Genomic DNA, 50,978 nt, shown 5'->3' with positions numbered 1-50,978 from the left:
CCCGCTACGACAAACGAGCCCACCACTACAAAGCCCTGGTCACCCTCGCCTGCCTCCGACTGTGGCTCCCATGACTTTGCGGACACGCCCTAGGGCGGCAGTCCCTTCCCCGGTGGCGCCCAGGGTGCAGCAGGCGCCCGGGGTGGTGCACCGCCTTGCGATACCTGACCACCCTCAGCTCCGCGACAGAATGACGACCATGAGCGCCCCCTTTGCCGGCTCCGGATCCACGGGGCCGGCCCCCACGTTCTGGCATCTGTTTCCCGCCCGCTCCAACCCCCTGGGCCCCGGGACGGACGACCACGCCGCGGCCTGGCTCGACGACCATCGGCTTGTCGACGACGCCCATGAGAGCACCCGGCTGAAGGCCGCCCGGGTGGGCAGAGGCGCGGGTTTCCTCTTCCCCGACGCCGGCCAAGAACTGTTGGACCTCGCCGCGGTCCTGTGCATCTGGCTCAGCGCTTTCGATGACCTCCACGTCGAAGCCCCCCAGGCCACAGCCGCCACACTGGCCCCCCACATCGCCTCCTTCACCCACGTCCTGGACACCCGCACCACGCCCTCGGCTTCCCCCTCCCCGCTCACCTCCGCGCTGGCCGACCTCACCCGGCGAATGCACGACCTGATGACCCCCGCTCAGGCCGCCCGCACCACCGCCCGGTTCCACCAGGCCCTTGCGGCCACGTACTGGGAGACCACCACCCACGGACGCATCGTCGGCCTCGCCGAGTACGAGGCCATGCGCCCCCATACCTTCTTCGGCCACATCCTCGCCACCCTCATCGAACCCTGCGCGGGCCTTGACTTGCCCGACCAAGTCCACCACTGTGAGCCGGTCCGTCACCTGATCCACGGCACGGCACGACTGTGGGGCTGGATCAACGACGTGTACTCCTTCCCCATGGAGCGCCAACGGCTCGGCACACCGCCCCAGACCCTGCCGCTCATCCTGACCCGCGAGCACGGCCTGTCCCTGCCCGAGGCGTTCGCCGAAGTGTGCCGCCTGTGCGACACGGAGGCTTCCACAGCCCACCGGCTGGTCACCGAACTGACTGCATCACCCGTCCCCCAGCTCCCCGACTACGCCAGGGCAATCAGCCATGCCATCGGCGGAACCCAGACCGTCTACCAGGTCAGCGACCGCTGGCGCACCCACCTCACAGGCACCTGATTCCCGGAGCCCCGATGCCATGCGCGTGTTGGCAGGGCCGACCGGCGCCGACGGAGGCAACGTTGTCCCTGCCGTCATCGGCAGCCGCCCGGGCGCCACAGGTCAAGTGGGCTGCACCGTGCCTTCACAGATCGCCTCGTGCTTGCGGTTGGGGGTGGCGTCCGCGTGAGGAGGCTCGGGGAGGGCCATGGCGTCGACAACGTCCGCCAGTCGTTCTGTGCGCTCGTACACGGCGCGTTGCTGCGCGGCGCCTGTGCCGTGTCTTCGCAGTCGTGCCAGCCAGCGTCGCACGGTCTCGAAGTCGCCGGCCTTTCGCAGATGCCCCTGGACGTGTCCCATCAGGGCCTCGGTCAGTTGCCAGGCCGGGACGTTTCTGTGCGGGCCGGGTAACGGCAGGGTCAGCGCTTGGCCTGACATGCCGTCATGGGCCGCGCGCCAGGTCGCTGCGCGAAGGACGGTGTCCTCCACCGGCAGGGCCGGTCTTCCCTTGCGCAGGTCGGTCAGTGCGGCGGCTACCAGGGCGCGCACCAGCAGCGCGTAGGCGACGGTGTCCTCGATGCCCAGCTGCACATCGGCAACTCTGACCTCGACGGTGGGCACATGCCGCGAGGGGCGGACGGACCAGTACAACATGGCCGGATCCACCGCCGCGCCGCTGTCCACCAGTGCCGCCACAACTTCCTCGTAGTGGTCCACCGAGCGCAGGTACGGCGGCGGAGTGGCGGTCGGCCACCGGTCCCACAGCATCGTCCGCCAACTGGCGTGCCCGGTGTCGCGGCCGCCACAGAAAGGGGAGTTCGCGGTCATCGCCAGCAGTAACGGCATCCACGGCCGCAGGTGATTTACCACCTGCACGGCCTCCTGAAGATCCGGCACGCCCACGTGGACGTGGCAGGCGTTGGTGCACTGCTGGTCCACAAGCAGCCCGAAGCGGGCAGCGATCGCGTGATCACGCGGCTTGTCGAGGATCGGCGGCGGTCCAGGCTCGCCCAGCAGGACCGTTCCCGAGGCCACCAGCAGACAGCCGGCCTCCCGCGCGGCGCTGGCCGCACACAGGCGCAGCCGCCTCACCTCCGCACGGAGCTCATACGCGTCCGAGCACACACCGGTGACGGTCTCCAGCTGCGCCAGCGACATCTCACCCACCACATGCCCTTCACCTGCCAGGCGGCCGGCCGCCTCCACCACCGCATCGGCCACGAGCACAGCCTTGCGTGTCACCGGGTCCGCCAGGGCGAACTCCTCCTCCACCCCCACCGTCAGCTTTCCTTGCCCCGCCCGGACCCCCGCTCTCGTTGCGTAGGAATTCCGCACGCCGCCTCCAGCCTCTGCAAACCCGCATGACGACAAAACGGCTCCCACCGTAAGGCCGAGAACGATTCGGGCGACATAAATGGCGCATTCCCGACCTCACCCGGCAGCCTCCGTCCCTCGAGTCCAACCACCTCTGTTCGGGCCCGACTCAGACTGGCGAGTGGGGGAGTGGAGGCTAGGGCCGTCTCTCAGGTCGGGCACTGAGTTACGTCGCGCTCCTGATCGAACGTCCCCCATAACCGGTCACGGCCGGGCTCGTTAACAGCGTATGAAGATCGCTATGCGTGTGATTGCCACTCTGGCCTTCATGGGGGCTGCGTTGTCGTTCGCGGGACCGGCTACTGCAGACTCGATCAGCCACAAGGGGGTGAGGGTCAACTTCTGGCAGGGAATCTCGCTTGCTGATGAAAGCGGAGATGTTCTTGAAGTCACCTCCGGCCATCTGTGACACCTTTTGACTCCTCCACCGCCCTGATACGAGCTGATCACAGCTCATGTCGGGGCGGGGTGCTGTAGCAAGATGGTGGACTCGAACTCGAACCACCCTTACCGCCCACCGATCACGCAGCGGCGAATCTCGCGGCAGATGTTCGCCAGCGGGCCGAGCACCAAGCCCGCGCCGCCGCAGCGGCCCGCAACACCTTCGCCTACGACCGCCCCGCGACTGCGGCGGGCCTTCCGCGGCGACGAAGGACGCGGCCTGTAAGACAGTTCACCCGAGGCCGCGGGCGCCGACGAGACCCGCAGCGTTATGCCACCCCGCGGCTCACCTCCGACTTTATGTTGATCTCGTGGTGGCCGCCTCCTTCGCCGTTCGTGCTGCCGGGCGAGGTGAACAGTGCGTCGGCCAGCAGCAAAGCCGCCTCGAACTCGTACGCGGAGCAAAGCCCGACGTGCACGGACTCGGGCAGCGTCGCGGCCAGCCCCTGTGTGCCCACGCGGGCAGGTTCACACAGACTGCCGCGGTTTTGCGGGCACGGATCAGCGCCTGGACGAGGGGGACCACCACCGCGCTCAGGTTAGGCGTCGGAGGCGCCACCGACCAGGTGACTGTGCAGCCCGCCGGCACTGACCACTACGCTGCCGCCGCCCTGCCGCCGCCGGGGCGGCGGCACCTTCGGCTCCACCCAGGACACGTCAGTCGACCCGTGCAGAGGGCTGGCAGGCGCCAGCGCACTGGCAGTGCTGCGCCGGGCGCAGGACGTCGCTACCGCTGCGGGTACCTCCGAGACGATGGCCCACAGATACGGGAGGCTGTCGACGTAGACCACCGGCGTGCCGGTGCGGGCGATCCGGTCGGCAGCCACGGGGTGGTTGATCACCAGAGCCACGGCCACCGGTGCACGGTTCCACATAGCCGGCGACGACCGCCGATGACCTGGGTGACGAGGGAGGCCGTGTTCGCTACCCCGTCCATCACCACATCACGGTCGTGGAGTTCGTCCAGGATCAGCCGCAGCTTTCCGATGCTCGTTCGAGCAAGCAGGTCGGCTGCGGCAGCCCCAGGGGTTTGATTACGGGTTCGCGGTGGTGGCGGGCTGCATGGCCGGGGAAGGGGGGATGGGTGCGCTTGGCTTTGCGGGCGTCAGGCGGTGGTTGAGGTGCCCGAGCGCCAGGAGAGTGAAGGTGTCGGCGAGGGCGGGGATGGTGAAGCCGAACGGGCGTGGCCCGATGGAGTCCGCAAGGCCGGCGATGGACCCGTCGGGGCGTTGGTGGGTGAGTAGGTAGGCGGCGCCCTGGGCTGCGGGGCCGGCTGCGGTGAGGTCGCTGTGTGCGCTGAGGGTGATGAGGGCGTAGGCGGTGCTGAGGGCGTCGCTGGTGGCATCGCGGTGCCGGCCCCAGCCGCCGTCGGGATTTTGAGAGTCCAGCACCAGGCGTGTGGCCCGTCGGGTGATCTGCTGGGCGGGGCTGCCGGGGGTGGCGTGGCTGGGGTGGCGCCGGGCGGCGAGGGTCGCACGGAAGATGGTGTGCAGGCGGCTGCTGCTCCAGTCCGGTGGGAAGGAGCCGTCCGCGTGCTGCTGGGAGGCTAGGTGGCCGAGCGCGTCCTGCACCGCCGTCTGCTGGTGGTGGCCCTGGGTGCTGAGAGCGTTGACGGCGGCAGCGGTCATGCTCGCCTCTGAGGGGGCGCCGGCCAGGTAGGTGGGGAAGCCGCCGTCGGGCCCGCGCAGGGCGTGCAGGGCGCCGATCGCCCGGTTGATCGCCGGCCGATGGGCTTCTGGGGCGGTGGTGTGGAGGACTTCGATGGCGACCGAGGTGCAGTCCACGTCGGCGAGTTGGGCGTGTTCGGTGTAGGACCAACCACCGCTGGGCTGCTGGAGGCGGAGCAGACGTCCGGCGATGGCCTCCAGGGCCGATGCGTGGGCACCGGTGGCGTCCAGGGCGAGGCCGGAGGTGGCGGTTACCCAGGTGTCCTCGTCGCAGATGAACGGCATCCCGCCGTCCGGACGTTGGTGTTCCAGTGCGGTGCGGATGCCGTCGGTGACCAGGGCGTGGTGGCCGGGCAGGGGGGCCAGGGCGTGCAGGACCGACAGGTGGATCAGGAGGTTTCCCTCCCACACGGTTCCCGGGCGCTGGGTGGAGCACAGCAGTTCCAGGTCGCGGGCGCCGATCAGATGGGGTTGGCGGTGGGCGTGGGCGAGAACGGCCTTGACCGCGGTGACCTGGACGCGCGCCCAGGTGTGCAGGCCGCGCAGGTCGAACGCGTCGGCGCCGGGGAGCGCGGTGTCGCAGGCGGCGCCGAGCAAGAGGAGGATCGCGTCCAGGAGGGCGCGTTTGCGTGCTCCGGTGAAGTCCGGTGCCTGGGCGAGGAAGTGTTCGACGTCCAGCAGATCGGCCGCAGCCGGCGGGCGCTCGAGGGCGGCCCTGGCCAGCAGCCGGTCCAGCGGTTGGGGGGAGTCGCGGTGCCCGGAGAGGTATACGGCCAGGCGGTCACGGGCAGCGGGTTGCTGGTGGGCGCGGTCCAGCAGGGCCAGCAGCAGGGCGGATTCCAGGACGCGGCTGTGACAGGGGTCGCGTACCGCGCCGTCCGAGTCGAGCCGGGATAAGAGGTGGGCGCGCAGTCGGGCGGTGGCGGATGCGAGGTCAGTGGGGAAAGCGGCCCGGGGCCAGCGGGGCTGGTCAGGGGTTATCCGGGAAAGTCTCATCGGCGTGTCACTCCGAGGGATGTCGTAGATCTCGGATGGAGCAGCTCTGGCGCTGTGTGGGTGTGTCAGGACCGTGACCCTGACGGCTGGTGTGCTGTGGACGGCTCGAGGGGAGCGAAGCGTCCGGTGGCGGCCAGCCAGTGCAGGGTGGCGGCCATGAACCTCTCCACCAGATCCACATAGCGGCGCAGTTCCTCCAACCGGTCCTGCTGCAGGCGGGTTTCAGCGCGCAATGCCGCTGCGGTGGTCCGGAAGGCCGCGCGGCGTTCCTCGATCATCGCGGCCGCCCGTCGCCGGGCCGTGCCCGTCGAGCAGCCGTCCTGCCGGGCGAGGACCGACACCAGGTTGTCCTGGCCGGCGGCCTCGTCGTCCGCGGCCGAGGCCAGGTCGTTCGCCCAGCCCGCGACGTCCGCTACCGCCCCGCGCAGATCCCTCAGCCGGGCATCCACGCGCGGATCCTCCACCAGCTGGGCACGACCTGTACGTTCCAGGATGTCCAGCATCGGTAGCAAAGTGATCGTGCGGCGCCGCAGATCGAGGTACTCCGCCAGCGGTAGCCGGGCCCCCGACCTGCGTAGGGCCACTTCCTGTTCGCAGGCGTTCAGGAAGTCCGTGTAATCAGTGGTGAAGCGACGTCGCCAGCGGGTGGGCATCCCCGCGGCCGTCTGCTCCCACAGCCTCCGCAACACCGCCGCGTGCGGGAGACCGGCAACCGACGGCACCGTCTCGGGCGCGAGTACCTGGCGCAGCGGCGCTGTGAACCGTTCCAGCTCACCCGGGACCGACCCCACGCCCCGCCGGTCGATCTGGTCATCCACCCAGCAGATGAACGCCGCCCACCGTGCCGTCAGCGCCACGTCCGCGACGCCGCCCTGCGGGAGAGCACAGTCGGCCAGCACGTTCAGCCGTGCCGCGACAAGGCGCTGCTCCTCGCGGGCATCCGTCACCAAGCCCACCTCCCGGGCCCACGGCAGCACCGCCTCTGGCCCGAGGAGCGGCGAGGATGATGAGATATCAGGCATACCTCGATCTTTCCAGACCACCCTCAGACGAGGCAGTGGATACGCAAGCGAAGTAGCTCTGATCGTTCACGCCCACTCCCCGAAGAGCGCCGCGAGGCCTGACTTTTAAGCCACTTCCACTCGTTTGGGTGCTGGTCGGCAGGCGTGTCGTTTCTGCACTGCCGGGGTGTTCAAGATGGTTCCACGCGGGTTGGGGCTGAGCGGTCGAGTGGTGCCGCGTCGTGGCATGGGGCGAGAGGCCGTGAAGGCTTTGCCCCCATGTCTATGGCGGATGGCCAGTCCCAGCAGGCGGCCCGGGGCAGAAGCTCTGGGCAGGGGCGAACGCAGGGACGTGACTGTGCACCTGACTCCGCATGAGCAAGAACGCTTGATGATGCATGTGGCGGCCGATGTCGCCGAGAAGCGGCGGGCTAGGGGGGTGCGGCTCAACTATCCCGAGACGATGGCGCTGTTGATCGTGCACGTCCTTGAGGGGGCCCGGGACGGTAGGACCGTTGCCGAGCTGATGTCTTCCGGGCGGAAGGTGCTTGTCCGGGAGGAGGTGATGGAGGGCGTCCCGGAGATGATCGAGAACGTGCAGGTGGAGGCCACATTCCCCGACGGTACGAAGCTGGTCACCATCCACAGCCCCTTCCCTGAAGTGGGCAAGGACGAAGAGCCGAACGTCTCCCCAGGCAAGGTGGACTTCTCCCCGCTGAAGGGCGACGAGGAGGTGACCTTCAACGACGGCCCCAGGCAACGGGACCGCATCACCAAACTGACGGTCGAAAACCCGACGGACCGACCCGTCCAGATCGGATCCCACTACCACTTCGCCGAGGCCAACGACGGGCTGAAGTTCCCCCGCAAGATGGCGTGGGGCAAGCGCCTGAACATCCCCGCCGGCAGCTCCGTACGGTTCGAGCCTGGCATCACTGAAGAAGTCGAGCTCGTACCCATCGAGGGCGACCGCCTGGTCCACGGTCTGCGCGGCAAGATCAAGGGTCTGCCCGAGAAGGTCAATGGTTCGCTGGACAACACCACGGGTTCGTTTGCCAAGGAGCGGGTGTGACTGCAATGGCTGAGTGCCCCAACTGCTCCTGCTGTCCCGAAGAGAAAACGCCTTTCGACCCTCTGCTACGGGCCGACTACGCCGACCGGTTCGGCCCGACGACCCGCGACTGCATCCGTCTTGCCGACACCGCTCTGCGCATCAAGATCGAGGATGACTGGTCGGGCGGCCCCGGCCGTAGCGGCAACGAAATGGTGTTCGGCGGCGGCAAGGTCATCCGTGAGTCGATGGGGCAGTCCGTCGTGCCGCGCGACCCCGGCAAAGGCAAGGCGGATGCGTCAGCCGGCCGTACCGCCTTTGTTCCCCCGGACACTGTCATCACCGGGGTTGTCGTCCTGGACCACTGGGGCATCGTCAAGGCCGATATCGCCCTCCGCGACGGCAACATCGTCGCGCTCGGCAAGGCGTACAACCCCGAGACGATGAACCCGCTGCACGACGGCGGGGTCGCCCACAACGGTATCGGCCCGAAGCCCACCGACTTCGTCATCGGCCCCGACACCGAAGTCATCGCGGGCAAGGACAGGATCCTTACCGCCGGCGGGATCGACACGCACGTCCACTTCATCTGCCCCGACCAGATCGATGAGGCGCTGGCTGCGGGTGTCACCACGCTCATCGGCGGCGGCACCGGACCTGCGGAGGGAAGCACCGCCACCACCGTGACGCCCGGATCCTGGCACATCAACCGGACTTTTGAGGCGCTGGACGCCTTCCCGGTCAACATCGGCCTGCTCGGCAAGGGCGCCACCATGTCCACGGAGTCCATGCTCGACCAGGTGGATGCCGGCGTCATCGGGTTCAAGGTTCACGAGGACTGGGGTGCCACCCCCGCCGTCATCGACAAGTGCCTGCAGGTGTGTCAGAAAACCGGCGTCCAGCTCGCGCTCCATGCCGACTCGCTGAACGAGGCCGGCTTCGTTCAGGACACCCTCGACGCCATCAAAAAGCGTTCTATCCACGTCTTCCACGTGGAGGGCGCAGGTGGCGGCCACGCCCCCGACATGATCAAGATGGTGAGCGAGCCGAATGTGCTGCCCGCCTCCACCAACCCCACCCGGCCACTGACCGTCAACACGGTCAAGGAGCACTTCGACATGGTGATGGTCTGCCATCACCTCAACCCTGCCGTCCCCGAGGACCTGGCCTTCGCGGACTCCCGGATCCGGCCCTCCACGATGGCCGCCGAGGACATCCTCCACGACCTCGGCGCCATCTCCATCATGTCCTCCGACGCCCAGGCCATGGGCCGCATCGGCGAGATGATCATGCGTACCTGGCAGACCGCGCACGTGATGAAGGTACGCCGCGGCTTCCTGGAAGAAGACCAGCCGGCGGACAAGCCGGAGAACAAGCCAAAGGGCAACAAGCCCAAGGGCCAGACGCCGGTGGACACGACGCCGGCGCCTGAACCACCGCTGGCCGACAATCGGCGTGCCCGCCGCTACGTTGCGAAGTACACCATCAACCCCGCCCTCGCCCAGGGCATCGACGCCGTCGTCGGGTCGGTGGAGACCGGCAAGCTGGCCGACCTGGTGCTGTGGGAGCCGAAATTCTTCGGGGTCAAGCCGCACATGGTCATCAAGGGCGGACAGATCGCCTACGCGCAGGTGGGCGATGCCAACGCCTCCATTCCCACGCCACAGCCCGTCCTGCCACGCCCCATGTGGGGGGCCACCGGCCTGGCTCCTGGCGCCATCTCCTACAACTTCGTCACCGAGCGGGCCATCAAGAAGAACCTGTCCAAGGGCCGCACCCTGAACAAGCGCTTCAAGGCCATCAAGGACACACGTGGCGTCTTCAAGGAACACATGAAGGAGAACAACGCCACCCCCGACGTTCGCATCGACGCCGACACCTACGAGGTCATCATCGGCGGAGCGAAGGTGACCGATGTGACGACCTTTGTCGAAGGCCAGATCGTCGACCGTGCCTACGTCTCCGAGCTTCCCATGGCCCAGAGGTACTTCCTCTTCTGACCCGCCAAGGGCGCACCCGCCGGTGACGCAGAAGACGAACCGCGAACGACAATGAAGGAAAGGGGCCTGCGCTCGATGAACCGCGCCGCGCTGTTCGTCCTGGCCGACGGCCGATTCCCCGCCGGAGGGCACGCGCACTCCGGCGGAGCCGAACCGGCCGTCGCCGCGGGCCGCATCAAGGATGCGGAGACGCTGGAAGACTTCTGCCGGGGGCGGCTGCACACCGCGGGCCTGGTCGCGGCGGCACTGGCCGCCGCGGCCGCCGCGGGGCACGATCCGCTTCAGCTGGACGAGGCCGCCGACGCCCGCACCCCCGTACGGGCCCTACGGGCCACCGCCCGCAAACTCGGACGGCAGATGATGCGCGCCGCCCGCGTCACCTGGCCGTCAGCCGAACTGGACTACCTGGCCGCCGCCAGGCCGCAGGGCGCGCACCAGCCTGTGGTGCTGGGCCTGGCCGCCCGGTCAGCCGGACTCGCACCACTGGACGCCGCCTGTGCCGCGGCGTACGAAACCGTCAGCGGACCGGCCACGGCAACGGTCCGGCTACTGAGCCTGGACCCCTTCGACGCCACCGCTGTCCTCGCCCGCCTGGCCCCAGAACTCGACCAGATCGCCGCCGCAGCCACCGACGCTGCCGCACGCCTCCCTAAAGAGGGGATCGGCGCACTGCCCGCCGCTTCCGCGCCGCTGCTGGACATCACCGCCCAGCAGCACGCCGCCTGGCCGGTACGCCTGTTCGCCTCCTGACCACCACACCACAAGACCTCGCACATGACGGGAATGCGCATGCACCTCGGTCACGATCTCGATGAGAAGTTTCCCCACCGCCACACCTACAGCGCCGCCGCCCCCAAGCGCCCCGACGGCACCCGCCGCGCCCTGCGGATCGGCCTGGGCGGCCCGGTCGGCTCAGGCAAGACCGCCACCGTCGCCGCCCTCTGCCGAACCCTGCGCGAGGAGCTGTCCATCGCCGTCGTCACCAACGACATCTACACCCGCGAGGACGCCGAATTCCTGCTGCGCGAAGCCGTCCTGCCACCCGAGCGCATCAAGGCCGTCGAAACCGGTGCCTGCCCGCACACCGCCATCCGCGACGACATCTCCGCCAACCTCGAAGCCCTCGAGGACCTGGAGGCCGAGGGCGGCCCGCTCGACCTGATCCTGGTGGAGTCCGGCGGCGACAACCTCACCGCCACCTTCTCCAAGGGCCTGGTCGACGCGCAGATCTTCGTCATCGACGTGGCCGGCGGCGACGACATCCCCCGCAAGGGCGGCCCCGGCGTCACCACCGCCGACCTCCTCGTCATCAACAAGACCGACCTCGCCCCCTATGTCGGATCCGACCTGGAGGGCATGGCCCGCGACGCCAAGGTCCAGCGCGGCCACCTCCCCGTCGCCTTCACCTCCCTCAAGGGCGAGGGCGGCGTCAAACCAGTCGCCGACTGGGTACGCGAACGCCTCACCAATTGGACCGCAGGCCCCGCATGACCCTCACTACCGAAGAAGCCGTGCCGTTCGCCCAGCCGGCACCTCCTGCCACAGGCGTCCGGGCCACCGCCCGCATCACCGCAGCCACCAGGGGCGGCACCACCACCCTGCCCGTCCTCGACGGCGACGGACCCTTCGAAATGCGACGCCTGCGCTCACGCGGCACCGAGGCACGCGTATGCATCGTCGGCGCGATGAGCGCCCCCCTCGGCGGCGACCGACTCCGCATCGAAGCCACCGCCCAGCAAAACGCGGCACTCCACATCACCTCTTCCGCCGCAACCCTCGCCCTGCCAGGCCCCACCCCGGAGTACGCCACCTACGACGTACACCTGATCGTGGAAGAGCACGCGGAGCTCCACTGGCTGCCCAAGCCGCTGATCTGTGCCGCCGGCAGCAATCTGCGGCAGACCTGGAACGTCGACCTCGCCCCCACCGCACGGCTCGTGCTGCGTGAAGAACAGGTACTCGGGCGTACGGGGGAGACGTCCGGCCATGTGGCCACCCGACTCACCGTCCGACGCGGTGGGCATATGCTTCTTGAACAGGAAGCCGAGTACGGTCCAGGCGCACCCGGTTGGGACGGCCCCGCCGTGCTGGGCGGCTACCGCGCGATCGGGCAGATGCTTATCGTCGACCCGGCCTTCGAGAGCAAGTCGCCCGAACCTCAACTCTTCGGCGACGATTCGGAAGAGGGCCAAGCAATCCTGACACCACTCGCGGAGCCTGCTGCGCTCGTCACTGCCATCGCTCCGGATGGCCTGCGCCTGCGTCGCCTCCTGGACACGACGCAAAGCGCCTTGCGCCATCGCGTCCCGGCCGAGATCGCGCACTGAACCACCCGAACTCCCGGGTACGGGGCGCAGCGCCGACGGGGGCCGGCGCACCCAAGCGCGATGGTCCCCTCGGCGATGCCGCCGCGAAGAGTCTGACGACCAGAGAAGAGCAGATTGAAGCCCGGGGCGCGCCTGGCTTAAACGTGTGGAACTTCGGTGGCAGGAATCGGAGACGCGCGTCACGGGTTCGTCCAGTTGCCGCAGGTGTCTTGGCGCTGTGCGAGTGGGCATTCCACCAGGGAGGATGCAGAAGGGTGCCTGGCCCCGCTCGACGACGCGCCGTCCGCCCGTCCAGGTTCTAAATGGAATAGGAAATGGCGCAGGTGATGGCCCACCCCGCGAACCTCGTCGCGGCTCATCCAGCAGGCGTCCCTGCGATGCGATACCAGATCCGATCGGCGTCCGCGACCTTGCTGGAGCATGCCCGCGCTGAACTGGCTGGAGTGCGTTATATGCAGGCAGCACGGACCGGGGCGCTGGGCGAAGCGAGGAACGAGGCCGGGGCTACCCACCGGGCTGGCATCGCCGCGTTGCTGGTCACTTACCGGGTGCCCTGGCTGAAGTCTTCTTCGCCTGTGGTGGCACTGCACCTGGAGGCCGACCGTCACGATCGACGACGTCGTGATCGATCTCGAGGACGGCACGTGCGCATATGTGCAGGCCAAGCTGTCCGCGTCGTCCAAGCCATACGAGAACACCGTTGACCAGTGATGCCGGTCCATCACGTCGGGGGGAGTGCCGTGAGGGCGATGAACTGCTCCTCGTCGTTACCAAGGCCCCGCTCACCATCACAGCCGCCGAGGCACTGACAACGCGGCGCGCCGGAGCATCCCTCACTGCAACAGCGTCCCAGCAGCTTCAGGGGCTACGGGAACTCGCGGCCGGCCACGGCCCGAACGGCGATGAGACGACACGGCTGCTGGATGCGGCGAAGCCGCCGCTGGCGATGACGGGGCTCTCCAGCCGTCGCACGGCGGCGGGAACGAGTACGAGGCCGGGGCTGTCCTCCTCACCCGGATGCCACGCGCACTCGAAGCCGTCGATACTGACCGCGTCCACGCCGAGGCTCTGCGCCTTGACGGCATGCCGCACCGCCACCGCCTTGTGGATCACCTTCACGCCTGCGCCCTTGAACGCGGTCACATGCTCCGCCGGGTTGCTGCCGGCAGTTTCGACCACCCTCACGCCGCTCTCGATGATGACCGCGCGGTACTCCGCGTAGGGCACCGGATTGAGGGTGGGCAGGATGGTCAGGTTGACGCTGAACGGCCTGTCGGTCGTCTCCCGGCACCGCGCGATCTCGCGTGCCAGCGCCGGATCGCGGCGACCTTGAAGGCGGCGAGGCAGAGGTAGAAGCAGAGGTCGCTGCGGTCGCTTACGCTGCGGGCGTCGTGCCGCGCGATGATCTCCGCCTCGGACGGGAAGCCGGGCGCGAGGCCAGCATCAGGGGCGACACCTGCACCGACCAGGCGGGTCGGCCGGGGGTAGGGCAACATCAGCGCCAGGTCGGAGGCCGGGTTGCCCAGGGTGGTCATCTCCCAGTCGATGACGGCGCGGACTGGTCGGCGTGGTCGATCTGCACGTTGTCGAGGCGGAAGTCTCCGTGGGCGAGTCCGGGGCGGACGGCGGCGTCGACCCAGGGCTCGCGCCGCGAGCTCGGCGTGCAGAGTGCCGGCGGTCGGCAGGTGCCAAAGGTGCCGCCGTACTCCACACGACGACCAAAGGTCTCGCCCAGAAAGGTCCGGACATCGACCCTGACGCGTGCTTCGAGCGGTACGAGCGAGTGGCCCTCGACGCTGAGGAGTCCCATGCCGCGGAGAACCTGGCGAAGCCGGCGTCACTTGCTCCGACGCCACGACAACTGCCGGCCATGCCCCTTTCCGTTCTACGAGCGTGACCAGAAGGTGTCCGATGTCGAATTGAATTCAGGGGACGGCGGGCCCTGTCAATCATTCCCAGATGGGGTTATCGAGCAGGGCGACTGATATGATCTCGAATCGTGTTCGAGAAAAGATCGAGAGCCCAGGCACCGACTCGCCCGGCCGTGGTGCAGCGCCGGGGAGTGGAGCGGAGGCGGGCCCTCATCGAGGCCGCCGAGGGGCTGCTCGCCGAGCAGGGCTACGAGGCTGCGACGCTCAAGGCGGTCGGCGATCGGGCGGGCATCCCCGTCGCCTCCGTATACCACTACTTCGCCGACCGGTACCAGGTCGAGGCCGAGCTGATGCAGCGCTATGTGGACGAGCTCGATGGCATCATCGACTCCGCGCTGGTGAATCGCGACCCGCAGACGCTGCGTGACATCGGCGACGCCGTCATCGACCCCCTGCTCGAGTACTTCCGCCTCCACCCCAGCTGCACGGAGCTGTGGTTCAAGGGACGCAATGAGACGGTCATCGACCTGGTCCGCGCCTTCGACGAGGTCCAGGCCGAGCGCGTCTGGCACGTCCTTGTCGAGCGTGGCCTTGTCCCCGCCGACCTGCCTCTCCTGGTCGTACAGCTCGCTTTCGAGGTCGGCAACCGGCTCTTCGACGTCGCGTTCCGGAACTCGCCGAACGGTGACGACATCACGATCAACGAAGCGCGCCGGATCGTGACCGCGTACCTGGCGACCTATGCCACGGACGGGCCGCAGCGCCGCGCCTGACGCAGCGACGCGTCAGGGCTCCCGCGACCCGCGAGCCCCAGCACCCGCAAGCGTGTCCGCTGGGGTCCAGGTGAGAGGGGATCACGTGGCGACACGGTCAGAGCGCGTCGCCGACCTCCTTCGCGGCGCGCTCACCAGCGCGGACCGCTCTCTCTGGATGGCCCTCGTGCACCGTTGCCGTTTCGGTGCAGGCTCAGTGGATCCGGCCACCGGCCGGATCACAGCGTTCGTAAATTGAGTGAGCAGGCCCGGTAGGTGGGTGCTCACGCAGCCCTCGACTCAGGGCTCGTGGGGTCCCAGTCCTGCTCGGCCTCCAGCTTCACCGCCACCCGTTTGAATTCCGTGAGGGTCACCGGCGGGAGGGCCGCCTCGGTGAACTCCCGCACGCCACCCACCGGCTGTCCGGCCGGCCCCCGACAACCGCCTCGTCCACTTCACCCGCCGGTGCCGGCCAGCCCGATCGCTGCGACGTCCATCCACGACGCCCTACTCGAGCAGGTTCAGGGAGGCTATGGCTTTCCGTCCGTTTCTCTCAGGGGCGGAACGGCGATGTCATCGTGCGCCCGCCGCCTGGGCGCGTGCTGCGCATGCCCCGGAGCAGCACGTCGACCAACGGGTCGACCAGTGGCCTGAGTTCGCCAGTCAGGCGGCAATGGATTTATCTACATCGGCCCCATGGAGCGAAATGCCCTGAGATGCCCGATCGGCGGCCTCCCAAGTGGGGGAGGGATCTTGACAGCCCCGCGCAAGCAGCCCGTAAACTCAAATACGATTCGAAGTCGACTCTCGACGAGATGTCGGCTTGCCGAGCCGCTCGAGGATGTCGCCAGGTGCGTGAAGCGAGGAAGGCGTCCCCGGGCCTGAGCCTCACCCCCGCTGTTGTGCGGCAGTTGGACCCCCGGTGCCCGTCACCCTCGTCCGGCCGGACGACCTCAGTGCCTTGAGGCTGACGATGGCAGCGTCCCAAGACCTCCCGACGCGGCTGCGCAGTTGTGGCGGCTCACCGGGGAGCGGGGTCTCGGACGGCGTCGAACCTGCCGCCGGAACGGTCGCGCCCTGCTCAGCCACGAACCAGCACCGCTTCAGCCACCTGTCCTCACCGATCGAGGTTTCGTGCCCTCTTACTTCACCCCGTCCCCGCCTGTGGGCCCACCGGCCTCACGGCGCTCACCCGATGCCTTCCCGCAGCAAGGCGGTGGCAGCATTCGTCGGTGGGTGCGACGCCCACAGCGCGCGTTTATCGTCGTCAATGCAGGTCCGCTCGCCGTCGCCATCGTGTTGTATTGCATCCCCCAGTTGTCCGGCACCGAGGTGTTCGGCCAGATCACCCTGGGGATCACGTGGGGCCTCCTCCAACTCGGCCTGTTCATCTCCACCTCCTGGTGGTACGAAAACAGGTCATCCACCTTGTGTGATGCCGGAAATCGGTCTCCGGATTCTGTGAGGCCCCAGGCCAAGACGTCAGGCATCGCCCATGTCTCCGAGACCGGGCAGGGGTGACGCGATGACCTTCTCCATTGTGAGCGCGGCCGCGCTCGACTCGATCGGCTCAGCCGCCCGGGGCCCCGTAATCGTCGCCTTTCTGGTCTTCATCGGCCTCGCCCTCCTGTGGGTCTTCACGCTCGCCTCGCACGAAGACCGGCCCGGGAGCCTCTACATAGCCGACCGTTCCCTCTCCCCGGTCTTCAACGGTTTCGCCATGGCAGGCGAACAGATCTCGGTCATCACCCTGTTCACGATCACAGGGGCAGTTGCTCTCTTTGGATACGACGGGTTCGTGTCCGCCATCGACAGTGTCATCGCGCTCGGTGTGCTGCTGGTCTTCGCACAAAAAATACGGGACTGCGGCCAGTACACCCTCGGGGGCTTGTTCTCCATACGTGCGTCCGGATCTGCTCCGCGCATTGCCGGTGCCGTGGTGACGCTGATCATCACGATCCCCGTACTCATGGTCCAGTTGAGGGCCGCCGGCATCAGTACTGCCCTCCTCATCGGCGCGTCGACCGATAGGGTCCAGATCGTGTGCACGGTGCTCATGGGATGTCTCGTCGCCTGCTTCGCAGGGGTGGCCGATCTGAGAGGCACCAGTTTCATGCATATCGTCAAGGTCCCCGTGACCTTGGTGACGCTCGCGGCGGTCACGGTACTGGCCCTCAGGATGTTCGAGTGGGACCCAGGACGCATGCTCTCCGAGGCGGTTCGACAGAGCCTCTCGCCAGACGGATATCTGAGTCCCGGCCTCTGGGCGCATACGGCAGGGCTCGGAACACTCAACACCATCGGCGACCACATCGTCGTGGTCCTCGGTACGGCCATGATGCCCCACTTGATACTGCGCATCAGCGCGTCCCGCACGGGGCGGGATGCGCAACGATCCATGACCATCGCTGTGGGACTGGTTGGCGGCTTCTTCTACCTCCTGATTGGGACAGGAGTCGCAGCGGCGGCCGTAGTGGGAAGCGGAAGCCTCGGAGCGGTCGACGCCAACGGACAGTCGTCCCCGATCCTGCTGGCCTCGGAGGTTCTCCGACACGGCTCTGGAGCGCGCGTTGTTCTCATCACCGTCATGGCATGTGTCGCCTTTCTCGCCGTACTCACCGCCGTGACCAGCGTGACTTTCGCGGCCGCTGTCTCCCTCTCCCGCGATGTCTTCGCACGGGTCAAGGGGCCACGCAGCAAACTCGGTGAAGTGCGCGCGCTGCGCCTGGCCGTCGTCGCCCTGTGCACGGTCGGCCTTTCGTTGTCCGCCGTCACCAACAGCTATCCCGTCGAGTTCCTGGTCACCTTCTCGCTGACCGTCGCGGCGTCGTGCATCTTTCCCGTGCTGGTCTATTCGTTCTGCTGGTCCGGATTCGATCGGAGGGGGCTGCTGTGGTCCGTCTACGGGGGACTCTTCTTGTCCACAGTGCTCACGCTGTTCTCACCCACCGTCTCCGGGACCGCGTACGCGCTGTGGCCGCATGCGCATCTCAACTGGTATCCCTTTCACAATCCCGGCCTGATTTCCGTTCCGGCGGCCTTCCTCCTCGGGTGGATAGGCAGCACGGGGCGGTCCGGGGAGGTGCCCCTCTCTCGAAGGAGTGCACCCGGAATGTCGACGAGACAGACAGACGGACGGCGGTGACAGACACGAAGGCGTAGCGCTCGCGCAGTGGCACCCGTCGCGGACTTCCCGCGTGGGAAGTTGCCGTGGTCCGGAACTGGTGTGCGGTCCGGTGAGCACGTGACGAGGCTGCAGGTGGTGATGGTTACGTCGATCAACTCTGGCACCGTCGTGGCTGTCGGAGATGCCACGAGGAATGTCTACAGCCTCATCGCCTGCGACGGAGAGGGCTCCTCCAGACGACCCGGCTCGGCACCATCTTCGCCGGCGACGAGCTGCCTGACGGTCTGGCACCGCATAGTGAGCCCACCGCGGCTCGCCCCCGTACTTGCCTTCACACGATGCGGGGATACGACTGGAGATCGGATCGGAGTGACAGCTAGTCATGAACAAGCGCGACACGGGATACACAACAGCTGAGTACGGCCGGGTAAGCGTGCTCGTCGGCGCAAAACAGGGCGCCTACCCGTACGGCAACTCGCTGCTCGTACGGGGCGCGACCGCGTCGCTGGTCGTTGATCCGTCGCTGTCACTCGTCGAGGCGGCGCCCCACGCGGATGTGGTCCTCGTGAGCCATGCGCACGAGGACCACATCGCCGGTCTCGGAAGCTACGAGGGGCCGGTTCACATCCACGAAGGCGACCTTGAAGCGCTGCGGTCCCGCGATGTGCTGGTTGCCGGGTTCGGCCTTCCGCCCGAGGCGGTTGACGCTGTCGACATGACGATGCGGGACGAGTTCCATGTGCACGGGCGCCTGGACGCGGCAGGGTTCGAAGACGGCGCCGTGTTCGACCTCGGCGGGCGCACCGTGACGGTCGTGCACCTGCCTGGGCACACCGCGGGCCACAGCGGCTTCATGATCGAGCCAGACGGCTTCCTGTTCGTGGGGGACATTGACCTGACGTCGTTTGGACCGTACTACGGTGACGTCGGCAGCAGCCTGGTTGACTTCGAGGCGTCCATGCGTCGGTGCCGGGAAATCGACGCGCACTGGTACGGCACGTCCCATCAGAAGGGCGTGATCGAGGGTGCCGGGGAGTTCCGGCGCCGGCTCGACGCCTACGTCGACGTGGTGGCGAAGCGGGAGGCAGCGCTTCTTGTGTTCCTCCACGAGCCGCGGACCGTTGAGGAGATCGTCGACCATCGGTGGGTCTACCGGGCCCACGTCGTAGGGCCGCAGGTGAGGCCGGTAGAGCGGAGGACGGCGGTGCAGCACCTGGACCGGTTGCGGAGCGCGGGGCTGGTCGCGGAGGTGGAGCAGGGGCGGTTCCGCGCGACGTGAGTTCGTGGCGGCCGCTCAGACCTGGGAGCGGTGCGGCGGGCGTGCACGAAGCCGCCCGGGCTTGCATCCCGAACGGTCCTTATCCCAGCCGGAAAACGGCCGGACCGTCCCCGGCGGACCATTCGCTTACGCCCGCTAACCGTCCTGCATTGCGCGAATTCGAACCGTGGCCGCAGAACTCTCCCCCTCGACGCGACGACGAGCTCGCGCTCCGCCAGGCGCAGGGCGGTCGACATGCCTCCAAGCTCGCCGCCTACGACTTGTCACCTAACAGGTCGTCTCTCGCTTGAGCGCCGGAAGGCGGATCGGTCCATTCGGTGAACGTCATGTAGTCGATGTCGGTGGCGCTGGTGCCTAGGCATCTTCCCGCGCAGAGTGGCGGCTCGCCATGAGAAAGGACCTGCCGCGGCGCCATCGACGCGATCATCGCCCCACTGCCCCACTGCCCCACTGCCCCACTGCCCCACTGCCCCACTGCCCCACTGCCCCACTGCCCCACTGCCGGGCTTCGCTGAGCCGGCCGTGACCACTAGCGAGTGCCCGGCGAGCGCTACTGGCTCTCATCGGCGGATGAGGTTGTCGGGGAGAGCCTGTTCTGCCCAGATGACCTTTCCCTCGCGGCTGTGCCGTGTGCCCCAACGTTCAGCGAGCTGGGCGACCAACAGCAGGCCACGGCCGCCTTCGTCGAAGGTACGGGCGCGACGTAGGTGTGGAGCGGTGCTGCTGGCGTCGAAGACCTCGCATGTCAGCGTGTCCTGGAGGATCAGCCGAAGGTGGATGGGGCTCTTGCCGTAGCGGATTGAGTTCGTCACCAGCTCGCTGACCATGAGCTCGGTGGCGAAGGCCAGCTCTTCCAGCCCCCAGGTGGTCAGCGTGTCGGACGTGAAGCTGCGGGCCCCGGCGACGGCGGCCGGGTCGGAAGGGAGGGGCAGCGTGGCGACGTGGCCGGGGTCGAGAGCCCGGGTTCGCGCCACCAGAAGGGCCACGTCATCAGCAGGCCGGCTGGGCAGCAACGCGGCAAGCAGCCGGTCGCAGATCTCCTCGGGCGGCATTGGCGCCCGGGCGAGGACGTCGCGCAGCACCGTGCGCGCGACGTCCACGTCACCGGTTCGGCTCTCGATCAGGCCGTCGGTGAACAGGGTCAGCAGACTGCCCTCCGACAGCTCGAACTGGGTGGTTTCGAAGGGGAGTCCGCCCAGGCCCAGCGGTGGGCCGATCGGCATCTCAAGGAAGTCGACCGACCGGGAGGCTGGGGCGTCACCGTCGGCGGCCGGGGGAGTAGCCACGGCCGGCAGGACGTGTCCGGCGCTGGCCAGGGAGCACAGCCGGGAGACGGGGTCGTAGATCGCGTACAGGCAGGTGGCGCTGGTTTCGCCCGCATCTCGGGCCTCCTCGCGCTGAAGGCGGATGACCACGTCATCGAGATGCGTGAGCAGTTCGTCGGGCATCAGGTCGATGTCGGCGAAGGCGCGCACAGCCGTCCTTAGGCGGCCCATAGTGGCGGCGGCGTGGAGACCACGGCCGACGACGTCGCCGACGACGAGGGCGACACGGGCTCCGGACAGCGGGATCACGTCGTACCAGTCGCCGCCCACGCCCGCCCGGGATCCGCTGGGCAGGTAGCGGGCGGCGGTCACGACGGCGGACTGTTCCACCACACGCTGGGGCAGCAGGCTGCGCTGGAGTGTGAGCGCGGTGGCCCGCTCGTGGGTGTAACGGCGGGCGTTGTCGATGTACACGGCTGCTCTGGCCGCGATCTCCTGGGCCAGGAGGAGATCGTCCTCGTCGAAGGGGGCGGCGGTTCGGTGACGGAAGAACTGGGCGAGGCCCAGGGTGTCGCCGCGGGCCTGCAAAGGCAGGAGCAGAATCGAGTGGAGGCCGACGGTGTGCAGGAAGTCCCTGCGGTCCGAGGACGCCGCCAACCATGCGGGGGCGCCGGACGCCGTGACGCGGCACAGGAGCGACTGCCCCGTGGCCAGTGCGTGAGCCGGCTCCGACCCCGCCGGATAGGTGTGCCTTTCCCCGGTGGCGACTGCGGAGTCCGGGCAACCGCTCAAGACGGAACGCTGCGCGATGCGGCACAGGGTCGGCGCACCTGCCGGTGGGGGCGTGCCTTCTTCGCGGAGAACGGAGTCGAGGAGGTCGACGGTGATGAGGTCGGCGAACTCGCCAGTGCCGACGTCGGCAAGTTCTTGAGCGGTGCGGGCGGTGTCGAGTGTGGTCCCGATCCGCTTGCTTGCCTCGTTGATCAGGATCAGCTTTCGCTGAAGCCGCCGGTCGCGTTCTTCCTGGTACGCGGCGACGACTTCTTCCGAGCCCCGGTCGACGTATTCGAAAGCTATCGCGATCAGCTTGATCGACGCAGCGTTGATCAGTTCCCAGTCGCTGGTGAGGCGGGCGGCCTCTGCCTGCATCAGTTGGAGCAGGCTCATGTGGCCGAGCCGGTAGGTGCGCAGGAGCTTGCTCAGTGGTATCCCGCTCTGAGCGAACCTGCGAGAGAGCTCCAGCGCCTCGGGAGGCGCCTCGACCTCGATCACATCAAGGCCGTGTTCGAACATATCCAGAAAGACGTTTACGTGGGCTGTCGTCTCTTCCAGGGCCAGAGCGGCGACGTCCTCGTACGTCCACAGCTCGGGCAGCTCGCTGCGCAGCCGCTGTAGCAACACGTCGACCGACTGGGCCGCCCGTGGCCTGAGCTCTTGAGCGAGACGAGAGAGGAACACGTCCACATCGGTCCCCATAGAACAATTGTGGGGAAGGGAGCGGAGGCGTGCCACCTCAAGGCAACGTGAGGCGCACCTGGCCGTGCCACTGCCGCTCCCGTGTGTACGAACTCAGTGCCCGAAGCCGACATCGCAAAGTCGATTCGAGATCGAATTTCAGGGGTTTCGGCCTGCCGATCCGGCGCGCGACGGTAACCGCACCGATCCCGACCCGGTCGGGCAGTGAGGTCCGCGTTCGCCCCCCGAGGCATAAACCGGGCCCATGAGGCCGACGGCTCGGCATGGAGCACCAAAGAGGATCCGGTGATGGTGCGCCCGTTCACCGAGGCGGAGAAGCAGCAACCCCGGCCCGCCGGGGGGCGACGCCACGCTGACCGAAGGAATCACGACGGCCCACGCCAACTCGCGCGGCACCTATGGCGTCCCCCGCTTCCACGCCGCCATGAAACGGGGCGGCGTCGACTGCGAGGGGCGCATTGATCGCCTGATGTGAGCAGCCGGCCCACAGGGCGGACGTTGCGGACGACCGCATGTCACCACCATCGCTGACCCGCGAGCTGCCCTGCGGCCCGACCTGGTCCTGCGGGGCTTCGTCCCCGACTAGGCGGCGATCGACACCCGCTGGTGTGGCGACATGACCTGCATCCCAACCGACCAGGGCCGGCTCCACTTGGTTGAGTCATCGCCATCGCGTGCCGTCGTGTGATCGGCTGGTCAACTGCCGACCACCTGCGGCCCGATCTGGTCGCCGGCGCCCCCAAGGCGGGCGGCCGGCAGTGTCGTCCCGCCGCTCCGTGGTCGTCGGCTGCCCAGCAGCCTTGGCTGTCTCCTGGGCGACGAGCCTTCCGTGACGACCCAGTGGTTGCGTGATCGCAGCGCGTATCTGGGACCGCACGAACGACCCCGCCTTCCCAGTCCAGATGGCCAACCAGACGATGCAACCGCCGCTGGGGCCGTGGCTCAGGGGCCTACGCACTGTTGCGGGGGCGATGCGCCTGGGGTTGGGCCGGGAGCCTCCGCGGGTCGGTGTGGGCATTGCGTCGTGTAAACTCGAACTCGATTCGGAATCGAATAATGATCGATGGCCCGTTCGCCGCTGCAAAAGAGGGGACGGGAGGCGAGGAACAACGATGTCAATGAATGCGACCGCCGACGGCTTGACCTACTCGGCGTTCACCGGGTGGAGCGATCGGCCCACCGATTTCGCGCCGGCGCTCGAGGGTGAGGTCCAGTGCGATGTCGCCGTCGTCGGCGGTGGTCTTGTCGGAATGGCGTCCGCGCTCCGGCTGGCGGAGCGCGGAGCGGATGTGGTCCTGCTCGAAGCCGCGCATTGCGGCTGGGGTGCGAGTTCGCGCAACGCGGGTTACTTGTCGAACGCATTGGCCGGGGATCCGCAACTCTTGCGCTTGCTGTTCCGACGCCGACTCCGTGACCTCGTTCGCTATGGCGAGAGTTCGGCACAGTTCACCGAGGGTTTGATCGAGCGGCTCGCCATCGACTGCGAGTACGACCCCACTGGCAACGTCATCGCCGGGGTCTCCACCGGACAGCTCCGGCGCTTGAAGAAGAACATGCAGATCCTCCGCGACGCGGGGGCAGACGTGGAATTCGTCGACGGCCCTGACTTCGGCCTGCCGGGAACGTTCCTGGGCGGCATTTTCGAGCGCGGTGGGGGGCTGTTGAACCCTGGGAAGCTCGCACTCGGACTCAGGGACGCGCTTCTGGCGTCGAGCGCGAAGGTGTTCGAGCGGACAGCTGTGCAAGCTGTCGAGCCCGATGGTGCAAGCGTCGTCGTCCGTGTGCCAGGTGGCCGCGTCCACGCCGAGAGGGTGGTGCTCGCGACCAACGCCCACTCCCGCGACCTCGAGATTGCCCCAAGCGGTATCGCGCCCATCTGGACGAGCCTGGTCGAGACCGAACCGGTCGATCCCGACCGCCTGGCAGCGATCGGCTGGACGAGCCGTACGGGCATCATCACCCCGCACACGATTCTCGAGAACTACCGGCGCACCGCTTGCGGCACAATCATGTTTGGTACCCGTCGGCTCCAGGCGGCACCGGGAGCGCTGGGTGCCCGCGAGCCGGATCGGGCAGTGGTGGCGGATCTCGTTCGCGGCTTCCACGAGCGATTCCCGTCGCTCAGCTACCTCGCGCCGCAGCGGGCGTGGGGCGGGTGGGTAGCGATGACGTCGTTCCTCCCGGTCGCCGGTGAGGTTGCTAAGAACGTCTTCTACGCCGTCAGCTGTAACGGCCATGGGCTGGCTCAGTCGCCCTACATCGGCACGTTGCTGGCTGACCGGCTCGCCGGTGATGAGATCCACGACGATCTGCGTGCGATCTGGCGACCGCGGCCGCCATACATGCCCTCATTTGCTCTCGGCGCGCCGACATTGAAGGCGGGGTGGGCGGTCGACCGCATCTCGGACCGTCTGAGTCGCGGGCGCTGAGGAGTCACGCTCAACTCCGACGCCAACGGCACGAGCAACTCACGACCATGCGTTGACATACTCCGATCGCGTCGAATCCATCCACGGGGGGGGCTGATCCGCTGGGACGTGGACGGAACCTGGGAAGGGACCCTCACCGCAGTCCTGGCCGCAGCCGACGACGGTGACAACAGAGGTTGGACCGTGTCTGTGGACTCCACCGTCTGCCGGGCCCACCAACATGCCGCCGGGGCCAGGAAAAGGGGGCGCCTGACCGGGCCGAACCCGACGACCACGCGCTCGGACGCTCCCGCGGCGGCCTGAGCACGAAGGTCCACCTGGCCAGCGACAGTCACGCTCGCCCTCTGAGGCTCCGCGACACCGCAGGCCAGGCCAGCGACGCACCAGCGTTCGAGGCAGTGATGGCAGGCATCCGTGTTCCGCGAAACGGGCCGGGAAGGCCGAGGACCCGGCCGGATGGTCCTGGCGGACCGCGCGTATTCGTCCCGCGCGATCCGGGGGCGTCTCCGCCGGCGGGGGATCCCTGCTGTCATCCCCTAGCCGTCCGACCAGGTGGGACGGCGTCTGCGACGAGGCCGAGCAGGCGGTCGACCGCCTGCGTTCGACGCCGAGACATCACGCGTGTGGACGTCAACCGTCAGGTTGAGGCGGATGCTCCCAAGAACCAACGGAACAATGAGACGCGCTCTAGCCGCCGAAGTCGTCGAACTCCTCGTCTTCGACGAGGATGTGGGTCTCGGAGGGCGAGGGCTGTAGCTCGTCCATGCGACTACTTGGCGTGTGGCTTGGTCGACGAAGCGATTCCGTGGCACCGGCTGGTCCGGTGCCGGCCACGATGTGTGTTGGTGCGTCCTGTGTGTCACTGCTTTGTTCTGCGGGCCAGCTCGCGCTTGAGGATCTTTCCGGTGGCGGTCATCGGCAGGCTGGGCACGAACTCGACGATGCGAGGGTACTTGTAAGAGGCCATCTCTCCCTTGGCCCAGGCGACGAACTCGTCGGTGGTGAGGGAGGAACCGGGCTGGAGGATGACGAAGGCCTTGACTTCCTCGCCATGGCTGTCGTGAGGTACGCCGATGACAGCGGCCAAGCTGACCTCCGGGTGCCTCATCAGGACTTCTTCGATCTCACGCGGATAGACGTTGAAGCCGCCTCTGATGATGAGGTCCTTTGATCGGTCGACGATGTAGTAGAAGCCGTCCTCGTCGCGTCGTGCGAGGTCGCCGGTGCGGAGCCAGCCATCTCGGATGACCTCGGCCGTGACTTCCGGTCGGCCGTAGTAGCCCTTCATCACGTTGTGGCCCTTGACCGCGATTTCACCGACATGTCCGCTCTCGGTCACCTCGGCCCAGTCGTCGTCGATGAGTTTCAGTTCGACGCCCCAGATGGGCACCCCGATCGATCCCGGGCGCGGGTCGAGATCGGGATTGCTGAACGTCGCCACGGGAGAAGTCTCCGACAACCCGTATCCCTCGAGCACAGTGACCCCGAGGCGCTGTTTGACCTGGTGGGCGGTCTCCATCGGTAGTGCAGCACCTCCGGAGATGCCGATCCGGAGGTTGCTCGCGATGCGCTTGACGTCGATGTCGTCGCTGAGCGCGTTCAAGAGCCCCCACCACATGGTGGGTACGCCGGCGAAGAACGTGATGCGCTCACGGCCCATCAGGTTGACGACTTCGCGCGCATCGAAGCGAGGAACGAGGTAGAGGGTGGCAGCCATCGAGAAGCCTGCGTGCATCTGCACCGTGGCACCGAAGGTGTGGAAGAGCGGGAGGCAGAGCAGGTGGCTGTCGGAAGCTGGTGTACTGCCGAACAGGCGGTTGCATGCCAGCACGTTCATCACCGTGTTGGCGTGCGATAGCTCTGCGCCCTTGGCCTGTCCGGTGGTCCCGGAGGTGTAGAGGATGACCGCCGTGTCGGTGGGCTCGGCCGTTACCGAGTCGAACGTCGTGCCCTGGCCGACCAGGGCACTGCCGAGCGTCTCGACCCCGTCGATGGGACTGGGCGCCGCAGGGTCATCGGTGATGACGAAGAAGTGCTCGACGGCGTCGACCTGGTCGAAGCCGGCGAAACCCTCGGCGCTCATGGGCAACTGAGGGGTGCCCTCGAAGCAGAAGTAGGCCTTCACATCGGCGTCGTCCAGGTGGTAAGCGATCTCGCGGCTTTTCAGGAGCACGTTGAGCGGGACGACAGCTGCGCCGGTCTTGAGGATGCCGTAATAGACGGCCGGGAAGTGCGGAAGGTTCGGACAGCTGAGGGCCACCCTGTCACCGGGGCGGATCCCGCGCTCCACGAGCAGGTTCGCCACTTGGTTGGCCGCAGCGTTGACCTGGCTGTACGTCAGGCGGGTCGAGCCCAGTACGACAGCTTCGCGGTCGGGGTACTTGCGGGCGGAGTCCTCGAGCAGGATCGACAGGTTCAGCATGGTGACTCCTCATGAGCCTCGGGGCGGGCTTGCTCGCCCGCGGATGGATCGTGCGGTCCGCGCTTCGCCTCAGCACGGCCGTGTACCTCGTCGTCGCGGTCGATCGACGAAGATGTCGTACTCGGGATTCCCCGTGCCCCCTACGACGAGAGGTCGGGACTCCGGCGTCGCGGAGCCCCTCGACGTCGAGGAATGCGGCCGGTGCATTCGCTTGCGGTCCGTTCGAGGACCTTGACGGCGGCCGGCCACGTTCTCGGGTGAGCATGCCCTGTCGATCGCGGCGTCGAGGCCGAGGATGTTCTTCATTGCATCAGTGACGATGTAGGTCTCGGGCCACAAGCAGTTGGCTGCCACGCCGTGTTCGGCGTACTCCGCTGCCCAGCCGAGAGTCAGGAGCAGGTCGAACTGCTTCATTGTCAGCGTGTCGGTGCCGCCGACGGCCAGCGCGGAAGCGTTGTTGCCACGGTCGATGCCGGCGAACCTGTCCACGCCTCGTTCGACAGCCCGCTGCACCGATGCCTCGTCGCGTACGTCCCCGACGACGTGCCGGACAATCGAGGGTCCGGAGTGTCGGTCTTGGCCGGCAGAACCACGTTGGCGCCGCAGCGGGGGGCGGCGGCGATCGCCAGGCCGAAGCCGCGGCCCGACATGAGCAGGGCGCGGCCCGCGAGGCTCATCCGGTGATCTCCTTGCCGGAATCCGTCGACGCGCTCATCCCCGTTCGTGATTCGGCGTGCTGCGGGGGCGACGACGCCGGCGGCGATCTTCCGTACTCGGTCGCGGAGCTCTCGGGTCTCCGCGGGGGAGAGGAGGTCGTGGTAGAGCCGGTCCGCCTGACGGGCGGGGTTCTGCGTGGCAGGCACGGTTGCTTCCTTGCAAGGGTTAGCCACGAATGGCGGGGACGAAAACGTCGGGGAGTGGCTGCCGGCGCGGGCGACCGAAGAATGCGATGAGCGTCGGCTCGTCAGCGCACTGGGCCGGACAGGCTCGCCAGAACCTGCTCCGCGGCCCGCTCGCCCGACGAGGCCGCGTCGGCGAGTGATGGCATGTCGAGCTGATAGTCGCCGGCCATGTAGACGGGGCCGAGGTGTTGGCGCAGCGTCGGCAGCGAGGCGCGGCCGCCGGGTGGCCAGAACGGCACGACCCGGGGGTGACGTCGGACGATCCCCTCCTCGAGCTTCCCCTCGAGCTCGGGGTAGAGCGAGAGGAGGTCTGTGGTGAATCGTGTAACGATTTCCTCATCGGTGCGCTCGAACAGACTGTCGGCCACTGCGCCGCCCGCAAAGCAGGCCAGCGCGCCGCCCGGCTTTCGTGGGCCAGAACCGCGCATGGCCGCGGCATGGTTGAACATCGCCTGGAACGACAGCTGCGGCGTCGACACAGCGATGTAGTCGTCCCACCGCTGCGGACCCTCCTCGCGGGTGAAGTAGCCCACCACCACGTACCGGCCGTAGTGAATGTCGTCGAACGCCGCCCGGTACCCAGGTGGGAGGCCGGGCATGATCTTCACAGCCACGTCGCTGGGAACGGCCACGATCGCACGGCGGGCGCGTATCCGCGCCGGTCCGTTCTCGTCCTTGTAGTCGACGACGACGCCGTCCTCGGTCCACTCCACCGACCTCACCGGCGAGTTCAGCCGCAGCCGGTCGCCGAGGTCGGCGGCCAGGACGTCAGTGAGGGTCTGGTTTCCTCCCGCCGGCAGGGAGAAGTTCGGAACCTTCGCCGGGTCCGTCAGGAGTATCCCCATCGAGATCGCGAACTGCGTCGCCGCTGTCTCCTCCGGCTCGCATCCCATCCATTGCCCGGACCAGGACCGGACCATGGCCCGCGCGACTTCGGAGTGAACGCCGCGGAGTACGTACGACGCGGCGCGAGCATCGAGTGCCGCCCGAACCCGTTTCGCCAGGGAATTGTCAGGGTTCATCTCCAGAAACGGTACGGCCGCGAGGATGCGAGCGCCGACAGCCGCCAGTCCGACCCGGTCCATGAAGGACATCCGGGAGCGAAGCATCAGGCCGAACGGATTTGAGGTATCGACCTGCTTTCCGTGGAGCGCGAGGGCCACCTTCTTGCCCGCCAGCGTCCCCATGGGGATCTGGTGGCGTTCGAGGGCTTCGATCAGGGTGCCGGTTCCCTCGGTGAACTGGGTTCCGAGGTTGATCCAGTAGTCGCCCTGGCGAACCGACTCCACGCGCCCCCCGGCCCGACCGGTGGCTTCGAGGACGACGACATCCCGATCCGACAGGGTGGTCGCCGCCATCAACCCCGCAATGCCGGCACCGACCACGACGATCTCGCACGCCTCTTCACGTACGTTGCTCGCTGCATCCATGGCTATCTCAACTCCCTTTCTTGGTTGCGCCGGCAGGGACGACACCCGTCCCTCGGGCACGAGTGGCGACGATGGGCTCGGCGAGTGCCTCAGCTCTCCCGGTCTCGTCCAAGGAGCGGCAGATGATGCGCAGTTCGAACTCGACCGTGCGACTCCGGTTGCCCTTGGACGCAAGGCGCGCCTCGGCTTCGATGACGTCTCCGCCGCGGATCGGCGCGAGGAACTCGACCGTGGAGTACCCGGCAAAGAGGCTCTCGTGACCGTCGCCGATGATCGCCAAGTGGGTTCCGGCATCACCGAACAACTTCAGGCTGTACGCGCCGTCGACGAGGTTGCCGGCGTAGTGGGCATCCGAGTGCGCGACGTAGCGCTGGTGGACGACCTTCACGCGATCTCCCTATTGATACGGCCGATCCCGGGGGCAACGGCCTGTCCGCCGATCTTGACGCCGGGGTAGCCGCGCTTGGCGATCTCGGTGCACATGCGGCGGTACTTGCCGACGCCGCCGACGTAGCCGAGGAAGGTGGTCGGCTTGCCGGCCACGTTGGAGCCGCGGTACCAGGAGTCGGTCGTGGCGTAGAGCGTCTGGTTGACCGTGGCCTCGGTGATGCTCACCCAGTCGTCCTGGGCCTCGGTGGTGGGTTCGATGACCTCGCGGCCTTCGGCCTTGGCATGGGTGATCAGGGCGGTTATCCAGTCGACCGCCTGCTCGATCGTGACGACGACGTTGCTCACGAGCGCGGGGCTCTGGGGGCCGGCGATCATGAAGAAGTTGGGGAATCCGGCGGTCATGGTGCCCAGGTAGGTGCGCACGCCGTCACTCCACGCATCCTGCAGTCTGCCTGCCTTCGGCGTCGTGACGTTGAGCGCGAACAGTGGCCCGGTGAAGGCGTCGAAACCGATTGCGAGGACGATGGCGTCAACGTCGTAGGAGCCGCTCTCGGTGACGATGCTGTCGGGTGTCATGGTCGTGATCGGCTCATCACGTAGCGAGACGAGCGAGACGTTCGGACGGTTGAACGTCTCGTAGTAGTCGGTGCCGAAGCAGCTGCGCTTTGCGCCCAGGGGGTGGAATTGGGGCTCCAGCAGGGACGCGGTCCGCTGATCGTGGACGATCTGACGGATCTTCTGACGCATGAAGTCCGATGCGGTCTTGTTGGCCTTGAGGTCGGTGAGGAGGTCGGCGAACTCCGCGCCGACGCCGAGGAACCCGCTGCGCTCGTAGGCCCGCTCGTAGCGCTCTTGACGCTCCTGGTCGGAGACGTCGAAGGCGCGGTCGGTCACGGGGCGGTCCGGAATTCCGCCGGGGGAGTGGCGGCACTCCTCGCGGATGGCGGAGTACTTGCTCTTGATGTCGGCGACCGTCTCCGCGGGCAGTGGGGCGTTGCGGGCGGGGAAGACGTAGTTGGGGGTCCGCTGGAACACGGTCAGGTGCTCGGCCACCTCGGCGATGAGCGGGATGCACTGCACGCCTGACGATCCGGTGCCGATGACTGCGACCCGCTTGCCGGCGAGCTTGTCGAGCGAGATGTTCCAGCGGCTCGTCGGCACTGTGGACCCGGTGAAGTTCTCCAGGCCGGGCACGTCGACGTCCTTCGGCGTCGAGAGTCCGCCCGAGCCGGCCAGGAAGTAGCGACTACGTTGGGTCTCCCCGGAGTTGAGGGTCACCTCCCAGAGATGTTCGTCGGGAAGCCAGTTCGCGGCAACCACCTTGGTGTTGAACCGGAAGTGCCGACGAAGGTCGAAGCGGTCGGCGACGTGGTTGATGTAGCTCAGAATCTCCGCCTGCGGGGCGAAGCGCTCGCTCCAGGTCCACTCCTGCTGGAGCTCCTCGCTGAACGAGTACGAGTAGTAGACGCTCTCGACGTCGCACCGGGCGCCGGGATAGGTGTTCGAGAACCAGGTGCCGCCGACTTCGGGGGCGGCCTCGTACCCGACGAATGTCCAGCCCTGCTCGGCCGCCTTGTAGGCGGCGTAGAGGCCGGAGAACCCGGCGCCGACGCACAGGACGTCGAGGATCGGGGCCGTGGGGGAGGTGTCAGTCATGGGCTCTGCCTTCTCGTGGTCCAAGAGGGATGACAAACCACACGAGGTAGTCATGTGTCTATGTCAGATGACTAAGAATGTAGCTATGGGCTTTGACCTCCGTCAATGCCCGGCGGCCATCAAGAAGTCGAGGCTGATGCGGCGTGAGTGGCGGCGATGCCTCGCAGATGCCGGGCCACGTCGTCGATCGCCGTGTCGGTCTTGGCGAAGGCGCCGACCTCGGTGAAGAAGCCGTGGAACACGCCCGAGTGGCGAATGGCGGTAGTGGGTACGCCGTCGTGCCGCAGGCGTTCGGCGTACGCCTCGGCGTCGTCACGCAGAGGGTCGACTTCGGCGGTGAGGATCAGGGCCGGCGGCAATCCGTGCAGGGATGCCGCCTTCATGGGGGCTGCGTACTGATCGACGCCGCCCTGGTTGTCGGGGCCGATGTACTGCTCCCAGAACCAGCGCGCATCGGCTGCAGTCAGCAGGGGCGCGTCGGCGAACTGAGTCCAGGACGGCGTGGAGAACCGGTCGTCGACCGCGGGATAGACGAGGACCTGCGACACGGGGAGCGGGAGTCCGCGATCCCGGAGGTGGAGGCAGAGCGCGGCGGCGAGGCTGCCACCTGCGGAGTCGCCGCCGACGGCGATCATGTCCGGGTCGATGCCCGAATCGAGGGCTGACGTGCGGAGCCAGGCTAGCGTGTCGACCGAGTCCTCCAGGGCTGCCGGGTAGGGATGCTCCGGGGAGAGTCGGTACTCCAGGGAGAGCACTCCCCACCCGGACCGAGCGGCGATGGCGCGGCAGACCTCGTCCACCCCGTCGAGGGTTCCGAGGACGAATCCGCCGCCGTGGAGATACAGCAGCGTCGGCCGCAGGTCCTCGGTCGGCGAGCCGGGTGGGTGGTAGTGGCGCGCGCGCAGATGTCCGGAGCGGGTCGGGACGGCCACCGCTTCGACTCGGTCGAGGGGTGTCAGTGGACGGTCGGACGGTGCGCTCGCGAAGACCTCCCGCGCCGCCTGGGCTCCGAGCTCGCGGACAGGTGTCGTCAACGTTTCGGTGATCGCCCGGGCGATGAGCAGCGCGTCGGCGTCGAGGCGCTCCCAGCTGGGCGGGACTGGCCTGGTCATGCGCGGGGGCCTCTTTCCGGCGAGGTGGCAAGGAGGGTGTTGACACGTTGTGATGCGTGCCTCACCATCCTAGTCATGTGTTTCAGTCACATGACTAAGTAACCTCGAATTTGTTCGAGCCCGCGCGGCGCCCATACGCCTCGCGTGGCTCGTGAAGTCGAAAGGACCGAAGGATGTCCGAAACCACGACGGCCCCCCCGTCGGCATCTGCGGGTGCCGCAGAGGTCGACGTCAGGATCGAGGACGATGCGAGTCCCCTCGTGCGATTGATCGGTCGCACGCTGCGTGACTCTGCCCGGACCGGGCATGCGGCCGACACTCTGAGCAGGTCGACCGGCACCGTCGCGATTCGCTCTCACGACACGCCCCAGGCCGCGACGATCAACTTCGGTGACAACGGCCTCGACGTGTCCAGCGGCGTGCTGGTCGAGCCGGACGCCACTGTCACGGTCGACCTCAACGCGCGTTTCGCGCCGACGGCGGATCCCTCTGGTGATGCCGACCTGGCCGGGGGCGTCCTGCAGGCGCTCACGCCGCCGCTGCCCGGGTGGCGTGATGCCGCTCAGCGGTTCTGGGACGCGACACGTTCGCTGCCGGGCATTCCCGACGTGTTGATCGCGGTCACCGAAGGGCCCGAGGGCCTGGAGCAGGTCGTGCTCGGCGACGGCTCCACGCAGTACCTGGTCGCCGGAGCTCCCGAGACGCTCGCCGGCGTGTTCTCCGGTGCCGACGACCTCGTCGCTGTCCTGTCCTCGGGCGCCCTGGGCATCCAGGGCACCATGTCCCAGCTGTCGGTGATGACCGGCGCCTCTTGGAAGGTTCGTTACGATGTCTGACCTCAGCAGCACCGCCACGAGCGCGCCGCTCCGCGACTCCGGCCCGCGTGCCATCCGGCTCGAGGCGACGAACCCCGAGGGATGCTTCCTCGGCAAGAACGTCTCGCCCAAGAAGTTCGATGCCGGCAAGGACGCGGGTTTCGCCTTCGCGGATCTCCTGTTCGGCCTCGACCTCGGCAACGTTCCTGTCTTCGGTTCCGCCTACCCCGCCTGGCGTGGCCACCTCGACGACGTCTACCTCCGTCCCGACATGTCGACCCTGGTCGAGTGGAAGCCGGGCCTGGACTCGGTGCTCGGCGACTACTGGCTCAAGGACGGTACGCCGGTCCCGATCTGTCCGCGCAACCTCGTGCGGAAGATGGTCGAGCGTCTGGCTGGCCTCGGATTCACCGCGACCGTCGCGGTCGAGATCGAGGCGACCGTCTTCGAGGAGCCAATCCACGAGGCGCGCGCCCGCGGGTATCGCGAGCTGACCCCCCTGGGCGGCAGCGCGGGTACGGCGTACCACCTCGCCAAATCGGCGGACTGGACCGACTACATGAAGGCCGTGGCCGACCGTCTCGACGAGGTCGGCATCGAGTGGGAGGCCTGGAGCGACGAGGACGCCGCCGGTCAGATCGAGCTCAACATCGCACCGGGCGACCCGATCAAGGTCGGCGACGCCTGGGCACGGACCCGCCAGATCATGCGCGAGGTCGCGTTCGAGCGCGGGCACAGCGTGACCTTCATGGCCAAGCCCACCGCCGGCTACGGCCAGGCATCCCACATCAACCTCTCCTTGCAGCGCAACGGCGACAACGCCTTCTACGCCGAGGACGGGCCGTCGGACACGATGCTGCACGCCATCGGTGGGCTGCTGGCGACGATGGAGGGCAACACGTCGATCGTGCTGCCGCAGATCACGTCGTACCGGCGGCTGGTCGACCTCAGTGGGCCGCCGGTCACGATCAGTTGGGGGATCAGCAACAAGACCGCCGCAGTGCGCGCCGTCTGCGGACACCCCAAGTACTCCCGTCTCGAGTACCGCCTCCCGGGCGCGGACGCGAACCTCTACCTCGCGCTCGCGGGCGTGCTGGCCGGCGTCATCGCCGGTATCGAGCGGAAGATCGAACCCGCCGAGCAGGTCACCGACATGGCGTGGTGCCTGCCGCCCGGCCTGGGCATCGACCGGATCCCGGACACCATCACGAAGGCCGCAGCGGCCCTGGACGCCGACCCGATCCTGCGCGAACTCCTCGGCGACGAGTTCGTCGACTACTGGATCGCGTCGCGCAAGTGGGAGTGGATGCAGTTCCACACCGCAGGCGGCGACCCGTTCGCCGAGCTCTCGCAGTGGGAGTCGGCTCGCTACTTCGAACTGCCGTGAGCGCGCGTGAGGAGGCCGCGACGATGCGGCCGCTCGTCGGCATCACCGGGCGGCGGTACCGGCTGGAACTGCTCAAGGGATCCGACGAGAGGTACGGCGACCGCTGCGTCGACAGCTCCATGTCGGACTTCGCAATCCGGATCGCGCAGGCCGGTGGACTTCCGGTGCACCTGTCGTACGACACGGACACGACGGACATCTGTCAGTGGCTTTCCGGTGTGGTGATCACCGGCGGACAAGACCTCCATCCGGCGTACTGGGGTGGCGACACGGCAGTGGTCCGCGACATCGATCCACGGATGGATCCGATGGCCCACGACATGGCTCGGGACGAGTACGAGATCGAGCTCGTCCGAGCCGCTCTGGAGCGGGGGATTCCCGTCCTGGGTGTGTGTCGCGGCATGCAAGTGCTCAACGTCGCCCTCGGCGGCACGCTCATCGCCGACCTCCCGCCCGGCTCCGTGAGCCACCTGTCCACGGAGGCTGCGCCGACCGACGGCACTGCTGATCACCTCGTGGCCTTCGAGAAGGGCTCGATCGCAGCCGACCTGTTCGGCGAGCACGCGCTGACCAACTCCTGGCACCACCAGGCCGTCGACCGCTGTGGCGCGGGGCTGATCGTGACCGGACGGACGAGCGACGGCGTGATCGAGTCGGTTGAACTCCCAGGCGCTCCGGCGCTTGGAGTCCAGTGGCACCCGGAGTGGATGAAGAACGCGGACCCGGCGATGACGTGGATCGTCCAGGCCGGGGCGGAGCTGCTTGCGGCCCACCGCGGTGAAGAGATGCAGAGGTGCTCGCGATGACTGAGAACGTGGCAGCAGAGCAAGCCGGTCGCGCCCACTCGCGTCCCCTGCCGGTCGTGAAGCCCGAACAGATCGGCTTGGACCCCAGCCTCCCCACCTTGACCGAGCTGCTGTCGCAGCGCGCACAGGATTCACCGGAACGGGAGTTCCTGCGCTTCGGTGAACGGTCATGGAGCTTTGCCGACATCGACGAATGGAGTTCCAGGCTGGCGCACCGGCTGATCGAGCTCGACGGCATACAGCCGGGCGACCGAGTCGCGATCATGCTCCCGAACGTCGTGCACTGGCCGGTCGTCTGGATCGCTGCGCTCAAGGCCGGAGCGGTCGCAGTTCCGGTCAACTCCTCCTACCAGCGGGGCGATCTCGCCTTCGTCCTCCGGGACTCGGGTGCACGCGTCGCATTCACCGACTCCGAGCGGTCCGGGTTGATCGCCGATGTCCTGGCAACCGAGGGCGGGCTTGCCGGCCTTCGTGTCGTCGACGTCGCTGACGACGGGTCCGATCCCTTCTCGAAGGCGGCGCCGGTGGTTCCGGTCGGTGCCGGGACGTTGGCGAACTTGCAGTACACCTCCGGCACGACGGGTTTCCCCAAGGCGTGCATGCTCACCCACGACTACTGGGTCCGGTTGGGCTGGATCTGTGCGGCGGCGACCGGACTCGGAATCGAGGACGTGCTCCTGACGGCGCAGCCGTTCTCCTACATGGATCCGCAGTGGAACACGGCGCTCGCTCTCACTGTCGGGGCCCCGTTGGTCGTGTTGCCCCGGTTCTCCGCGTCGACCTTCATGGTCGACGTTCGCCGGCACCGCGCGACCTTTTTCTACGTCCTCGGGTCGATGCCCACGCTGTTGTTCAAGCAGCCGTCGGTGCCCGAGGACCGCGACAACGACGTGCGCCAAGTGCTCTGTTCGGGCATTCCCGTCGGACTTCACGCGCAGCTGGAGGAGCGATGGGGTGCGCCGTGGCGGGAGATCTACGGGATGACCGAGTCCGGTGTCGACCTGTTCAGCCCGTTCGCCCACACCGACGCCGTCGGGAGCGGGAGCCTTGGGCGGTCGGTGCCGACCAAGCAGGTCCGCGTCGTCGACCCCGACGGCATCGAGGTGCCGGCCGGCGATCCCGGTGAGCTGGTCGTCTTGGGCAAGCCCATGATGAGTGGTTACTGGAACCGCCCGGAGGACACGGCCAGGGTCTTGCGCGACGGCTGGCTCCACACCGGTGACGTCGTCGTCCGCCGGCCCGACCACGGCATCCAACTGGTCGGAAGGATCAAGGACATGGTGCGCCGCGGCGGCGAGAACGTCGCGAGCGTCGAGGTCGAGGCGGCCCTCGAGCGCGACGACGTGGTCGTCGCGGCCGCGGTCGTCGCCGAACCTGACGAGACCCTCGGTGAGGAGGTCAAGGCCTTCGTCCAGCTGGCGGCCGACGTGCCGCGGAATCGTGCGACGGCTGAGGAGATCGTCGAGCGGGCCGGCAAGGAACTCGCTCGCTTCAAGGTGCCGCGCTACGTGGAGTTCGTTGCCGACTTCCCCCGGACGCCGTCCGAACGCATCTCCAAGGCGGCCCTCAAGGCCCGCGCCGTGGACGATCCCGGCGTGACCTACGACCTCGGTGCACGACGGAAAAAGACGGAGGTAGGTGCCGCATCCGGCGGAGGATTCCTCGACGTCGACGTCATGCGGGGCGTTGCAGTGCTGACGCTCCGGCGTCCCGAGAAGCTCAACGCCATGGACGTTGCCACCCGGCTGCGGCTGGCAACGGTCATCCGCGAGTTCGGGACCGGCGAGAGCGTGCGCGGGATCGTGCTCACCGGCGAGGGGCGGGCCTTCTCCGCGGGTGAGGACCTCCAGAGCGCGCCGTCCACGGACGCTGAGCTCCGTGAGGCGTTCGAGAGCTTCCACGACATCACCCGGGCCATCCTGGAGACGCAGGTACCCGTAGTCGCGGCGGTCAACGGACTCGCGGTCGGGGGAGCTTCGGAGCTCACCCTGTGTTGCGACGCTCGCATCGGAACCCGGGCGACGGAGTACTACCAGCCGGAGAACGGTCGGGGCATCACGATCTCGAATGCGTCCAGCGTGCTGCTGAGGCGCCTCATCGGGAGCCATGCGATGGGCATGGTGCTCGGATCGCCTCGGATCCGAGCCGAGGAGGCGCTGCGGATCGGGCTCCTGGACGAGATCGTCGAGCCCGACGCTCTGGTCGGCCGGGCCATCGACACCGTCTTCGAGTGGACGCCCCAGGGAAACACGACGGCCCTCCACCTGGCTCTTCTGCGCCCTCAGGCAGAGGAGGTCGAAGCGGCCTTCGCCCGTGAGGACCTCGCTGCGAGGAAGGCGTGGGAGAGCGGAGCTCTCAGCGCGGGGATCAAGGGCTTCTGGTCCGCCAGGGGCACCGGCGCGTAAGCCTCGCCCTGGGCTCGCCATCACCTTCAACAGACCAATGCCAGAGGAATCGACAGAGGGGACGTCGACATGATCGACACCCAGGCCGCGGTACTCACCGCAGTCAATGAGCCGCTCGAGCTGACCGACATTCGGGTGGACGACCCGGAGCCGCACGAGGTGCGGGTCGCGGTCTCGAACGTGGGGTTGTGCCACAGCGACCTGCACTACATGACCGGGACGGTTCCGACCGACCTGCCGGTTGTGGTCGGGCACGAGGTGGCGGGCGTGGTCGAGGCGGTCGGGTCGCAGGTGTCCGACCTGCGTCCCGGGGACCGCGTGGTCGGCGCGCTGACACCCTCCTGTGGCCGCTGCACCAACTGTGAGGCAGGACGGTCGACCCAGTGCCGGCGTGTCGAGGAGGTACGCCGCCGTCCGCGGCCCGCTTTCCACACCACGGGCGGCCGGCCGATCGAGCGCCTCGGCGACATCGGAGCGTTCTCGCGGCACGTCCTCATGCGCGAGATCGCCCTGGTGAGGCTCCCTGACGACGTACCGCTGCACGTAGGATGCCTGCTGGCCTGCTGCATCATCACCGGCGTCGGCGCCGTCTTCCGCGGCGCTCGGGTAAGGCCGGGCAGCACGGTGGCGGTCATCGGCTGTGGCGGCGTCGGGTCGGCCATCATCCAGGGGGCCAGGCTCGCCGGAGCGTCGGCGATCGTCGCGATCGACCTGGACGACGCACGGCTCAAGGCCGCGCGCGGCTACGGCGCGACCCACGTCATCAACGGCGGAAACGGCGACGTCGTTGCGGAACTCCACCGCCAGTTGGGCGACGGAGCGGACTACTCCTTCGAGGCGGTTGGCTCCGCCCGTACCGCGGCGACGGCCCTGGACCTCCTGCGCCCGACGGGTACCGCGTGCCTGGTCGGGATCGCGCCCGGAGGTACCGAGCTCAGCATCCCGGCATCGGACTTCTTCTTCGAGGAGAAGCGACTCATCGGCTCCTACATGGGCTCGGGTCAGGCTCGGCAGGACGTCCTCCAGCTCGCGCGTCTGTACCAGCAGGGACGCCTGCTGCTCGACGAGATGGTCACGCGCGTCATCCCGTTCGGCGAGATCAACGAGGGCTTCGAGGCGATGAAGTCCGGTGACGTGACCCGCATCGTCGTCGATCTCCAGTCCTGAGCAACGAGTGAATGCAGAGGTGAGCTCCATGGCGAGCCACGAGATCACGATCCCCCAGCCGGTGAACTACATCGCCGACGATTGGAGCGAGTGCCCGACGGTCAATGACGCCTGGAACGTCGACCCCAACACGCGCGAGCCCGTCCACCGCCTCGTCACGACAGCACCCGACGATCTCGATCGGGCGCTGCGGCACGCGGAGCGCGTGTACGACATCGGCCGCTGGGACGAGGACGCTCGGCGTGAGCGCGCCGACATGCTCGAGCGCGTCGCCGAGATCATCGAGACCCGTGCCGAGGACATCGCACGAACGGACTCGCTGACCAGCGGCACACCCATCAGCGTCACGCGCAAGGTCGCGGCCTTCCTGCCGGCGAGGATCCGGGCATCGGCGTCGGACCTGGTGAACATCCCGCGCGTCACCGCGCTGGCGGCAGGCGGCCGCGACGTCCGCCTCCACAAGGTGCCGTGGGGGCCGGCCGCGATCCTCACGCCGTGGAACGGTCCGAGCTTCATTCCTGCGGCCAAGATCGCCAGCGCGATAGCGGCGGGCTGCCCCGTCATCCTAAAGCCCTCGGAGCACGCGCCCAGCAGCGCGCAGATCATCGTCGAGTGCTTCCTCGAGGCGGGCCTGCCCAGCGGCGCACTGCAGCTGGTGCACGGCGGCGGCGACGTCGGCGCCAGGCTGACTGCCGACCCGCGCATCAAGATCGTCTCGTTCACCGGCGGACCCGGTGCCGGCCGCGCCATCGCACGGGCCGGCGCGGAGGACTTCAAGGTCTTGCAGCTAGAACTTGGCGGCAACAATCCGGTGCTCGTGCTGGATGATGCCGACCTCGACGTCGCCGCCGACGGCATCCTCGACGGCATGACCAAACTCAACGGTCAGTGGTGTGAGGGGCCTGGCAAGATCCTCGCTCACCGCAGCCTGGTCGACCCTCTTCTCGAGGCGTTGACCGAGCGGATCTCCAAGCTCGTCGTCGGTCACTCTCTCGACCAAGACGTCGAGATCGGCCCGATCTCCAATGCGCCGCACTTCCAGACCCTCCGGAGCAGGATCGAAGTGCTGCGTGACCTCGGGGCGAGCATCCGCCAGCCCGCCCAGCTGCCCGACCTCGACGGCTTCTTCATGTCGCCGACGATCGCCGCAGGCGCCGACCCCGCTCAGGCCACCGCCGAGCTGTTCGGTCCGGTCGTCTCTCTGCACGCCGTGGACTCCGACGAACAGGCGTTGCGCTTCGCCAACGCCCATCCGTCGGGCCTCGATGCCTACGTGTTCGGCGCCGACACCGACCGCGCGATCGACGTCGGCTCCCGCGTCATGTCCGGCGAGGTGCGAGTCAACGGCGCCAAGCTCGCCGACCTCGGTGACGCCTCGGCTCAGAGCTTCTGGGGCCCGGCCGGCATCGGCGGCCACGGACCAGCAGAGTCGGTGCGCGTCTTCTGCGGCAACCGGGTCGTCGGCGTCGACTCGCCCGACCTGCCGTTGTGACAACCCCACACATGATCGGTGGGAGGCCCGACCCCGGGCCTCCCACCGTGCACACGCAGCACGATCGGATGCACCACGAACACCTGCCGCCCAAGAGGTCGTTGGCGTCCGTGACATGCGTTCACGAGGTCGCGTCGGCCTTCGGCGCGCAGGAAGAGTCAGCAGCATCGCGGCGTTCCGCGGATGTGCTCATCCCCGGGATCCGCAGCGCCCACGTTCTCGCAGGCGACGGAGCAGCGCGCAAGGGTTGAATGCAAGCGATCTCCGTCGCCTGGCCGAATCTGTGGTGAGCGATCCCGCAGCTTGCGTTCGGTGGCTGGCCACGCCGGGCTCGCCGACAGCTCGAGCGCTGCGGCGTTCATGGGTCAATCACAGTGCCGCGGGCGTTGATCCGAGCCGGACCGTGAGCCAATTCTCGAGTACCGAGGTGGCGATTTCCATCTGCTCCGTTGCGGCGGACCGATCCCCGTAGGTCATCCAGTTCAGGGCGAAACCGTCGGCCAAGGTAGCGATGACATAGGCGATCTGGTCGATGGTTTCTGGTTCGACCGAGTGATCGGAGGTGGCGCCGCGAAGCACAGCGCGCGCCGTCTCAAGGGCTTGGTCGTACACGGCGATACCGCGGTCTCCGTGCTGACGCCGTGCCCAGCTGATGAGTTCCAATGTTGCCGCGGTGAAGTTGGCTGACTCGAGGTAGCACTCCATGACGCCGCGTAGCAGTTGGCGAGCTGTGTCCATCAGGTTGGAGTGTGGATCGCTGCTTTTGGCCACCTCGCGGAACCTGCCGGCTACGAAATCGTAGACATCGGCGAAGAGGTCCTCCTTGGAGTCATAGCAGTAGTGCAGCATCGCCAGGTTCGCCTGAGCCTGCTCGGCAATCCGTCGGGTTGTTGCGCCTTCGATGCCGTGGATCGCGATGACTTCCACGGCGGCGTTGATGAAGTCGCTACGCCGTTGGGCGACGGAGATCCGTGGCACGAATTCCTCCCGGTGCAAGGCGTCCACACAGTTGGACGCTTGATTAAGTCAACGCCCAGCCTAGCAGTCGCCCGGTGGTCGGGGCGTGATTTTCTTAGTCACACGTCTTGAACAGTTGACTAACTTTGTCTTAGCGTATGAGCCCGATCACAAGGTCGGTCGGCGCGCCCCTCCAGTCGGGCCCAGCCCTTTCGCAAGAACGGACCTGCCATGACGAAGAACGCACTCGCGCGTCTCACTCCCGATGCCACCGCGGACGCCGCGGCCGAGGTGATCATGCGAGGCGGCGGCGTGATCGCCGAAGGACTCCTCGACGTGGCCACCATCGAAGGCATAAAGAAAGATCCGGCCCCGGTGCTGGACGGGGCCCACACGGGCCACGACGAGGTGTTCGCCGGCGACAGGACCAAGCGTGCAAGCGCCTTGTTTGCGCGGACCGAGCACACGGCGACGATCGCGCTGAACCTGTTGCACCGAGGCGTCGCCCAGCGCATCTTCAACAACCCGATCAACATCTTCTTCGGTGAAGAGACGGTGCCCCACCCGGCAGGCATGCACGTTGGCGCGACGAGGGCCATCAAGATCGGCCCAGGACAAGGCCCGCAGCCCCTCCATCGCGACGGCTCGGCCCGGTTGTGGCGGACGCCCCACCTGTCAGCGCGAAGCGCGGATGCAGATCATGGTGGCGGTCAGCGGCTTCACCGCCAAGAACGGCGGCACCCTCGTGGCTTCGGCCTCGCACCTATGGGACGAGGAGCGCGCCCCGCGCCCAACCGAGATGAAGGCCGGCTCGGCGCTCATCTGGGTCGGCTCCACCCACCACGGTGGTGGACAGAGCGCCACCTCGCACGAGTACCGCTTCGGCCTGTCGATGAGCTACGACCTCGCTTTCCTGCGCCCCGAGGAGAACCCCTACCTCGCCTACACGCTCAACCAGATCCGGTCGTTCCCGGAGGGGATCCAGCGAACGCTCGACCGGTCCTCGGAGCACTACGCCGGCTGGGACGAGGTCGGTGGGCACATGTCCGACCCCATGGAACTGCTCAGCCGAGACGACTGAACCTCCACCGGCGCCGGGCTGCCGCGCCATGTCTGATCAGGAACCGGAGAGAACCATGACAGAGATCCACCAGCCTGCCGGACTCGCCGGCGAGGCGCCTTCTCGCCCTGCGCCGAACAAGGGGGTGCTCATCGGCATAGGCGCGCTGCTGGTCGTCCTGACCAACGCAGTCATCTTCATTCTGCCGCCGCTCCTGCCGGTCATTCAGGCGCAGTACGGCCTCGCCACAGTGGCCGAGACGACGTGGCTCTACACGGCGCTGACCCTCGGCGGGGGAGCGGGTTTCATCCTGTTGCCGCGCCTCGCCGATCTGCACGGCGACCGGAACGCCTCCGTGGCAGCGTCCGCATTCCTCGCGGTCGGCGCGCTCATTCCGGCTGTTGGTGACTCGTATCCGACCCTTCTGGCCGGCTGCATTCTGATGGGCTTCGGTGGCGCGGCACAGCTACTTCCGCTCGGTTTCCTGCGTCGCAATCTCGGCGAGGGCGGCATCACGGTGGGGGTCGCGGTCCTGGTCATCGCCACCGGTGTCGGCATCGTCGTCGGCATGATCGGCGGCGGCTTCATCGTCGAGAACCTGTCGCTGCGGAGCTTCTTCATCATCCTCGCCGCAGTGTGCGCGGCCGCGACCGTTGCGTCGTACGCCACGATCCCCCACGCCCCGCCTGCCGAGCGTGCCGGCCGCATCGGAGTACTCGGCACGGTGTGGATGATCGCTTGGGTCGCGGCGATTCTCCTGACTCTGACGCAAGGCCTCGTGTGGGGCAGCGCGGCACTCCTTCCGTTGATTGTCGGCATCGTCGGTGGCATCGCCTGGATGCGCGTCGAGCGCGGTTCGTCCTCGGCGGTGTTCGACGTCGCAATGATGAAAGCTCCTTTGGTCACCGCTTCGTGCTTGTGCATCGCGTTGTTCGCAGCGGTGAACTCAGCCTTCCTGCTCCTGCTCAGCACGTACGCCCAGATCAGTCCTGATGCTCTTCGTCCGACAGACGCCTACGGCCTCGGACTCAGCGCTCTGGAAACCGGTTTGCTCATGGGGCCCTTCGCGGTGGCGTTCCTGGTCCGAGGCACCGTGCTCGACCGCGCCTTGCTCAACGGCCGTGGTGTGCCCGTCTTTGTCATCGGAGCGCTTGTCAGCGCGGCGGGGCTGGCCTGGCTCGCCGTGGCGCACGACCAGCAGTGGCACTACCTCGTGGGCGCTGCCGTCATGGGTCTCGGGTGCAGAATCGGCTACGCGGCGAGCTTCACCCTGGTGCAGATGGCAGTGCCCGAGGAAAAGGCCGGTATGGCAGCCGGTGCCGCCGGCACGTTCATGGCCGTGGGTTTCGCCTTCGGCACGGCACTGGTCAGCGGCGACCTCAGCGCCTCCCTGGTTCCGGTGCCCGGAACCAGTCTCGAGGTCGCCGCAAAGGGCCTGTACGGCATCGGCTACTGGCTGTCGGGAGCTCTCGCCCTGCTCGTCGTGGTGACCGTGCTGGTCTCACGTGCTCGGTCCGGTCGGCGGGCCCGAGGTGCCGCGTCCTGAACCAGCTGCTCGCTCCGACGGCATCCGTGTCTGAGGCAATTTCACGAATCCCTACACAGTTGGCCTTCTGCTCAGGCATGTAGGCCTAGTCCAAAGGAACCGCAAACCATGAAAGAACTGCTCTTCTTGCTGGCCGATCTCTGGATGATCTTCGCCGGATTCTTCTACGGATGGAAACTCATTCGACGGTACGGCAACTACCTGCTCGGCCTGGAATGGATCATCGTCGCCACGTCCGGCTCAAACTTCCTCGTCTGGTCCCTCCTCGGAGGCGACGAGGGGAGCATCCTGTACTCCATCGCGTACTTCTTCGATGCTTTCTCGCGATCGGTGGGCATCACCCTGATTCTCGTCATGGGCCTGATGCGAGTCACGCACCGGTACAAGCCGTCGTGGGCGGTCGACATCGGTGTGTTTGCGCTGGCCATCGTCGTCGGGCTGTATCTCCAGCAGTTCCGCGGCCATGAGCTTCACGTCGGCCCGGCAACGTACTACGTCATCGTCAACGCGCTCACGACCCTGTTCCTCGCCTATTTCTCGTGGCGACTCTGGAAGATCCGTGCCAAGGGGCTGGCCATCGGCGCTGCGCTCGCTACCGCTGCGGGGACCGCCATCGCACTCATTTACGACTTCTTCCCGATTGCGGGCGACGACGAGTACCGCACCACCCACTACATCCTCGCTCTCGGCACCTGGGGATTCCAGCTCTTCGTGTACTTCATTTCGTACCGCGCACTGCACAACCACAACGTGGCGACGGGTGCGGAGCCGGCTTCGAACGAACGGAGTGTTGCTCGGGCCTGAGCAACACACCAAGGAACAGGGCACGTTCGGGAGGAGCAATCAAATGAGAACCAACAACGTGCAGTACACCACCTTCAGCGGCTGGGCCGATCCGCCCGCAGACATGCTGCCGGCTATGACCGACGGCCTCACCTGTGAGGTCGCGGTTGTGGGAGGCGGCCTCGGAGGCATGTCGACGGCGCTACGACTGGCAGAACGTGGTCAAGACGTGGTGCTGCTGGAGGCCGAGTTCTGCGGACACGGCTCCAGCTCCCGAAACGCAGGGCAAGTGGCCGGTGCTCCAGGCGGGGACCTTCAGCTCCTCAATCTGTTGTTCCGCACGAAGATGCCTGGCATGGTCCGACTTGCCGAGCACGCCGCGCACCACGTGGAAGAGCTCATCAAGACGCACGACATCGAGTGCGACTACGAACAGACGGGCAACGTCTTCGCGGCGGTGTCTCGTGGACAGATGGGTCGAGTGCGCCGTGTGGCCAAGATTCTTCAGCGCGCCGGCGGTCACGTCGAATTGGGCACGAGCGAAGAGCTCGGAATCCCCCGGGGATTCCTCGGCGGGATGCGCGAGAAAGTTGGGGGAATCATGAATCCCGGCAGGTTCACCGCGGGTGTGCGCCGCGCGCTGCTCTCTTCCAACGCGCGAGTCTTCGAGCAGTCGAAGGTCACCGACGTCACGCGCGACCGCGGGCAAATGGTCCTCAGCACACCTCAGGGTGAGGTGCGGGCGAACAAAGTGGTTCTGGCGACGAACGCGTACGCGGGAGAGTGGGACATCACACCGCCACGGCTTTCCGTGCCCATCTGGGTCATCGAGGTGGAGACCGAGCCCATCGATCCTGTCCGTTTGGCGGCACTGGGGTGGACCAGTCGGTCGGGACTCGTCACCCAGCACAACATCATGGAGAACTACCGCCTGACGCCGCGCAACACCATCGTGTTCGGCGTCCGACGGCTCGAGCGCGGCACGACGTATCCACTCCCGCAGAAGGAGCCGGACCCGGCGCTCGTCGAAGAACTCGCAGAAGCCTTCGCGACGCGGTTTCCGGCTCTCTCCGACGTCGCGATCGATCGTGCGTGGGGAGGATGGATCGCGATCACCTCGTCCTGGCTTCCGCTCGCCGGGCAGATCGACGACAACATTTTCTACTCGATTGCCTGCAACGGCCACGGTCTTGCTCAAGCGCCCTACGTCGGGTCCCTCATCGCCGATCTGATCGTCGACGGCGAACGACACGAGGACTTGGAGGGATTGTGGATGAAGAAGCCTGAGTTTCCACGCCCGATGATGATGAGCCCGCTGGGGCTGCGCTCCATCTGGACCGTCGACCGACTCAACGATCTGGTCAACGGAAGCCGGCGCAACGCCCGAAGAGGCTCGGTGCCCGTGGCCTGACCGTTCCCGACAAGAGAAGGGAGGAACGAAGACATCCCTGCCGCGAGGCGCCTCGGTGTCCGTCCGTGTGGCGCTCGGCGAGACTGGTCCGGCCTCATGCCCCCGAGGACCCGGGCCGACTAGGGACCATCATGGGGCGCCTCGCATGGAGCGCCGCACGCACCCAGTGGGCGGGCAGAGCGCGACGCTCTGCCCGCACCGCGTTGGTCCGACTCTTCCTCTTCCCCACGTCTTCCTGTATGCCGAGGTCTCGCAGGGGGTGCAGGCCAAGCAGAGTAGTGAGCCTCCCCGACTCGCGACACGGTCGACAGGGCCCCGACCGTCCAACTTCTCCACAACTACTTTCCGTGGTGGGCCAGGCCCAGATCCCAACTTGTCTGGATGCTGAATTGGTTCGGGAGTCGCCGCCTGGGGCAGGGCGCGTCCGGCCTCCGTCGAGAGCCGGGCATCGCCCTCCCTGTGGGTTCAGTTGCCCCGACAGCGGTACGGAGCGCCTTACCCGGGCAGGTCCCCGCACCAGGTTGCCGAGGGGCCCTGACGGCCCGGCAGTGGCCCTCGGCTCCCACATGGTCCTCGCCGAGCTTTCATTCCCGCGCGGGGAAGGCGCCCCGTTTTGGGGAATGGGTGATGCCGATGAGCGCGCGGGCGCGGGGCCGCTTGCTAATGACGCAGCGGGGCATGCCCTAAGCGAAAGGTGTTGTTCATGAGGCAGGAGAGGAGTCTTGGGATGGGCTGGACGCTTGGCGAGGAGTTTGAGACGCCTGAGGGGGTGGTGCGGTGGGGGGCCCTTGGCAGTGGAGACCCGATCGTGCTGGTGCACGGCACACCGTATTCCTCCCTTCTTTGGCGGGACATCGCTCCAGCGCTCGCCCGGACCCGCAAGGTTTTCTTCTTCGACCATCTCGGCTTCGGCCAGTCGGACCAGCGCGAGGGCCAGGACCTCAGCCTGGCGGCTCACGCGAGGAATTTCGCCCGCCTCCTCGACCACTGGGAGCTATCCCGCCCCAGCGTGGTCGCCCACGACATCGGCGGGGCAGTGGCGCTGCGGACGTTGCTGTTGGAGGAGAGGAGCTACCGGGATCTGACCCTGTTCGACGCGGTGAGCGGCGGCGGGTGGGAGCGAGGGCTCTTCCAGCTCTTCCTGGAGCACAGGGAGGTTTTCCAGAAGCTTCCGGGCTACGCGCACGAAGCGCTGGTCGCCAGCCACCTGCGGCACGCCACGCACGTCGGTTTCCGGCCGGGAGTTCTCGATGCGTTCCTCGCGCCATGGCGAGGGGACGAAGGGCAGGCCGCGTTCTATCGTCAGTACAGCCAGATCAGGCAGGCGGACACCGTCGCGTACGAGCACCTGCTGGCCGGTATGTCGCTTCCTGTACGGCTCGTCTGGGGCCGCGAGGATCGCATTCTTCCTCCGAAGTACGCCGAGTGGTTGCACGAACGCATTCCGCACGCCGAGCTGCACTGGATCGAGGGCGCAGGCCACCTCCTCCAGGAAGATGCACCGGGGCAGCTGCTCGCGTGCCTGACAGCCGGTTTCCCCTCGGCCTGAGCTGCGATGCGCGCGGCGTCGTCGGCCAGGCACTTGGAGTCTTGCGGTGGGGTGGTCGATGTGCTTTCCCGCTGAGGGCTTCGATGCGCATTCGGCGACCAAGGTCGAGCCGTACGCGGCGATCCGCCGTGACCACCGTGCTGGCCTGTCGATGCGTGCTCTGGAGCGCAAGTACGGGGTGACGTGGCCGCAAGGCACTGGATTCCAGCCGGCCGGAGCGGAGGAGGGAAACCGGGCTCCGCGCGGCGCAGCCCTATTACGCGGTCTTGGGGCCGCAGCGCATGCCGATGTAGACGCAGCCCGTGCCGTCTTGCAGCGTGGAGAAGACTACGGGCATGTAGTCCTCGCTGAACGCCGCGCCCACTCCCGTACCGGCGAAGACTGTCTCCGTCACCGGCACCAGATCGATCTCCAGGGGTTCGGAGAAGTCCTTCATGCCGTCGACGAACTCGTACACCGCGTGCCCGACGCCGTCCTGCTCGGTCACGGTGATGACCACGCCCTCGCGCCGGTACGTGCCGACGAGCGGCGCGAAGTCGACCACGGGCGGCTGGGCCGGCGGGGCGAAGGGCTCTGGCATCGTCACCCCGGCCAGTTCGGCGAGGAGCTCCCGGTAGAGCGCCGCGTACAGCTCACGCGCACCGCCGCCGTTGGTGAGCAACGCGACCGCGACGCCCGCTGACGGCACGACTCGCAGGTAGCCGTACTGCCCGATGGAGGCGCCGTCGTGGCCGTAGCCCTGAACGCCGTTCCAGTCGTACAGTGTCCAGCCCAGGCCCCAACCGTCCGCGCTGACGGTCCACTTGTCGGGGGAGTCGACCACCCGGCGCTGCATCAGTGCGACGGTCTCCTCGGAGAGCAGGCGTGTGCCGTCCTGCGCCACACCGCCGTTGAGGTGCATCCGCGCCAGCCGCGCGACGTCTCCGGCCGTGGCGATGACCCTGCCGTACGGGCCCGCGGAGCGGGGCATCAGGTCCCAGGACGGTGCGGGGTCCGGGTCTTGGCCCGCCTCGCCCAGGTGCCCCATTGCCGCTCGGAACCGCAGCGCTTCCTCGGGCAGTGTCATGGTGTGCGTGACGCCGAGCGGGGCCAGGAGCAGGTCCTTCAGCGCCTCGTCCCACACCTTGCCGGTCACTACCTCGACAATCCGGCCGAGCACGTTGTAGCCGACACTGCTGTACGAGATCGCGGTGCCGGGCGGGCAGTCGAGCGCCACGTCCTTCGCGGCCTCGACGTACTTGGCGAGGCAGTCGTCACCGCGCCCGCTGTCGTGGGTGAAGTCGCAGGTGAGGCCGCTGGTGTGGCTGAGCAGTTGGCGCGTGGTGATCGCCCTGGTCGCCTCGGGGTCGGCGACCGAGAACTCCGGCAGTACGTTCACGACCGGTGCGTCCAGGTCCAGTTGGCCTGATTCGACGAGCCGCATGATCAGGGTGGCGGTGTAAACCTTCGCTATCGAGCCCATCTGGAAGACCGAGTCGGTCGTCGCCTCCACGCCCGTTCCGCGGTGCAGTACGCCGCTGGCCAGCTCGTGGACGGTCCCGTCGACGAGGACCGCCAGCGACGCGGCCGGGACGTGGTGCTTGGCGCGCAGCTTGTCGAGACGGGCCTGCCAGTGGGCGAGGTCCAGCTTCCGGCCCGCCGAGTTCCGGGTTCCCCACTCGCCGTTGGCGTTCCAGTTGCCCTGTTCGTTCCAGCTCACGTTGTTCGTCATGCCTGCTCCTACCCGATGCGCACGGCGTTCTTCGTTGCGAACACTGTACGCACAGGAGAACACCGTACGCAAGGTGCGTACAGCGTGCGCTACCGTGGGGGAGGAACAGCGGGACGAGCAGGGATGAGGGCCGTATGCCAGCCGACGAGAAGCCGACCGCATCGGTGTGGACCCGTCCGCGCCGCACGCAACGGGAGCAGCTGACCCGCGAGCAGATCGTGGCCGCGGCGATCGAGCTGTTGGACGCGGAGGGCATCGAGGCGCTCAGCATGCGCAAGCTCGGCACCCGTCTGGACGCTGCGGCCACGTCCCTCTACCGGCACGTGGCCAACAAGGATGAGCTGATCGAGCTGGTCGTGGACGACGTCTACGGAGAGCTGGAGGTACCGGCCGTCGCGGGCCGCACCCAGTGGCGCGCGGCCGTCACCCGCACCGCCACCGGTCTGCGGGCGTTGAGCCTGCGCCACCCCTGGATCGCTCCTGAGCTCGGCCAGGTCGGTCTCGTCCACATCGGCCCGAACGCCATGCGGATGGCATCGGGGCTGCTCGCGCAGTTCGAGGCGGCCGGGTTCCCCGCGGACGAGAAGAACCAGGCCGCGGGGACGCTCACGGCATACGTCATCGGGATCGCGACCTCCGAGGCCGCGTACCTCTCGCTGATCGCACGCAGCGGCAAGACCGAGCAGGAATGGGTGGCGGGCCTGCGCCCGGCCTTCGACGAAGCCGCGCAGCAACACCCGCGGCTGCGCGAGGGAAGCTCCGCCCAGCAGGATGTGAACCCGCAGCAGATCCGCGACGACGACTTCGCGTACGGGCTCGACCGGGTCCTCGACGGCCTGACGGCCCGGCTCGACGCCTGAGTGACGTCAGATTCCATCTACCAAGCCATGGGGTCCGTGGACGGCGTCGACATACCGCTGGGCGGTATCGGGCCGCAGCCGCTGTGTCTCGGCGTCCTCCTTTCGGTGGCGCTCAGATTCTTCGGCCGATGTGCACGGTTCCGCTTCCTTCGCCCGTTCCCTCTTCCCATGTTCGGTGTAGACGGCCTCCAGGAGCTGGGAGTGATCTTGCTCCACCTGCAGTTGCCGCGTGGTCTCCTGCTGCGCCAGGTGGGCTGTGAGCTGTTCGGCTGCAGCACTGACTGCGTGGGCTTGTGAGCGGAAAAGAGGCGCACAACCCGTCGGGCGGCGGCGCGCCTTTGCCGGGCTGGCGACACTCCGGGGTCGAGCATTCCCACCAAGCCGGCCCCGGCCGCCGGCTGTCCTGCCGCTCTGGGCGGCAGGGAAGGGGCTTGCTGCGCTCGCGGCGCAGCCGTTCGCGGTCGGGGCAGACCTTGCACGGCTGACCGGTGTTGATGTCCGTGCCGTCCTCGCAGCGGTCGTAGGCACACACGTGACGGGTCAGCAGGCAGATGACGACGCCGGGGTAGCTGCCGATCTCGCCCTGACGGTGTTGCCAGCCCCCAGCTATGCCAGCGGCGCTTCAGCCGGTTTGCGATCTGCTGGGCCGTCCTCTGGCGGGGTGCCTGGCCCAGTGTGTCGAGGATGGCGTTGCGCACTGCGGGAGGCTGGTAGGCGGGCAGCTGGGCGGCGACCTTGGGGGGTAGCGGGTCTCAACGGTGCGGATGGCGCTTGCTTGTTCGCGGGTCATCCGCATCTGGCTGGGAAGATGCCCGGGATGTGGAGTCCGGCGAGGGCTGACGGCGTGCAGCGGCTACATGTCAACGATGCAGAACGCGCAAGTCGTGCGCAGTCAAATCCCCCTGTGCGAC

43 protein-coding genes and 1 pseudogene are annotated in these 50,978 nt (G+C 67.6%); 26 read left to right on the top strand and 18 right to left on the bottom strand.

What is annotated here, in order from left to right:
* Positions 1-199 precede the first annotated feature (199 nt).
* A complete protein-coding gene (locus ACH4FH_RS36300) occupies positions 200-1,171 on the top strand; it encodes a terpene synthase (protein WP_398560240.1) in 972 nt (323 codons plus the stop codon).
* 102 nt (positions 1,172-1,273) lie between these two features.
* On the opposite strand, the gene ACH4FH_RS36295 is transcribed toward ACH4FH_RS36300, so the two are convergent.
* Positions 1,274-2,428 (bottom strand): glutamate--cysteine ligase, encoded by a 1,155-nt coding sequence (locus tag ACH4FH_RS36295; RefSeq protein ID WP_398560239.1) that lies wholly within the window; start codon positions 2,426-2,428, stop codon positions 1,274-1,276.
* 337 nt (positions 2,429-2,765) lie between these two features.
* On the opposite strand from ACH4FH_RS36295, the gene ACH4FH_RS36290 reads away from it, so the two are divergent.
* Positions 2,766-2,933, top strand: coding sequence for a hypothetical protein (locus ACH4FH_RS36290; protein WP_398560238.1), 168 nt, complete (start codon positions 2,766-2,768; stop codon positions 2,931-2,933).
* A gap of 301 nt (positions 2,934-3,234) precedes the next feature.
* Here ACH4FH_RS36290 and ACH4FH_RS36285 read toward each other — a convergent pair whose 3' ends face one another.
* The 4 genes from ACH4FH_RS36285 to ACH4FH_RS36270 all read right to left on the bottom strand — a co-directional run bounded on the left by ACH4FH_RS36285 (position 3,235) and on the right by ACH4FH_RS36270 (position 6,575).
* Positions 3,235-3,423 (bottom strand): hypothetical protein, encoded by a 189-nt coding sequence (locus ACH4FH_RS36285; protein WP_398560237.1) that lies wholly within the window; start codon positions 3,421-3,423, stop codon positions 3,235-3,237.
* Positions 3,424-3,504: 81 nt separating this feature from the next.
* Positions 3,505-3,822: a hypothetical protein gene (locus tag ACH4FH_RS36280; RefSeq protein ID WP_398560236.1), complete on the bottom strand. Its 318-nt coding sequence runs from the start codon at positions 3,820-3,822 to the stop codon at positions 3,505-3,507.
* 177 nt (positions 3,823-3,999) lie between these two features.
* A complete protein-coding gene (locus ACH4FH_RS36275; protein ID WP_398560235.1) occupies positions 4,000-5,628 on the bottom strand; it encodes a prenyltransferase/squalene oxidase repeat-containing protein in 1,629 nt (542 codons plus the stop codon).
* Positions 5,629-5,693: 65 nt separating this feature from the next.
* Entirely contained in the window at positions 5,694-6,575 is an 882-nt protein-coding gene (locus ACH4FH_RS36270) for a terpene synthase family protein (RefSeq protein WP_398560234.1), read from the bottom strand.
* A gap of 412 nt (positions 6,576-6,987) precedes the next feature.
* Here ACH4FH_RS36270 and ACH4FH_RS36265 point away from each other — a divergent pair, with 412 nt between their 5' ends.
* From ACH4FH_RS36265 to ACH4FH_RS36245, 5 genes are all read left to right on the top strand, one after another.
* Positions 6,988-7,701, top strand: coding sequence for an urease subunit gamma (locus tag ACH4FH_RS36265; RefSeq protein ID WP_398560244.1), 714 nt, complete (start codon positions 6,988-6,990; stop codon positions 7,699-7,701).
* Between the two features lie 5 nt (positions 7,702-7,706).
* Positions 7,707-9,680, top strand: coding sequence for an urease subunit alpha (locus ACH4FH_RS36260; RefSeq protein ID WP_398560243.1), 1,974 nt, complete (start codon positions 7,707-7,709; stop codon positions 9,678-9,680).
* Between the two features lie 75 nt (positions 9,681-9,755).
* Positions 9,756-10,430, top strand: coding sequence for an urease accessory protein UreF (locus tag ACH4FH_RS36255; protein ID WP_398560233.1), 675 nt, complete (start codon positions 9,756-9,758; stop codon positions 10,428-10,430).
* A 39-nt stretch (positions 10,431-10,469) separates the two neighbouring features.
* Complete coding sequence (gene ureG / locus ACH4FH_RS36250) at positions 10,470-11,171, top strand: urease accessory protein UreG (protein ID WP_398560242.1); 702 nt, start codon at positions 10,470-10,472, stop codon at positions 11,169-11,171.
* Positions 11,168-12,007 carry an urease accessory protein UreD gene (locus ACH4FH_RS36245; RefSeq protein ID WP_398560232.1) on the top strand — a complete coding sequence of 280 codons (840 nt, stop codon included), beginning with the start codon at positions 11,168-11,170 and terminating at the stop codon, positions 12,005-12,007. The genes ureG and ACH4FH_RS36245 overlap by 4 nt, the downstream gene beginning before the upstream one ends.
* An 858-nt stretch (positions 12,008-12,865) precedes the next feature.
* Here ACH4FH_RS36245 and ACH4FH_RS36240 read toward each other — a convergent pair.
* From ACH4FH_RS36240 to ACH4FH_RS36230, 3 genes are read right to left on the bottom strand one after another with little or no spacing between them, the layout of a single operon-like run.
* Positions 12,866-13,261 carry an NAD(P)H-dependent flavin oxidoreductase gene (locus tag ACH4FH_RS36240; RefSeq protein WP_398560241.1) on the bottom strand — a complete coding sequence of 132 codons (396 nt, stop codon included), beginning with the start codon at positions 13,259-13,261 and terminating at the stop codon, positions 12,866-12,868.
* On the bottom strand, positions 13,258-13,542 hold the full coding sequence (locus tag ACH4FH_RS36235) for a hypothetical protein (RefSeq protein WP_398560231.1): 285 nt from the start codon (positions 13,540-13,542) through the stop codon (positions 13,258-13,260). The genes ACH4FH_RS36240 and ACH4FH_RS36235 overlap by 4 nt, the downstream gene beginning before the upstream one ends.
* Positions 13,539-13,817, bottom strand: coding sequence for a hypothetical protein (locus ACH4FH_RS36230; RefSeq protein WP_398560230.1), 279 nt, complete (start codon positions 13,815-13,817; stop codon positions 13,539-13,541). Before ACH4FH_RS36230 ends, ACH4FH_RS36235 begins: the two co-directional genes overlap by 4 nt.
* A gap of 189 nt (positions 13,818-14,006) precedes the next feature.
* On the opposite strand from ACH4FH_RS36230, the gene ACH4FH_RS36225 reads away from it, so the two are divergent.
* From ACH4FH_RS36225 to ACH4FH_RS36210, 4 genes are all read left to right on the top strand, one after another.
* On the top strand, positions 14,007-14,651 hold the full coding sequence (locus ACH4FH_RS36225) for a TetR/AcrR family transcriptional regulator (protein ID WP_398560229.1): 645 nt from the start codon (positions 14,007-14,009) through the stop codon (positions 14,649-14,651).
* A 1,215-nt stretch (positions 14,652-15,866) separates the two neighbouring features.
* The gene (locus ACH4FH_RS36220; protein WP_398560228.1) at positions 15,867-16,151 is read left to right on the top strand and encodes a hypothetical protein; all 285 of its coding nucleotides are present in this window, start codon (positions 15,867-15,869) and stop codon (positions 16,149-16,151) included.
* Positions 16,152-16,155: 4 nt separating this feature from the next.
* A complete protein-coding gene (locus tag ACH4FH_RS36215) occupies positions 16,156-17,775 on the top strand; it encodes a transporter (RefSeq protein WP_398560227.1) in 1,620 nt (539 codons plus the stop codon).
* Positions 17,776-18,139: 364 nt separating this feature from the next.
* Positions 18,140-19,036: an MBL fold metallo-hydrolase gene (locus tag ACH4FH_RS36210; RefSeq protein ID WP_398560226.1), complete on the top strand. Its 897-nt coding sequence runs from the start codon at positions 18,140-18,142 to the stop codon at positions 19,034-19,036.
* Positions 19,037-19,596: 560 nt separating this feature from the next.
* On the opposite strand, the gene ACH4FH_RS36205 is transcribed toward ACH4FH_RS36210, so the two are convergent.
* Positions 19,597-21,777, bottom strand: coding sequence for a SpoIIE family protein phosphatase (locus ACH4FH_RS36205; RefSeq protein WP_398560225.1), 2,181 nt, complete (start codon positions 21,775-21,777; stop codon positions 19,597-19,599).
* A gap of 1,118 nt (positions 21,778-22,895) precedes the next feature.
* Between ACH4FH_RS36205 and ACH4FH_RS36200 the strand changes: the two genes are divergently transcribed.
* Together ACH4FH_RS36200 and ACH4FH_RS36195 are read left to right on the top strand one after the other, a co-directional pair.
* Positions 22,896-24,206, top strand: a complete 1,311-nt coding sequence (locus ACH4FH_RS36200; protein WP_398560224.1) for an NAD(P)/FAD-dependent oxidoreductase — start codon at positions 22,896-22,898, stop codon at positions 24,204-24,206.
* A 93-nt stretch (positions 24,207-24,299) separates the two neighbouring features.
* Positions 24,300-24,819 (top strand): annotated as a pseudogene (locus ACH4FH_RS36195) (IS5 family transposase); the annotation flags it as partial.
* 246 nt (positions 24,820-25,065) lie between these two features.
* Here ACH4FH_RS36195 and ACH4FH_RS36190 read toward each other — a convergent pair.
* The 6 genes from ACH4FH_RS36190 to ACH4FH_RS36165 form a co-directional block, all read right to left on the bottom strand.
* Positions 25,066-26,628: a long-chain fatty acid--CoA ligase gene (locus ACH4FH_RS36190; protein ID WP_398560223.1), complete on the bottom strand. Its 1,563-nt coding sequence runs from the start codon at positions 26,626-26,628 to the stop codon at positions 25,066-25,068.
* Between the two features lie 69 nt (positions 26,629-26,697).
* Positions 26,698-27,117 carry a hypothetical protein gene (locus ACH4FH_RS36185; protein ID WP_398560222.1) on the bottom strand — a complete coding sequence of 140 codons (420 nt, stop codon included), beginning with the start codon at positions 27,115-27,117 and terminating at the stop codon, positions 26,698-26,700.
* A gap of 475 nt (positions 27,118-27,592) precedes the next feature.
* Positions 27,593-28,960: a flavin monoamine oxidase family protein gene (locus ACH4FH_RS36180; RefSeq protein ID WP_398560221.1), complete on the bottom strand. Its 1,368-nt coding sequence runs from the start codon at positions 28,958-28,960 to the stop codon at positions 27,593-27,595.
* Between the two features lie 7 nt (positions 28,961-28,967).
* On the bottom strand, positions 28,968-29,348 hold the full coding sequence (locus ACH4FH_RS36175; protein ID WP_398560220.1) for a hotdog fold domain-containing protein: 381 nt from the start codon (positions 29,346-29,348) through the stop codon (positions 28,968-28,970).
* The gene (locus ACH4FH_RS36170; protein WP_398560219.1) at positions 29,345-31,006 is read right to left on the bottom strand and encodes a flavin-containing monooxygenase; all 1,662 of its coding nucleotides are present in this window, start codon (positions 31,004-31,006) and stop codon (positions 29,345-29,347) included. Before ACH4FH_RS36170 ends, ACH4FH_RS36175 begins: the two co-directional genes overlap by 4 nt.
* 119 nt (positions 31,007-31,125) lie before the next feature.
* Complete coding sequence (locus ACH4FH_RS36165; protein WP_398560218.1) at positions 31,126-32,118, bottom strand: alpha/beta hydrolase; 993 nt, start codon at positions 32,116-32,118, stop codon at positions 31,126-31,128.
* Positions 32,119-32,291: 173 nt separating this feature from the next.
* On the opposite strand from ACH4FH_RS36165, the gene ACH4FH_RS36160 reads away from it, so the two are divergent.
* The 6 genes from ACH4FH_RS36160 to ACH4FH_RS36135 all read left to right on the top strand — a co-directional run bounded on the left by ACH4FH_RS36160 (position 32,292) and on the right by ACH4FH_RS36135 (position 40,190).
* Positions 32,292-32,954, top strand: a complete 663-nt coding sequence (locus ACH4FH_RS36160) for a hypothetical protein (RefSeq protein ID WP_398560217.1) — start codon at positions 32,292-32,294, stop codon at positions 32,952-32,954.
* The gene (locus tag ACH4FH_RS36155) at positions 32,947-34,320 is read left to right on the top strand and encodes a glutamine synthetase family protein (protein WP_398560216.1); all 1,374 of its coding nucleotides are present in this window, start codon (positions 32,947-32,949) and stop codon (positions 34,318-34,320) included. Before ACH4FH_RS36160 ends, ACH4FH_RS36155 begins: the two co-directional genes overlap by 8 nt.
* Positions 34,317-35,126: a gamma-glutamyl-gamma-aminobutyrate hydrolase family protein gene (locus ACH4FH_RS36150; RefSeq protein ID WP_398560215.1), complete on the top strand. Its 810-nt coding sequence runs from the start codon at positions 34,317-34,319 to the stop codon at positions 35,124-35,126. The genes ACH4FH_RS36155 and ACH4FH_RS36150 overlap by 4 nt, the downstream gene beginning before the upstream one ends.
* Positions 35,123-37,531 (top strand): AMP-binding protein, encoded by a 2,409-nt coding sequence (locus tag ACH4FH_RS36145; RefSeq protein WP_398560214.1) that lies wholly within the window; start codon positions 35,123-35,125, stop codon positions 37,529-37,531. The genes ACH4FH_RS36150 and ACH4FH_RS36145 overlap by 4 nt, the downstream gene beginning before the upstream one ends.
* Positions 37,532-37,600: 69 nt before the next feature.
* Complete coding sequence (locus ACH4FH_RS36140) at positions 37,601-38,698, top strand: Zn-dependent alcohol dehydrogenase (protein WP_398560213.1); 1,098 nt, start codon at positions 37,601-37,603, stop codon at positions 38,696-38,698.
* Positions 38,699-38,726: 28 nt separating this feature from the next.
* Complete coding sequence (locus ACH4FH_RS36135; protein WP_398560212.1) at positions 38,727-40,190, top strand: aldehyde dehydrogenase family protein; 1,464 nt, start codon at positions 38,727-38,729, stop codon at positions 40,188-40,190.
* A gap of 369 nt (positions 40,191-40,559) precedes the next feature.
* Here ACH4FH_RS36135 and ACH4FH_RS36130 read toward each other — a convergent pair whose 3' ends face one another.
* Complete coding sequence (locus ACH4FH_RS36130) at positions 40,560-41,195, bottom strand: TetR/AcrR family transcriptional regulator (RefSeq protein WP_398560211.1); 636 nt, start codon at positions 41,193-41,195, stop codon at positions 40,560-40,562.
* A 120-nt stretch (positions 41,196-41,315) separates the two neighbouring features.
* The gene (locus ACH4FH_RS36125; RefSeq protein ID WP_398560210.1) at positions 41,316-41,765 is read right to left on the bottom strand and encodes a hypothetical protein; all 450 of its coding nucleotides are present in this window, start codon (positions 41,763-41,765) and stop codon (positions 41,316-41,318) included.
* Between the two features lie 73 nt (positions 41,766-41,838).
* On the opposite strand from ACH4FH_RS36125, the gene ACH4FH_RS36120 reads away from it, so the two are divergent.
* The 5 genes from ACH4FH_RS36120 (at position 41,839) to ACH4FH_RS36100 (ending at position 47,496) form a co-directional block, all read left to right on the top strand.
* Complete coding sequence (locus ACH4FH_RS36120; protein WP_398560209.1) at positions 41,839-42,228, top strand: phytanoyl-CoA dioxygenase family protein; 390 nt, start codon at positions 41,839-41,841, stop codon at positions 42,226-42,228.
* A gap of 55 nt (positions 42,229-42,283) precedes the next feature.
* The gene (locus ACH4FH_RS36115) at positions 42,284-43,753 is read left to right on the top strand and encodes an MFS transporter (protein WP_398560208.1); all 1,470 of its coding nucleotides are present in this window, start codon (positions 42,284-42,286) and stop codon (positions 43,751-43,753) included.
* A 108-nt stretch (positions 43,754-43,861) separates the two neighbouring features.
* Complete coding sequence (locus ACH4FH_RS36110; RefSeq protein ID WP_398560207.1) at positions 43,862-44,557, top strand: transporter; 696 nt, start codon at positions 43,862-43,864, stop codon at positions 44,555-44,557.
* 43 nt (positions 44,558-44,600) lie between these two features.
* The gene (locus tag ACH4FH_RS36105; protein ID WP_398560206.1) at positions 44,601-45,947 is read left to right on the top strand and encodes an NAD(P)/FAD-dependent oxidoreductase; all 1,347 of its coding nucleotides are present in this window, start codon (positions 44,601-44,603) and stop codon (positions 45,945-45,947) included.
* A 727-nt stretch (positions 45,948-46,674) separates the two neighbouring features.
* Positions 46,675-47,496, top strand: a complete 822-nt coding sequence (locus ACH4FH_RS36100; RefSeq protein WP_398560205.1) for an alpha/beta fold hydrolase — start codon at positions 46,675-46,677, stop codon at positions 47,494-47,496.
* Between the two features lie 256 nt (positions 47,497-47,752).
* Here the strand turns inward: ACH4FH_RS36100 and ACH4FH_RS36095 are convergent, their stop codons facing one another.
* The gene (locus ACH4FH_RS36095) at positions 47,753-49,207 is read right to left on the bottom strand and encodes a serine hydrolase domain-containing protein (RefSeq protein WP_398560204.1); all 1,455 of its coding nucleotides are present in this window, start codon (positions 49,205-49,207) and stop codon (positions 47,753-47,755) included.
* Between the two features lie 134 nt (positions 49,208-49,341).
* Here ACH4FH_RS36095 and ACH4FH_RS36090 point away from each other — a divergent pair, with 134 nt between their 5' ends.
* Both ACH4FH_RS36090 and ACH4FH_RS36085 read left to right on the top strand, forming a co-directional pair.
* Positions 49,342-50,067, top strand: coding sequence for a TetR/AcrR family transcriptional regulator (locus ACH4FH_RS36090; protein ID WP_398560203.1), 726 nt, complete (start codon positions 49,342-49,344; stop codon positions 50,065-50,067).
* A gap of 168 nt (positions 50,068-50,235) precedes the next feature.
* Positions 50,236-50,364 (top strand): hypothetical protein, encoded by a 129-nt coding sequence (locus ACH4FH_RS36085; RefSeq protein WP_398560202.1) that lies wholly within the window; start codon positions 50,236-50,238, stop codon positions 50,362-50,364.
* Positions 50,365-50,978: the final 614 nt, after the last annotated feature.

Origin of the sequence: Streptomyces sp. NPDC017993 (assembly GCF_044328065.1) — a bacterium.
Taxonomy (GTDB): domain Bacteria; phylum Actinomycetota; class Actinomycetes; order Streptomycetales; family Streptomycetaceae; genus Streptomyces.
This window is presented reverse-complemented; position numbering and strand designations above follow the sequence as displayed.

Bases quoted from the DNA above. Each gene is read 5' to 3' on its own strand.
- ACH4FH_RS36105 (WP_398560206.1), top strand. From the start codon at position 44,601: ATGAGAACCAACAACGTGCAGTACACCACCTTCAGCGGCTGGGCCGAT.
- ACH4FH_RS36160 (WP_398560217.1), top strand. From the start codon at position 32,292: ATGTCCGAAACCACGACGGCCCCCCCGTCGGCATCTGCGGGTGCCGCA.
- ACH4FH_RS36100 (WP_398560205.1), top strand. From the start codon at position 46,675: ATGGGCTGGACGCTTGGCGAGGAGTTTGAGACGCCTGAGGGGGTGGTG.
- ACH4FH_RS36235 (WP_398560231.1), bottom strand. From the start codon at position 13,542: ATGACCACCCTGGGCAACCCGGCCTCCGACCTGGCGCTGATGTTGCCC.
- ACH4FH_RS36110 (WP_398560207.1), top strand. From the start codon at position 43,862: ATGAAAGAACTGCTCTTCTTGCTGGCCGATCTCTGGATGATCTTCGCC.
- ureG (WP_398560242.1), top strand. From the start codon at position 10,470: ATGCACCTCGGTCACGATCTCGATGAGAAGTTTCCCCACCGCCACACC.
- ACH4FH_RS36145 (WP_398560214.1), top strand. From the start codon at position 35,123: ATGACTGAGAACGTGGCAGCAGAGCAAGCCGGTCGCGCCCACTCGCGT.
- ACH4FH_RS36095 (WP_398560204.1), bottom strand. From the start codon at position 49,207: ATGACGAACAACGTGAGCTGGAACGAACAGGGCAACTGGAACGCCAAC.
- ACH4FH_RS36135 (WP_398560212.1), top strand. From the start codon at position 38,727: ATGGCGAGCCACGAGATCACGATCCCCCAGCCGGTGAACTACATCGCC.
- ACH4FH_RS36120 (WP_398560209.1), top strand. From the start codon at position 41,839: ATGCAGATCATGGTGGCGGTCAGCGGCTTCACCGCCAAGAACGGCGGC.
- ACH4FH_RS36180 (WP_398560221.1), bottom strand. From the start codon at position 28,960: ATGGATGCAGCGAGCAACGTACGTGAAGAGGCGTGCGAGATCGTCGTG.
- ACH4FH_RS36290 (WP_398560238.1), top strand. From the start codon at position 2,766: ATGCGTGTGATTGCCACTCTGGCCTTCATGGGGGCTGCGTTGTCGTTC.
- ACH4FH_RS36165 (WP_398560218.1), bottom strand. From the start codon at position 32,118: ATGACCAGGCCAGTCCCGCCCAGCTGGGAGCGCCTCGACGCCGACGCG.
- ACH4FH_RS36245 (WP_398560232.1), top strand. From the start codon at position 11,168: ATGACCCTCACTACCGAAGAAGCCGTGCCGTTCGCCCAGCCGGCACCT.
- ACH4FH_RS36155 (WP_398560216.1), top strand. From the start codon at position 32,947: ATGTCTGACCTCAGCAGCACCGCCACGAGCGCGCCGCTCCGCGACTCC.
- ACH4FH_RS36140 (WP_398560213.1), top strand. From the start codon at position 37,601: ATGATCGACACCCAGGCCGCGGTACTCACCGCAGTCAATGAGCCGCTC.
- ACH4FH_RS36200 (WP_398560224.1), top strand. From the start codon at position 22,896: ATGAATGCGACCGCCGACGGCTTGACCTACTCGGCGTTCACCGGGTGG.
- ACH4FH_RS36260 (WP_398560243.1), top strand. From the start codon at position 7,707: ATGGCTGAGTGCCCCAACTGCTCCTGCTGTCCCGAAGAGAAAACGCCT.
- ACH4FH_RS36230 (WP_398560230.1), bottom strand. From the start codon at position 13,817: ATGGGACTCCTCAGCGTCGAGGGCCACTCGCTCGTACCGCTCGAAGCA.
- ACH4FH_RS36090 (WP_398560203.1), top strand. From the start codon at position 49,342: ATGCCAGCCGACGAGAAGCCGACCGCATCGGTGTGGACCCGTCCGCGC.
- ACH4FH_RS36300 (WP_398560240.1), top strand. From the start codon at position 200: ATGAGCGCCCCCTTTGCCGGCTCCGGATCCACGGGGCCGGCCCCCACG.
- ACH4FH_RS36215 (WP_398560227.1), top strand. From the start codon at position 16,156: ATGACCTTCTCCATTGTGAGCGCGGCCGCGCTCGACTCGATCGGCTCA.
- ACH4FH_RS36255 (WP_398560233.1), top strand. From the start codon at position 9,756: ATGAACCGCGCCGCGCTGTTCGTCCTGGCCGACGGCCGATTCCCCGCC.
- ACH4FH_RS36170 (WP_398560219.1), bottom strand. From the start codon at position 31,006: ATGACTGACACCTCCCCCACGGCCCCGATCCTCGACGTCCTGTGCGTC.
- ACH4FH_RS36115 (WP_398560208.1), top strand. From the start codon at position 42,284: ATGACAGAGATCCACCAGCCTGCCGGACTCGCCGGCGAGGCGCCTTCT.
- ACH4FH_RS36275 (WP_398560235.1), bottom strand. From the start codon at position 5,628: ATGAGACTTTCCCGGATAACCCCTGACCAGCCCCGCTGGCCCCGGGCC.
- ACH4FH_RS36085 (WP_398560202.1), top strand. From the start codon at position 50,236: ATGTTCGGTGTAGACGGCCTCCAGGAGCTGGGAGTGATCTTGCTCCAC.
- ACH4FH_RS36205 (WP_398560225.1), bottom strand. From the start codon at position 21,777: ATGGGGACCGATGTGGACGTGTTCCTCTCTCGTCTCGCTCAAGAGCTC.
- ACH4FH_RS36190 (WP_398560223.1), bottom strand. From the start codon at position 26,628: ATGCTGAACCTGTCGATCCTGCTCGAGGACTCCGCCCGCAAGTACCCC.
- ACH4FH_RS36210 (WP_398560226.1), top strand. From the start codon at position 18,140: ATGAACAAGCGCGACACGGGATACACAACAGCTGAGTACGGCCGGGTA.